The 55920-nt window shown below is 66.7% G+C and carries 47 protein-coding genes, 2 pseudogenes and 1 other annotated feature (2 of these 50 only partly in view); of the genes and pseudogenes, 31 read left to right on the top strand and 18 right to left on the bottom strand.

The annotated features are described in order from the left end of the window. Both phnE and B2J86_RS10655 read left to right on the top strand, forming a co-directional pair. Nucleotides 1-148, top strand: the final stretch of a protein-coding gene (gene phnE, locus B2J86_RS10660; RefSeq protein WP_173025532.1) for a phosphonate ABC transporter, permease protein PhnE. Its footprint begins 659 nt before the window's first position; only the last 148 of its 807 coding nucleotides appear in the window; its start codon lies off the left edge, out of view; its stop codon occupies nt 146-148. 2 nt (nt 149-150) lie between these two features. Continuing rightward, nucleotides 151-720, top strand: a complete 570-nt coding sequence (locus tag B2J86_RS10655; RefSeq protein ID WP_173025531.1) for an HD domain-containing protein — start codon at nt 151-153, stop codon at nt 718-720. Between the two features lie 281 nt (nt 721-1001). On the opposite strand, the gene B2J86_RS10650 is transcribed toward B2J86_RS10655, so the two are convergent. After that, entirely contained in the window at nt 1002-2159 is a 1158-nt protein-coding gene (locus B2J86_RS10650) for a PIN domain-containing protein (protein ID WP_173025530.1), read from the bottom strand. A gap of 398 nt (nt 2160-2557) precedes the next feature. Between B2J86_RS10650 and B2J86_RS10645 the strand changes: the two genes are divergently transcribed. Beyond that, a complete protein-coding gene (locus tag B2J86_RS10645; protein WP_173025529.1) occupies nt 2558-3601 on the top strand; it encodes an IS110 family transposase in 1044 nt (347 codons plus the stop codon). Between the two features lie 523 nt (nt 3602-4124). Here the strand turns inward: B2J86_RS10645 and B2J86_RS10640 are convergent. Then, nucleotides 4125-4880, bottom strand: coding sequence for an SDR family NAD(P)-dependent oxidoreductase (locus B2J86_RS10640; RefSeq protein ID WP_173025528.1), 756 nt, complete (start codon nt 4878-4880; stop codon nt 4125-4127). 158 nt (nt 4881-5038) lie between these two features. Between B2J86_RS10640 and B2J86_RS10635 the strand changes: the two genes are divergently transcribed. From B2J86_RS10635 to B2J86_RS10625, 3 genes are all read left to right on the top strand, one after another. Next, nucleotides 5039-6013, top strand: a complete 975-nt coding sequence (locus B2J86_RS10635) for a tripartite tricarboxylate transporter substrate binding protein (RefSeq protein ID WP_173025527.1) — start codon at nt 5039-5041, stop codon at nt 6011-6013. A gap of 76 nt (nt 6014-6089) precedes the next feature. Continuing rightward, nucleotides 6090-6347 carry a hypothetical protein gene (locus tag B2J86_RS10630; protein ID WP_173025526.1) on the top strand — a complete coding sequence of 86 codons (258 nt, stop codon included), beginning with the start codon at nt 6090-6092 and terminating at the stop codon, nt 6345-6347. Then, entirely contained in the window at nt 6344-7768 is a 1425-nt protein-coding gene (locus tag B2J86_RS10625) for an FAD-dependent oxidoreductase (RefSeq protein ID WP_173025525.1), read from the top strand. The genes B2J86_RS10630 and B2J86_RS10625 overlap by 4 nt, the downstream gene beginning before the upstream one ends. Nucleotides 7769-7815: 47 nt before the next feature. Here the strand turns inward: B2J86_RS10625 and B2J86_RS10620 are convergent, their stop codons facing one another. Then, nucleotides 7816-8715, bottom strand: coding sequence for a FadR/GntR family transcriptional regulator (locus tag B2J86_RS10620; RefSeq protein WP_173025524.1), 900 nt, complete (start codon nt 8713-8715; stop codon nt 7816-7818). A 261-nt stretch (nt 8716-8976) separates the two neighbouring features. Between B2J86_RS10620 and B2J86_RS18425 the strand changes: the two genes are divergently transcribed. From B2J86_RS18425 to B2J86_RS10610, 3 genes are all read left to right on the top strand, one after another. Continuing rightward, entirely contained in the window at nt 8977-9564 is a 588-nt protein-coding gene (locus B2J86_RS18425; RefSeq protein ID WP_371736402.1) for a hypothetical protein, read from the top strand. Continuing rightward, nucleotides 9525-9704, top strand: a complete 180-nt coding sequence (locus tag B2J86_RS18420) for an FAD-binding protein (protein ID WP_371736417.1) — start codon at nt 9525-9527, stop codon at nt 9702-9704. Before B2J86_RS18425 ends, B2J86_RS18420 begins: the two co-directional genes overlap by 40 nt. 157 nt (nt 9705-9861) lie before the next feature. Further along, nucleotides 9862-10068, top strand: a complete 207-nt coding sequence (locus tag B2J86_RS10610; protein WP_173025523.1) for a hypothetical protein — start codon at nt 9862-9864, stop codon at nt 10066-10068. Nucleotides 10069-10206: 138 nt separating this feature from the next. Here B2J86_RS10610 and B2J86_RS10605 read toward each other — a convergent pair whose 3' ends face one another. The 4 genes from B2J86_RS10605 to B2J86_RS10590 are packed head-to-tail and all read right to left on the bottom strand — an operon-like array spanning nt 10207 to nt 14835. Further along, nucleotides 10207-10803, bottom strand: coding sequence for an NAD(P)H-dependent oxidoreductase (locus B2J86_RS10605; RefSeq protein WP_173025522.1), 597 nt, complete (start codon nt 10801-10803; stop codon nt 10207-10209). Then, nucleotides 10800-12206, bottom strand: a complete 1407-nt coding sequence (locus B2J86_RS10600) for an FAD-dependent oxidoreductase (RefSeq protein ID WP_173025521.1) — start codon at nt 12204-12206, stop codon at nt 10800-10802. The genes B2J86_RS10605 and B2J86_RS10600 overlap by 4 nt, the downstream gene beginning before the upstream one ends. Beyond that, entirely contained in the window at nt 12203-13186 is a 984-nt protein-coding gene (locus B2J86_RS10595) for a cupin domain-containing protein (RefSeq protein ID WP_173025520.1), read from the bottom strand. Before B2J86_RS10595 ends, B2J86_RS10600 begins: the two co-directional genes overlap by 4 nt. 29 nt (nt 13187-13215) lie before the next feature. After that, nucleotides 13216-14835 (bottom strand): FAD-dependent monooxygenase, encoded by a 1620-nt coding sequence (locus B2J86_RS10590; RefSeq protein ID WP_173025519.1) that lies wholly within the window; start codon nt 14833-14835, stop codon nt 13216-13218. Nucleotides 14836-15041: 206 nt separating this feature from the next. Between B2J86_RS10590 and B2J86_RS10585 the strand changes: the two genes are divergently transcribed. The 5 genes from B2J86_RS10585 to B2J86_RS10565 all read left to right on the top strand — a co-directional run bounded on the left by B2J86_RS10585 (nt 15042) and on the right by B2J86_RS10565 (nt 20280). Then, the gene (locus tag B2J86_RS10585) at nt 15042-15932 is read left to right on the top strand and encodes a fumarylacetoacetate hydrolase family protein (RefSeq protein ID WP_173025518.1); all 891 of its coding nucleotides are present in this window, start codon (nt 15042-15044) and stop codon (nt 15930-15932) included. 23 nt (nt 15933-15955) lie between these two features. After that, nucleotides 15956-16936 carry a tripartite tricarboxylate transporter substrate binding protein gene (locus B2J86_RS10580; RefSeq protein WP_173025517.1) on the top strand — a complete coding sequence of 327 codons (981 nt, stop codon included), beginning with the start codon at nt 15956-15958 and terminating at the stop codon, nt 16934-16936. 130 nt (nt 16937-17066) lie between these two features. Further along, a complete protein-coding gene (locus tag B2J86_RS10575) occupies nt 17067-18038 on the top strand; it encodes a tripartite tricarboxylate transporter substrate binding protein (RefSeq protein WP_173025516.1) in 972 nt (323 codons plus the stop codon). Between the two features lie 96 nt (nt 18039-18134). Further along, the gene (locus B2J86_RS10570; protein ID WP_173025515.1) at nt 18135-19508 is read left to right on the top strand and encodes an MmgE/PrpD family protein; all 1374 of its coding nucleotides are present in this window, start codon (nt 18135-18137) and stop codon (nt 19506-19508) included. Nucleotides 19509-19524: 16 nt separating this feature from the next. Then, the gene (locus tag B2J86_RS10565; RefSeq protein ID WP_173025514.1) at nt 19525-20280 is read left to right on the top strand and encodes an SDR family NAD(P)-dependent oxidoreductase; all 756 of its coding nucleotides are present in this window, start codon (nt 19525-19527) and stop codon (nt 20278-20280) included. 55 nt (nt 20281-20335) lie between these two features. Here B2J86_RS10565 and B2J86_RS10560 read toward each other — a convergent pair whose 3' ends face one another. Beyond that, the gene (locus B2J86_RS10560; protein ID WP_173025513.1) at nt 20336-21100 is read right to left on the bottom strand and encodes a FadR/GntR family transcriptional regulator; all 765 of its coding nucleotides are present in this window, start codon (nt 21098-21100) and stop codon (nt 20336-20338) included. 118 nt (nt 21101-21218) lie between these two features. Here B2J86_RS10560 and B2J86_RS10555 point away from each other — a divergent pair. Then, nucleotides 21219-21626: pseudogene (locus B2J86_RS10555) on the top strand (transposase); the annotation flags it as partial. A 313-nt stretch (nt 21627-21939) separates the two neighbouring features. On the opposite strand, the gene B2J86_RS18000 reads toward B2J86_RS10555, so the two are convergent. Then, a complete protein-coding gene (locus B2J86_RS18000) occupies nt 21940-22164 on the bottom strand; it encodes a hypothetical protein (RefSeq protein ID WP_216842360.1) in 225 nt (74 codons plus the stop codon). Between the two features lie 125 nt (nt 22165-22289). Here B2J86_RS18000 and B2J86_RS10545 point away from each other — a divergent pair, with 125 nt between their 5' ends. Continuing rightward, nucleotides 22290-22535 (top strand): hypothetical protein, encoded by a 246-nt coding sequence (locus B2J86_RS10545; RefSeq protein WP_142083107.1) that lies wholly within the window; start codon nt 22290-22292, stop codon nt 22533-22535. Next, entirely contained in the window at nt 22528-24027 is a 1500-nt protein-coding gene (locus tag B2J86_RS10540) for an Arm DNA-binding domain-containing protein (protein WP_173025512.1), read from the top strand. The genes B2J86_RS10545 and B2J86_RS10540 overlap by 8 nt, the downstream gene beginning before the upstream one ends. 200 nt (nt 24028-24227) lie before the next feature. Here the strand turns inward: B2J86_RS10540 and B2J86_RS10535 are convergent, their stop codons facing one another. The 3 genes from B2J86_RS10535 to B2J86_RS10525 all read right to left on the bottom strand — a co-directional run bounded on the left by B2J86_RS10535 (nt 24228) and on the right by B2J86_RS10525 (nt 26599). Further along, nucleotides 24228-24497, bottom strand: a complete 270-nt coding sequence (locus B2J86_RS10535; protein ID WP_173025511.1) for a hypothetical protein — start codon at nt 24495-24497, stop codon at nt 24228-24230. 283 nt (nt 24498-24780) lie between these two features. Beyond that, nucleotides 24781-25206, bottom strand: coding sequence for an HU family DNA-binding protein (locus B2J86_RS10530; protein WP_173025510.1), 426 nt, complete (start codon nt 25204-25206; stop codon nt 24781-24783). 161 nt (nt 25207-25367) lie between these two features. Continuing rightward, nucleotides 25368-26599, bottom strand: a protein-coding gene (locus tag B2J86_RS10525) for an IS3 family transposase (RefSeq protein ID WP_371736399.1) whose coding sequence is annotated in 2 segments (ribosomal slippage) — nt 25368-26308 and nt 26308-26599 — 1233 coding nt in all. Because the reading frame shifts where the segments join, the coding sequence is not laid out codon by codon here. Beyond that, nucleotides 26205-26321: a sequence feature (AL1L pseudoknot), on the bottom strand. Its footprint overlaps the gene before it by 117 nt. Before the next feature lie 184 nt (nt 26600-26783). On the opposite strand from B2J86_RS10525, the pseudogene B2J86_RS10520 reads away from it, so the two are divergent. After that, nucleotides 26784-27101 (top strand): annotated as a pseudogene (locus tag B2J86_RS10520) (integrase core domain-containing protein); the annotation flags it as partial. A gap of 37 nt (nt 27102-27138) precedes the next feature. On the opposite strand, the gene B2J86_RS10515 reads toward B2J86_RS10520, so the two are convergent. From B2J86_RS10515 to B2J86_RS10505, 3 genes are all read right to left on the bottom strand, one after another. Beyond that, complete coding sequence (locus B2J86_RS10515) at nt 27139-27915, bottom strand: fumarylacetoacetate hydrolase family protein (RefSeq protein WP_173025508.1); 777 nt, start codon at nt 27913-27915, stop codon at nt 27139-27141. Nucleotides 27916-28037: 122 nt separating this feature from the next. Continuing rightward, the gene (locus B2J86_RS10510) at nt 28038-29015 is read right to left on the bottom strand and encodes a tripartite tricarboxylate transporter substrate binding protein (protein ID WP_173025559.1); all 978 of its coding nucleotides are present in this window, start codon (nt 29013-29015) and stop codon (nt 28038-28040) included. A gap of 242 nt (nt 29016-29257) precedes the next feature. Next, complete coding sequence (locus tag B2J86_RS10505; protein ID WP_173025507.1) at nt 29258-30499, bottom strand: alanine--glyoxylate aminotransferase family protein; 1242 nt, start codon at nt 30497-30499, stop codon at nt 29258-29260. Between the two features lie 122 nt (nt 30500-30621). Between B2J86_RS10505 and B2J86_RS10500 the strand changes: the two genes are divergently transcribed. Both B2J86_RS10500 and B2J86_RS10495 read left to right on the top strand, forming a co-directional pair. Next, nucleotides 30622-31320 (top strand): GntR family transcriptional regulator, encoded by a 699-nt coding sequence (locus B2J86_RS10500; RefSeq protein WP_173025506.1) that lies wholly within the window; start codon nt 30622-30624, stop codon nt 31318-31320. 7 nt (nt 31321-31327) lie between these two features. Beyond that, complete coding sequence (locus B2J86_RS10495) at nt 31328-34375, top strand: FAD-binding and (Fe-S)-binding domain-containing protein (RefSeq protein ID WP_173025505.1); 3048 nt, start codon at nt 31328-31330, stop codon at nt 34373-34375. A 181-nt stretch (nt 34376-34556) separates the two neighbouring features. Here the strand turns inward: B2J86_RS10495 and B2J86_RS10490 are convergent. Continuing rightward, nucleotides 34557-35368 (bottom strand): IS5 family transposase gene (locus B2J86_RS10490; protein WP_173025504.1). Its coding sequence is split into 2 segments (ribosomal slippage): nt 34557-35038 and nt 35038-35368, totalling 813 coding nucleotides; the frame shifts between segments, so codons are not numbered across the junction. A gap of 533 nt (nt 35369-35901) precedes the next feature. Here B2J86_RS10490 and recC point away from each other — a divergent pair. The 9 genes from recC (at nt 35902) to B2J86_RS10445 (ending at nt 51438) form a co-directional block, all read left to right on the top strand. After that, nucleotides 35902-39426 (top strand): exodeoxyribonuclease V subunit gamma, encoded by a 3525-nt coding sequence (gene recC / locus B2J86_RS10485; RefSeq protein ID WP_173025503.1) that lies wholly within the window; start codon nt 35902-35904, stop codon nt 39424-39426. Next, a complete protein-coding gene (gene recB / locus B2J86_RS10480; RefSeq protein WP_173025502.1) occupies nt 39423-43154 on the top strand; it encodes an exodeoxyribonuclease V subunit beta in 3732 nt (1243 codons plus the stop codon). The genes recC and recB overlap by 4 nt, the downstream gene beginning before the upstream one ends. Then, a complete protein-coding gene (recD, locus tag B2J86_RS10475) occupies nt 43151-45262 on the top strand; it encodes an exodeoxyribonuclease V subunit alpha (RefSeq protein ID WP_173025501.1) in 2112 nt (703 codons plus the stop codon). Before recB ends, recD begins: the two co-directional genes overlap by 4 nt. 80 nt (nt 45263-45342) lie before the next feature. Continuing rightward, nucleotides 45343-45702 (top strand): DUF2946 family protein, encoded by a 360-nt coding sequence (locus tag B2J86_RS10470; protein ID WP_169169087.1) that lies wholly within the window; start codon nt 45343-45345, stop codon nt 45700-45702. An 80-nt stretch (nt 45703-45782) separates the two neighbouring features. Beyond that, nucleotides 45783-48116, top strand: a complete 2334-nt coding sequence (locus B2J86_RS10465) for a TonB-dependent receptor (protein ID WP_173025500.1) — start codon at nt 45783-45785, stop codon at nt 48114-48116. An 8-nt stretch (nt 48117-48124) separates the two neighbouring features. After that, nucleotides 48125-48673 carry a YcnI family protein gene (locus tag B2J86_RS10460; RefSeq protein WP_173025499.1) on the top strand — a complete coding sequence of 183 codons (549 nt, stop codon included), beginning with the start codon at nt 48125-48127 and terminating at the stop codon, nt 48671-48673. Between the two features lie 26 nt (nt 48674-48699). After that, entirely contained in the window at nt 48700-49203 is a 504-nt protein-coding gene (locus tag B2J86_RS10455) for a copper chaperone PCu(A)C (protein ID WP_169635426.1), read from the top strand. Between the two features lie 94 nt (nt 49204-49297). Further along, nucleotides 49298-50098: a PhaM family polyhydroxyalkanoate granule multifunctional regulatory protein gene (locus B2J86_RS10450; RefSeq protein ID WP_169169091.1), complete on the top strand. Its 801-nt coding sequence runs from the start codon at nt 49298-49300 to the stop codon at nt 50096-50098. A gap of 41 nt (nt 50099-50139) precedes the next feature. Further along, on the top strand, nt 50140-51438 hold the full coding sequence (locus B2J86_RS10445; protein WP_169635425.1) for an FIST N-terminal domain-containing protein: 1299 nt from the start codon (nt 50140-50142) through the stop codon (nt 51436-51438). 37 nt (nt 51439-51475) lie between these two features. Here B2J86_RS10445 and B2J86_RS10440 read toward each other — a convergent pair whose 3' ends face one another. Together B2J86_RS10440 and B2J86_RS10435 are read right to left on the bottom strand one after the other, a co-directional pair. Beyond that, nucleotides 51476-52639 carry a rhodanese-like domain-containing protein gene (locus B2J86_RS10440; protein WP_169169122.1) on the bottom strand — a complete coding sequence of 388 codons (1164 nt, stop codon included), beginning with the start codon at nt 52637-52639 and terminating at the stop codon, nt 51476-51478. Nucleotides 52640-53077: 438 nt separating this feature from the next. Continuing rightward, entirely contained in the window at nt 53078-53485 is a 408-nt protein-coding gene (locus B2J86_RS10435; protein WP_169169093.1) for a YXWGXW repeat-containing protein, read from the bottom strand. 203 nt (nt 53486-53688) lie between these two features. Between B2J86_RS10435 and B2J86_RS10430 the strand changes: the two genes are divergently transcribed. After that, entirely contained in the window at nt 53689-55635 is a 1947-nt protein-coding gene (locus B2J86_RS10430) for an MFS transporter (protein WP_173025498.1), read from the top strand. Between the two features lie 76 nt (nt 55636-55711). Then, on the top strand, nt 55712-55920 hold the beginning of the coding sequence (locus B2J86_RS10425) for a zinc ribbon domain-containing protein (protein WP_173025497.1). 847 nt of this gene lie beyond the right edge of the window; the window shows 209 of its 1056 coding nt (coding positions 1-209); its start codon is at nt 55712-55714; its stop codon lies beyond the right edge, outside the window.

Here is a 55920-nt window from a genome sequence, read left to right as displayed (position 1 = left end):
GGTGGGCGCGGGCGGCATTGGCGTGGTGCTGTGGGAAATCATCCGGGGCTTCCAGTACGCGGAGACCTGCGCCGTCATGCTCATCATCGTGGTCACGGTGACGGTGATTGACCTGGTGTCGGCACGCATCCGCAAGGCGCTGGTGTAGACATGGCCTTGAGTCTTGACGATGTTGGCCATCTGCTTGCAACACGCGGGGGCAACCAGTATGGCGGCGAGGCCGTAACCCAGCTGGAGCACGCGCTGCAGTGCGCGCAATGGGCCGAGAAGTCGGGTGAAACGCCCGCCACGGTCGTGGCCGCGCTTCTGCACGACCTAGGGCATCTTTTGGCGCCGGGAGGCGACTCTACGCAGCACGACGATCTTCACCAGTACGTGGCCATACCGTTCCTGCGAGGGCTGCTACCCGACGCAGTGCTGGAGCCCATCCGCCTGCACGTGGACGCGAAGCGCTACCTGTGCGCTACAGAGTCTGGATATTGGGAAAGGCTGTCATCTGCATCGCAGCTTAGCCTGCATTTGCAGGGTGGCCCCTTCTTGCCGAAGGAGGCGATGCGATTTGCCGCTCAGCCATTTGCACAGGAGGCCATTCGCCTGCGCCGCTACGATGATCTTAGCAAGGTCAGCGGTGCAATCACGCTTCCCTTGGCGCACTACTTGGCCGTGGCGGACGTTGTTGCACAGGGGCCGCTCGCGCAAGCCACAGTGGTTCATTCCTAGGCTACCGCAACTCCATGGCGTTCTTAAACCATGCCTTTGCGACGCCCGGCCCGCGAGTCGTTGACATTCTATTTTTGGGCCAGAGGATCGAGCAGTAGTTCGTATGCGGAATTTCATTGGGCAGCGGCTGCTCCATCATCGGAGTACGGCACCTTATGAAAATGCAAGGCGCAGCGACCGCTTCAGGCTGACTGCCGACTGTCGCGCTAGGTCGGCGCGTGTCAGGTAAGGGACGGGAAGCAGCCGCCGGCTGAGGGATCTAGTCCAAATGCGCTCGTAGACTAATAGTCGTCCGGCGGCCCGTAGTCCAGCTCGACCTGAAATCCTTCGAGGGAGTAGTTGCCGTCAGCAATCTCGAAGTCGGTGTCCCAATCGCTCGGTTCGGTTTCCAGGTGCACGTCGGCGCAGGTGAGGAAGACGTCGACATCGACCTCTTCCTCGGTAGTGAATTCTTGCGCCCCAAGGCTCAGCTCCTCCCTGTCGATGGAGTCCCAAGCGAAGAATTCGACGGACACGTCAACGTTCGCCTTGACGCGCACGGTCAGTTCGACGATCCACGTCGTGGGTTCACCCTTCACAGACCAGACGCTGATATCTCCGTCAATGCTGTAACTTGCGACATGGGCATCGGAAGGCTCCGCTTCGAGACGGTGCGATGAGCCTGAGTAGACCTCTGAGGCGTCCCATTGCGCGTTTGCAATGTGTTGATTCAGCGCATCCGTGAGAGCGGTACCCAATGGAGAACCCGCGTCCTTGACGGCAGCAGCGATCTTCTCCTTAATGGAATTGGCGTGCTCGTTTGTCGCAGCGAAGAGAGCCGCCAACTCGTCGATCGAACTCGCGCAGTACAGCGTTTCCGACTCGGCCGCGTATTGTTTCCACCCATTGTCGTCCGACGCGATGATGCCGATGGTGTTATTGTCTTTGGCGTAACGCTCGAGCTGCCACAGGCACATGGCGTCGGGGAATTCCGCCTTCTTCTTCTCACTCAGTCCAAATGGGGGCCGCTGTGCAAAGTAGTCGGCGAACAGTTTGGCCACGGCGCTCGCACCTGTCGTGGGCAAGACGGCGCCGCGGCACTGGGCTGCATAGTCGTGAACCTGTTGGGTGAAGTGCTGAGTGGCCGCCTCGATCGCATTCAGCTCTTCGATGGAGCCTTGGACTTTTGAGACGTCCACAGTAGTCAGCCGTTGCAGATCATCGGCTGCACCCTTGAGCTGCTTGTGCGCCTTGTGCACTGAATCCATTCGGTGCTTCACGATTTCGCTCACCACAATCTCCGGCAATTGCAGTCCGATCGACTCGGGCAATTGATTCGGCAGCTGATGCAGTGCCCCTTGCGCGAAGTTGTAGCCGGCGGCCTGGATGAGGTTGGTGTCGATTGAAAAAAAGGTGACGTCTTCCCAAGCTTGGGTGGCGGTCGGTAGATCCTTAGGCATGCAGGATTATCAATCGCCGCCGGCTCCTGTGACCGCTTGGCCCCGAAGCTGACGTTAAACCAGGGGTCGACCAGCGTCGCCTAACGCTGCAAAGCCGACGTCGTCGATTGGGGTCGGCTTCAGGCTGGCTGCCTCATCCAGTTTTGGCGGACCGATGGCTGCCGCCATTACCGGTCATTGGGCTTTTCATGGGCCGAGTGACCGCTGCACTGCCAGGACCCACCATTTAGCAGAGCTATCGCATAGGGCGACCATGATCCGCGGCTCCACGCAGGTCAAGGCAGCTTTCACGGCCTGTGAACTAGCGGTACCGGCCAGAAGCATCGGTGATCGGGCGGGTTGATTGACCCGCAGAGTTCTCTTCCTAGACTCGTAAACCCACTACGAAGGAGAGTTCCATGACCTACTTCACCGGAATCGATGTGTCCCTGCGCTCCGTGTCGATCTGCATCGTGGACGACAAGGGCGAAGTCTGCCGCGAGGCCAAGCTCGATGCGCAGGTCGACGTTATCGCGGACTGGCTGCGCGCCTTCAGCCCGGACGTGACCTCTGTCGGATTCGAGGCCGGCGCCCTGAGCCAGTACCTCACTTACGGCCTGCAAGCAGCCGGCTTCGAAGTCATCTGCCTGGAAGCCCGGCAGGTCAAGAACACCCTCTCAGCGATGCGCAACAAGACCGATCGCAATGACGCGCGCGGTATCGCCAAGATCCTGCGCACCGGCTGGTACAGCCGCGTGCATATCAAGAGCCTGCACAGCCACCGCGTGCGTGCGCTGCTCGCCAGCCGCAAGGCCATCCTGAAGAAATGCGTCGACTTGGAGAACGAACTGCGGGGCCTGCTGCGCGTCTTCGGCACCCGCCTGGCGAGCCGGGTCGGCCATGGCGCCTTCGACGCCGAGGTGCGCGAGACCTTTGCGCATGACGAGATGCTCTCCTGCGCGCTCACGCCCTTGCTGGATGCACGCACTATGCTCTACAAGACCTACCTCAAGCTCGACAACGCCATCAAGGCGCTGGTCAAGGCCGACCCGCTGTGCACACGCCTGATGACGATTCCCGGCGTTGGGCCGGTCACCGCGCTGACCTTCAAGGCGGGCGTCGACGACCCGGCGCGCTTCAAGTCCTCGCGCAACGTCGCAGCCCACTTCGGCCTGACGCCCAAACGCTATCAGTCAGGCGAGGTCGACAACCCAGGCCACATCTCCCGAGCGGGTGATGCCGACGTGCGCAGCGCGCTCTACATTGCCGCGCACTCGCTGCTCACGCGCAATGCACAGTGGTCATCGCTCAAAGCCTGGGGCATGCGCCTGGCCAAGACGCGAGGCCATCGACGCGCGGTGATTGCCGTGGCCCGCAAGCTGGCGGTGATCCTGCATCGCATGTGGGTCGACGAGTCTGACTTCCGCTGGGGTCGGCAACCGCCAGAGGTGACGGCGGCCTGAAGCCTAAAGAAGGCCTGTCATGATCGAAAAACTGAAGGGAACCAGAGTTTGAGCGTCGAGGTGTAGACGATGGTCCGGATGAAGCCGTATATGACTGCTGCGCATCACAGCGCGTCCAAAAGCATGGCTCTTCCGTTCCTTCTGACCAATGTGTGCAGCGTCGGCCTCACGGCCGATCCCGACTGCGTAGACAAGCGTGAGCTGCACCGAGACGTTCTGTTCGACGTACCCAATGAATACCGAGACGCTGCGCACTTGACAAACGTGCCCGATCAGAGAAGCAGACATCCTGAAGCTTCAAGACGCCTTCGGCTATTCTTATCGACTTGAGTCCATTGGTCTTTAAGTTAGAAGGTGGATACGGTGCGCCTATCACAGAGGACTTGGCAAAAGTGCCGACGAGGTCGCCGAAGCGTCGAGCGCACTCCGTTGACTAACGCGCTATCGGCCAGGCCGATAGCGCACTCTGCACCCGAAGCTGCTAGGTTTTCCCGGCCACACCTGAGCGCTCTTGTTGCGGCACTCACAACATGGTTTCGCCACCGTTGACGTCTAGCACAGTGCCGGTCACGAAGGCCGCGAGGTCGCTGGTGAAGTAGGCCGCGGCGGCGGCCACTTCTTCCACTGTGCCGATCCGCCCTACCGGAATGCGGCGCACCGCCGCCTCCAGCACTTCCGGGGTGGACCGTCGGGCCAGGGGTGTCATGATCTGGCCAGGGGCGATGCAGTTGGCGGTGATGCCGTATGCGGCGTAGTCGCCGGCGAACTTGCGGGTCATGGCGATTACCGCGGCCTTGGAGGCCGAGTAGTGCGTGCCGGCGCGGTCCGAGTACGCGCGCGCCGCACGCGACGCGATATTGACGACGCGGCCCCACTTCTTCTCCTTCATCCCTCCAAGGAACCGCTGGCACAGCAAGAAGGGCGCGGTGGTGTTGATGCGAAACACCATTTCCCAGTCTTGCGCCGTAATGTCCTCGAAACCGGGAATGCGCCCATTGATCTTGGGATGGACGCCAGCGTTGTTGACCAGGATGTCGATGCCGCCGGTGAAAGTCAGGATGCGGTTGGCCACGTCGTCGATCTGCGCCAAGTCCGTTAAGTCGGCGACGAAGGCTTCGGCCTGCAGGTCCTCAGCGCGCATGGCCGCAGCAACCTCCTGCACCTGGTCGCTGCGATCTAGCAGGATCACGCGGTCGCCGCGGCGTGCAAGGGTTTCGGCGGTTTCGAGGCCGATGCCGCCGGCGGCGCCGGTAACGAGGGAAGTTCTGAAAGTGCTCATGGGTGTAGTACTAAAAAATGTGACAGGCTCATGCCAGCCTTGAAAATGTGGTCCGACCATAATATCATTGCGGAATGCGGTGATAAGCTTACCGCAGTGGATCCTTGTGAGAACGTTGGGTCCCTAGATAGGTCTGACCAAATTTAAAGGTAATTTCCATGACGATTTTCTCAAGGCGCCAACTGCTGGTCGGCGGCGCGCTCACGATGGCCGGACTGCCCCTCCAGGCGCAGAGCTATCCGCAACGCCCCGTGCGTATCCTGGTCGGTTATTCGCCCGGCGGTCCCACCGACATCGTGGCGCGCATGTTTGCCGAGAGGCTGGCCCGCACCCTGGGCCAGCCGGTCATTGTGGAGAATGTGCCCGGCGCCAACGGCGACATTGCGGCGCGCCAGATGCTGGCGCAACCGGCCGATGGCCACACACTGATGTGGGCCCCGACCGCGCAACTCGTGTTCAATCCGGCGACGCAGGAGAACCCTCGCTTCGATCCCGCGCGCGACTTCACGATGATCGGCGTGGCTTGCGGCTACGCTTACGTGGCGGTGGCGCCAAACTCGCTGCCCGTGCAGGACCTGCGCCAGTTCGCTGCCTATGCCAAGGCCAACCCCGGCAAGCTGGCCTACGCCTCGGCCGGGGGCGGAACGGGCAACCATCTTGCCGGCGAGTGGATCAACCGTACAGCCAAGCTGGACATGACACACGTGCCGTATAAGGGCGATGCCGCCTCCGTGGCCGACGTGGTCTCCGGCAACATTGCGCTGACCTTCAGCGCACCCAATGTCGCGTTGCCGCTGGTGAAGGCTGGAAGGCTCAAAGCGCTGGCCGTATCCACCCCGAAGCGGCAGGATGGACTGCCGGATGTCCCGACCATGCGCGAGTGCGGCTTCGACTTTACGATGGAACTGTTCAGTGGCCTGGTGGGCCGCGCCGGTCTGCCGGAGGACCTCGTGCGACGCCTCAACGCCGTGATCAACGAGACGGCTAGGGATCCCGAGATCATCGAGCGCCTTGCCAAGATGGCGCACTACCCGATGACCGGAACCCCCGGGAATTTCCACAACATGGTGAGCGCCCAAGGGCAGCGCTGGCGCGAGTTCGTCAAGACCGCGCAGATGCCTCTCGTAGAGTAACCGGACGCCAGGGCCATTGCGCCGCAGGCCGGCCGATGGCCCCTTTAACCACACATCTCAAGAGACAGGACAGAACATGACGCAGACCACTTCCTTGCCACCCGTGCAGGCGGCAGAAGACTATCAATCCCTCCGCTTCGCGCTGCGCCATGACAAGGTGATGCGGGTGGGTGCAGGTGTGGCGGTGGCCGCCATCATCGGCTGGATCGGCACCCGGACTGGGCTACCGGAGCTGTGGGCAGTCGGCGTTTCGGCCGGCGTGGCGCTCAACTTCGTGCTGAAGGTGGCTCTGGACGTCCTGGCGCTCGTGGCCGACACTCTCCTGCCCCAATGACACAAGTACTGGATGTAGACATCTGCGTGGTCGGGGGCGGTCTGGCCGGCTTGACGGCGGCGGCGCGCGCGGCGCAGCTGGGCTTGCGTGCTGTCCTGCTTGAACAGTCGGCTGAGGCGCGTTACCTGTGCAACTCCCGGATGACCAACGGCATCTTCCACATGGCGATGAAGTCCCCTGCCATCGGGGCCGATGCGTTGGAAAAGGCCATCGCCGTAGCCAGCCGCGGCACTGCCCATCCGGGCTTGCAGCGTGCGCTGGCTGAAGATTCACTGCGCGCCGTGCGCTGGCTGCAGTCCTGCGGCGTGCGTTTCATGAAGGCCAGCGCCGAGCCGCACCATGCGTTCTCGCTGGCACCGCCGTCGCTGCATCGCAACGGCCCATTCGACATCCTCGGCCGCGCGGGCGACGTCATGCTGCGCCGGCTGGAGGCCGCGCTAGTCGCGGGCGGCGGCAGCGTGCTGCGCGGACGGCGCGCGCGTGAGCTCGTCCTACGCGACGGCGCTTGCCACGGTGTGCGTGGCGACGACTTCGAAGTGCGTTGCCAGGCGGTTGTGATTGCCGACGGCGGCTTCCAGGCAAATCCAGAACTGGTAAAACAGTTCGGACTGTCGCCGCAACCGGACCAGGTGCTTCAGCGCAATGCGCGCACTGCACGCGGCGACGGGCTGCAGATGGCTGTGGCGGCAGGCGCGCAGCTATCGCAGATGCGCGGCTTCTATGGCCACCTGCAATGCCGCGACGCGCTTCAAAACGACGCTTTGTGGCCCTATCCCTGGCTGGACTTGGTGGCCGTTGCTGCCATCGTGGTCGGGCCTGATGGTCGCCGCTTCGCCGACGAAGGCCGCGGCGGCATCTTCCTGGCCAACCGCCTCGCGGAGTTGGCACAGCCGGCCGGTGCCTTTGTCGTGTTCGACGACATAGTCTGGAACGGTCCCGGTCGCACCTACATCAAGCCACCAAATCCGCGGCTGGTGCAGCGTGGCGGCACGTTACATGTGGCGCCCACTCTCGGGGCGCTGGCAGCCGAGGCGGGGCTGCCACCCGAGACGCTTGTCCGTGAGGTAGCTGCCTATAACGCGGCGCATACGGCGAGCCAGCTGGGTGCGCTCGAGCCGGCACGCAGCGTCGGCACCAAGCCCGCGTTCCCCATCGTGCAGGCGCCCTTCTACGCCGTTCCGCTGGTGGCCGGGATGACGCACACCATGGGCGGCATCGCCGTCGACGGCTGGAGTCGCGCGAGCCGTGCTGACGGCAGCGTGTTCCCAGGCTTATATGCCGCCGGCAGCTGCATCGGCGGGGTCGAAGGCGGCGAACACGCAGGCTATGTCGGCGGCCTCACGCGTGCGGCAGTCACCGGCCTACGCGCCGCGGAGCACGCAGCGTCGCTGCGTCTATCTCTAGCATCCCTCGCGGATTGAGCGGACTCCTGGTCCTTCGGTTGGAAGACCAGCCCTTCGGGAAAGGATCAGGCCACCCGCTTGCGCGGTGCGGCCAGCTTCTTCGCGGGTGTCTTCGCTGCAGGCGCGGTGGTGCTTCGAGCCTCGCCTTCGTTCACTTCCAGGATCGACTTGGCGACCAGCGACGGCGCAGCCGGCACCGCCAACTGGTAGATGCCCTGGGCCCGCGCGAACTGCATGTACACCTTCTGGATGGAACGCAGGTGCTCGTGCATTTCCTTCACGGCGGCGTCCGCATTGCGTGCGCGCAGCAGCTCGATGAAGCGGGTACGCGAGCGAACGACGCTGCGCGTGGTCTCCGCGCCGAGCCGCCTAGCGAAGCTGCGCATCACGTTGCCCAGCGTCTGCGTCATCATGACCAAGACCGGGTTCTTGCTGGCCGCAGCCAGAACGTTGTGGAACTCGATGTTGATATGGAGCTTTTCCATCATCTGGCCTTCTGAAAACAGTTTCTCGGCCAGTCTGACGTTCTCCTCCAGCGCCGCGAAATCCGCTTCTTCGGCGCGTTCGCACGCGACGCGGACGACGACTTCCTCGATCCAGGCGCGGGCTTCGGTGAGGTGTGCCAGCGAGATGCCGCCCTGCCGCAGCAGGTCGCTCATGTTCTCGGAGATCGCCAGGGGGCGCGCATCGGCGACAAACGCGCCGCCCAGTTTGCCGGGCCGCAGTTCGAGCAGGCCCCCGTTCTCCAGGGTGCGCAGTGCCTCGCGCAAGGCGGCGCGACTCACGCCCAGCTGCTTGGAGAGTTCGCGCTCCGGTGGCAGGCGGTCGCCGACCTGCAGCTCGCCGTTCTCAAGCATTTCTCGTACGCGGTCGGCTACCTCCTCGAATGCACGTTTCTCGCGCACCGGCTTGAAGACCGCAGCCGGACGTCGTTGAAGTTCTACAGGATTGTGAAGAGAGGCCATGGGGGGATGATAACGGTCATCTGGTCAGACCGAGAACGTTGCGCCGCGTCAGGGGAGACGATGCGATGCCCGCGCGTCGTTGGCCGACCCATGGCCTTACCATCGCGTACAGGGCTCTGCCCCGTCGTCACTCGGTCACTGAGAGGGTCACGGGTTTCATGGGCCAGAAGCCGGCCGGCACCAGCTTCCTGATGGACGCCGGGTCTGTCGTGATTGCGAATGGCGTCTTCCAATCCGGAGCTAACCAAGGGGCCGGTGACCATGGATCCCTCGCGCATCCTGCAACGCAATGCGGCGACCGGCATGGGTGACGGCCTCAAGATGGCGCAGGCTGTGGGCGCGGCCATCAGCGACGTGCGCGGGTTCTACGGCCACGTTCAGTCCCAGGCCGCGCTGCAAAACGAGAAGCTGTGGCCCTGCTTCTGGCTGGACTACGTCATCGGGGCCGGTGCACTGGTCGGGGCAGACGGCAAGCGCTTTACGGTTGAAGGCCAGGGCGGCACGACCGTCGCCAACGAAATGGCTCAGCGACCCGATCCAATGGATGCCATCGCGGATGACCGGATCTGGGCGGAACGAAGCACGTTCCAGATGCCGCCGCCGAATTCCCGGCTGGAGCAGAACAGAGGCACCGTCCACCGCGCTTCCTCGTTGGAAGAGCTCGCTGGGATGGCCGGCATTTACCCGGCCGGCCTCGTCGCACAGGTGAATGCATACAACAACGCCGAGCGAGCCGGCACGCTCGCCAGTCTGGTGCCGGCACGCAGCATGGTGAAGTTGGATGCCTACCCGATCGAGAAGGCGCCGTTATACGCGTTCCCGCCATTGCCGGCATCACCTACGCGATGAGCGGTATCTCCATTGATGGGGACGGCCGCATCCTAACCCGCGAAGGGCAGCCGATTCCCGGCTTGTACGCGGCGGGCTGCGCCTCCGGCGGCCTCGAGGGCGGTGAGAAGACGGGCTACGTGGGCGGTCTGGTCAAGTGAGCGTTACTGGCCTGCGCGTGGGCGAAGCCATCCTGGCGCGCGCCTGAGTGGCGCGCCTGCGTGGCGCGTCATTGTGATGTTCCGTCGGGGTGGACGGCGTCACACGCATCGGTGTCGCGTACGCATCATCAGCTGAAGTCAATCAAGGAGAGTTTCTATGGTGAAGACATACCCCGCCGTCTTGCTGATGACTGGCCACGTAGGGCGCATCGCGTTGTCGGCCGCACTGATCGCGCTGGCGCAGTTTCCCGGTTCCGCCGTGGTCACGGGCGTAGGCCTGGTCGCGTCCAGTGTCTGCTGGGTCGCCCAGCGACTGGCGGCCGAGTTGGGGGAAATAGTTGCTGAAGCGCTGCTGCCACGCTGACGATCAGGACGCCGCGGAAGCTTTCGCTCGACAAAAAAGGCGGCGTGCTCCCGCGGTGCCGCCTGCTACGCCGAAACATTTGCAGCCACGTTCCGACGCACGGTCCCGCCCGGCAGGCGCCTGGCGCCGGGACGCAGCTCAGGTCGCGGTCGCTGTGAGCTTGCGCGCGACCACGCCAGCACGCTCTCGCGCCTGTGCCAGCCAGCGTTTGCGCTGCTCGTCGCTGGAGGACCGCAGAGGGCCGAAGGACATGATGCGGACCGGCTTGATGCCGGACGGTCCCAGGATGGCGTGACGCACCTGCTTGTGGCCCGGCGCACCCAGCAGCCAGCGGTAGGCCCACGGCGGCGTATCCATCGTCACCAGCACGTCCGCTGACCGGCCGCCGAGATAAGACTCCGGTAGCAGCGACCCAGGCTTGAACTTGAAGGCGAAGTCGTTGCCGAAGGCGCGCTCGAAGAAACCCTTCAGGCGCGCCGGCATGCCGCCGAACCAAGTGGGATAGACCAGCACGAGATGCCGGGCGCGCAGGATCGCGTCGCGGGCCTGGACCAGATCGTGCTCCAACTCGGGCGGTCGTCCGGCCGGCGTGGCTTCAAACTCCAGCGCGGGAAGGTGCAGCATCTGGACCTCGAAGCCTTGCGCCTGCAACCCGGCCGTGTAGGCGTCGGCAAGCGCACCGCCGAAGCCGCGATTGTCCGGATGCGCCAGGATCAGCAGTACCATTGGCTTCATGCTGTCTCCAGCGCTGTGCGAGCGGCGGCGCGCCCGAAGATCACCGACTTGCTCAGCGACGATCCGCTCATGTAGCCGGAGCCGTGGAATCCGCCGACAATTTCGCCCGCGGCATAGAGGTGCGGAATAGCGGTGCCGCGTACGTCGATGACGCGCATGTCGGCATCCACTTTCAGACCACAGTAAGTCGCGACGACGCCCGTGGAGCACGGATAGATGTAGAAGGGCGCGGTGTCGATTGCAACGAGTTTGCCCCAGCCGCGGCCCAGGCCCGTGCGGCCGAAGGCGGTGTCTGGACCCTCGGCCACATCGTTGTTGTAGCGCGCCACGGTCTGCTGCAGGCGCTCGGGATCCAGCCCCACCAGCTTCGCCAGCGACGCGATGTCGTCCGCCTTGTGCACCAGGCCCTTGCGGTACGCGTCTTCCAGGTCGTTGGAGGTCGGCTGCGGTGCCGACTGGTCCATGATTTTCTGGTCCCAGATCTGAAAGCCGACGCCGTCGGGTTGCGTCAGGCAGATCTCTCCCAGCACCTTGTAGGAGATCGATTCGTCGGCGAAGCGCTCGGCGTACTTGTTGACGGCGATGCCTCCCTTATAGATCGACAAGGTGAGCCGCGCTTCCTGACCGGGGTCGATCTCGGTGCGCGGGTAGTTGTTCAGCGATACACCAAAAGTGCCGGTAATGAAGGGCATGTCCAGAAGGTCAGCGCCCAGCTTCCAGGCCATCTTCAGGCCGTCGCCGGTGTTGCCTTCACCGCCCAGCACCAGCGCGTTGGCCAGACGCGGGCAAAACTTGTCGATCAGCTCGCGGTCGCGCGAAAAGCCGCCGGTGGCAAGCACGACGCCCAGGCGGGCTGCGACCTGATGGCCATCGCCCGCAACCACGCCGGTGATGGAGCCGCTGGCGTCGATCACCAACTCGCTCGCTGACAGGTTGTCCACGTACTGGATGTTCCGGCTCGCCCGCACGCGAGCATGAAGGGCACGCATCAGCTGCCACGGGTCGGTCGGGTGCGTGCGCGGCACCCCCTGGTTGGAACTCAGGGCGATCGGGTGAAACTCGACGCCGTGCTGCCGCAACCATTCATAGGCGTCCCGCTGTTCCTGCACGTAAAGGTCGGCGAGCGCTGGAACGACACGGCCGCCGGACGCCTTCACGATGTCTGCGCGCAGCAGTTCGTCTGTGTCCTGGATCCCCTTCTCGCGCTGGGCGGCCGTGTCGGCAAAGGCGAACGAGCCGCTGCTCAGCACTGTGCTGCCGCCGTACTGGCCGGTCTTTTCGAGCAGCAGCACGGACTTACCGGCCGCGGCCGCCTCCAGCGCGGCGCTGTGGCCCGCGAGGCCGCCACCCAGGACGATCAGGTCGACCACCGCAGGGAGGGTGGCATTGATGTCGTTGTTCATGCGTTTTCCTTTTCAGCGGGCGTCTGTTCGCGCACCCAGTCGAGCATCTTTAGCAGTGGTTCGTCCGAGACTTCGAGCAGCACGGCCTCCTGACCACACACCAGCTGGTGCTCGTACCAGCTCGGCACGGCGATCATGTCGCCGCCCGACCAGTCGAACTGTATGCCAGCGAATTCGCTGCGACCTTGGCCCCGAATCACAGAGTAGATGCGGTTGATGGTGGACCTCGGCCGCGCCCAGCGCGTACCGGGCTGCAGGTGCAGTACCGTGCGATCGAAGGTACGCAACTCAGGCGGCCCCAGCTTCAGGGCGCGGACGCCCGCGCGGACCTCAGCCGCGGCCAGCAGCCGAGGGTAATAGTCAGTGAAGGCGAAGCGCATTGGTGATGCCAGATCGACGCGATCGGCGCGCTCCAGCGTGTCTGGATGCTGCTCGAAGAACATCGGTCCCAGCAACTGCACGAGAGGCGCATCCAGAAAGTCGATCCAGTAAGACTCGGTGCTGCTCTCGTTGCTGTGTCCGTGCCAGCAACCGTTGGGCGTGAGCAGCACGTCGCCCGGCGCCATGGGCACCTTTACCCCATCCACGATGGTGTAGGTGCCTGGCGCGGCCTCGAGCACGACGCGCATTGCGTTGGGTGAATGGCGGTGGCTGCGGGCCGTCTCCCCGGCTTTGACCATCTGGTATGCGCCCACCAGGGTGGACACCGTCGGATAGTCGTTGCCCGGGATCGGGTTGGCCATGATCAGGTTGCGGCGCTCCGCCCACTTGGGGTCGACCAGGTCACCGGCCTTGTGCAGGGCGGCGCGGGCGTGTTCGTAGCGCCAGCGCGCGGGAACGAAGCACTGCTTGGGCTCGGGGTACAGCGAAGGCGTGGGCTTGTTCCAGCCGTTCTTCATCTGCACTTCGTCGAGCATCTGGTACAGCTCAGGGAGCGAGCCGGCTGCGGCGAACGGTGGGGTGTCTTGCGAGGGGGCCATGGGAGTGTCTGTCTCAGGGGTTGTCGGGTTCATTTCTTGCCGCAGACCGTGGCGATCAGCCCTGCCACGTCGGCAGGGGGCGCGTCGCCGCGCCAAGCCACGTGGCCGTCCGGCCGGACCAGGACCAGCGCACGTTCGTACAGCGCGGCGATCTCCGGCTCGGCGATGGAAACGACCTCCAGAGCCATGCCAGCGTCCTTTGCGGCGCGCTGCAGGCCGGAGAAATCGTCGGCACCGCCGAAGTCCAGCAGAACGAAGCTACGACCGAATAAGTCCAGGGTGGAGCGGCCGTCCTTCATCCATGCATGCGGAGCACGTGCACCGGGGCGCGAGCTGGGCCGGTAGTGGATCGCGTCCTCCAGTTCCGCCTTCGCGGCCTCGCGGTCCTCGCTAGCGTCATAGGCGATCACGGGCGATTCAAGATAACGGTTGCCCAGATGCATGTTCATCGAGAGCCACTCGCGCTTGAGCCCGTCGTTCAGCGCTTGGCCGACGCGCTCCCGCGCCGCGCGACCGGCTTCGCTTTCCTCGTGGATCTCGGGGCCGCTGCGCGCGCCCTTCATGATCTGCAGGTTGCCGGTGGAGAAAGTGGTGATGCGATGCGCCACTGGCTTGCGCTCGCTGGTGTACGACTCGACCAGTCGAGGGCCACCCCAATCGCCCAGCAATGCATCGAGCTTCCAGCTCAGGTCCACGGCGTCGCCGATGCCGGTGTTCATCCCCAGGCCGCCGGTGGGCGAGGTCCGGTGGCAGGCGTCGCCACAGATCAGCACGCGGCCGGCGCCGTAGCTGTCGGCGACAAGCTCGGCGCGCGCCCAGGGCAGGATGCTGATCATCTCCAGCAAAAAGGGCTTGCCCATCAGCTGGTAGGCGATCTGCGTGAGCTCCTCTTCCTCGAGCGCACGTTTTTCGAGGCCGCCGATGATGGACATGCGCCACATGTCCCTGCCGTTGATGGCCACGATGGTGGCCCACACGCCGTCCGGCCCGACGAACATGTAGCGGTATCCAGGCTGCTTGTCATGCAGCTGGTTGAAGTCCGGGCAACGGAAAATCGCGTTGGTGGTGTAGGTAAGGACACCCCGGCCACGCATCTCGATGCCGAGCGCTTCGCGTACCGCGCTGTGGGCGCCGTCGCAGCCCACGATATAGCGCGAGCGGACTTGATAAGTGCGGTCGGCCGCGATGTCGCGGATGGTGGTCGTCACGCCGTCGGCGTCCTCGATGAACGACACCATCTCGTGCCGGTAGCGCACGTCCACCGTCGGCTGCGCCTGCGCGAAGCGGCGCAGCACCGGATCGAACATGTTCTGCGGACAGCGCTCACGCTTCTGCGGACTCTCCGGCGGCGGACGATCTGCGCGCATGGAGGGCATCTTCTGCCGACCCAGCTCGTAGGCGTTGAGCCCCGTCAGATACACGTTGTCCTGCGGGTAATCACGGTCGTAGGGCGCTTCTTCCACGTCCGACACGATGTTCCAGCGCCGGCAGTACTCCATTGTGCGGATGCCCACAAGGTCCATCTTCGGCTGGAAGATGGAGCCGTCACCCTGTTCTACCAGCAGGGCCTGGCGGCCCCGCCACCCCAAGTCACCGGCGAGCGCCAGCCCCACTGGACCTCCGCCCACGACCAGCACTTCGGTCTTCACGCTAATTTTGTTCTGCACTTTACCCATTCAGTGATTTATGGTCCGACCAATTATGCCGAAGCGCAAGGTGTGACGTCAATACCAGATGTCCACACCAGTCGACAATGACATGCCACAAGATTAAACTATGGTCGGACCATATTTCCTGGTTTTTTTACGAACGTCCGCCGGGCGCTTGCCTCCACCTTCACCGAAACCTCACTACCATGAAACTTGCATCTTTCAACGACCATCGGATTGGCGTCGTGATGGGCGACCGCGTCCATGACGTCACCGCCTGCGTGCCCGCTGCCCTCGACACCCTTCCTGCCCAGCGGATGCGCTGGCTAATCGAGCACTGGAACGAGACTCGTTTGCAGGTCGAGAGTATTGTTGCCGCCGGCAGGGGGAGCATCACTCTTGATAGCGTCGCTCTCCTGGCACCCGTGCCGGCCCCCGCCCATGTGTTCGCGGCGCCCGTGAACTACCAAAAGCACATCGGCGAGCTCGGTAATCGCGCCGTATCCAAGAAGGGCCGTAGCGCGCGCGAGCAGGGCTTTTTTCTGAAGGCGCCTGCTTCGGTCGTGGGTCCCTCCGAGGGCATCACGCTGCCGCGTGGATCTCAGCGGCGGTTCGACCATGAATCCGAGCTCGCCGTCGTCATTGGCCGCGGCGGGCGCAACATCCCGCGCGCGCAAGCGCTCGACCATGTGTTTGGCTACACCTGCCTCATGGACCTGACCATGCGCATCGAGCCTGGCACGGGAGAGGAGGAGCGCTCAATGCGCAAGTCCTTCGCGTCCTTCACGCCGATGGGACCCTGGCTCGTGACGCAGGATGAGGTGGGCGATGCCGGTGCGCTGCGCAACAGCCTGAGCGTCAACGGCGAGGTGAGGCAGGACGCCAACACGCGCGACCTGATCGTGGGGATTGCCGAGCTGATCGAACTGGTTTCGTCGGTGTTGCCCCTGCAACCGGGCGACGTGATCGCCACGGGAACCCCCGATGGTGTCGGTCCGATCGTCGCCGGCGATGAGGTGACGATCGAGATCGAACGCGTCGGCCGCATGACGTTGACGGTCCGCGAAGCCGAGCAGATGGCTCCGCGGCCGTATTGAACTTTTACATGCCGAGGTCCGACATGAAAAAAGCAATCTCTTTCCAGGCCGTTCTCTGCGCCCTAGCGCTGGCGGCTTCCGGTGTGGCGGACGCGCGGACGGCCCCCTATCGCAACAAGCCGATCCGGATCATCGTTCCCTTTCCGCCGGGTGGTGGCATCGACGTGTTAGTGCGCGCACTGGGCAGCGAGTTGTCGAAAAAGTGGGGGCAGCCCTTTGTCGTCGAGAACAAGGCGGGCGCCGCGACCTTCATAGGCTCGGAGTTTGTCGCCCGCGCGCCGGCTGATGGCTACACGCTTCTGGCGACGACAGATCCCACCTTCACGTCCAACCGGCACCTATTCAAGTCTTTGCCCTACGACCCCGACAAGGGCTTCGAGCCGGTGATCCAGATGGTCAAGGGCGACAACCTGATCTTCGCGCATCCGACTGTTCCGTTCGCGGACCTCAAGGAACTGGTAGACGCGGCCAAGGCAGGCCAGAAGCTCTCCTTCGGTTCGTATGGCAATGGCACGCAGCCGCAGCTGGTGTTCGGGTACCTCAACAAGCGCGAAGGCATCGACCTTCTGCACGTTCCCTATAAGGGCATCGCTCCCGTCATGATGGCCGTGGCCTCGAAGGAGGTGGACCTGAGCGTCGCCAGCGCCGGCGTTTCGGGCGAGATGATCAAGGGGGCCCGCGTGCGTCCTCTGGCGGTGGCGGGCAACAAGCGGCTGCCCCAGTTCCCGGAAGTGGAGACAACGGCGGAGCAGGGCTTCCCCTACCTGAAGTCGTTCATCTGGTACGGCCTGTTCGCGCCCAAGGGGACGCCTCCCGAAATCGTCGGCAAGCTGAACGCCGACATTGCCGCAATCTTGCGCGACGAGACCTTTGCCAGGCAGCAGGTGACGTCCAAGGGCATGACCGTGATGGCCGGCTCGCCCAAGGAGTTTGCCGAGGCGATCAAGCAGGATACGGCGCTCGTCGACGAAATGGTGAAGGCTGCCAACGTCAAGCCTGAGTAAGTGCCGCCGTGAGCGGCTCTGGGCAACACCTCGTAATTCTCGGCAGGGTCCATCTGGATTGGATCAATGGAAGATTGGTAGTACCATTGAAATGTTAGTATTTGGCGCATTTCAAAAAAGGAGACCCACAATGCAATGGAAGAACAAGGTGCTCGCGGCCGCCGTCGGTGCCGTCGCGTTACTCGCGGCGCCGGCCGTGCTTGCCCAGGCATACCCATCCAAGCCTGTCCGGCTGATCATCAACTTCGCCGCCGGCGGAACGACGGACGTGGTGGGACGGGCCATTGCCAAACCTCTTGCCGCAGAACTGGGGCACCCGGTGCTCGTGGACAACAAGACGGGTGCGCTGGGCGCCATCGGTGCGGCAGAGGTGGCACGCGCCGCGCCGGACGGATACACGATCCTGCTGACCACGCAAGGTTCGCTGACGGAAATTCCGATCCTGAACCCGAACACTCCGTACAACCCGACCACGGCGTTCTCCCCCATCACGAAAGTCGGAACTTCCCCATTCGTGCTCTTCGCGCATCCCAGCTTTCCCGCGAACAACCTGAAGGAGCTGGTCGCCTATTCACGTACTCGCCCTGACGGCATCGACATCTCCCTCAGCGGTTCCAGCGTGACGATGGGTGCGTTTGCGCTGGCGGATGCCGGCAACATCAAGTTCGTGCGGGTGCCCTACGCCGGGGCTGCGCCGGCCCTGACCGCGGCCCTCGGCGGCCACACCAAGCTGGGACTGAACGCCGTCACGACGACGATGATGCAGCAGGTGCAGGCCGGCAACCTCAAGCTGCTGGCCGTAGGAAGCGACGGCCCCTACAAGCTGCTGCCCGGCGTTCCCTCCTTTACCGAAACCTTTCCGGGCGTTACGTCGGACTGCTGGTGGGGCTTATTCGCGCCCGCCGGGACGCCGGAACCCGTGGTGCAGCGCCTGAACCAGGCGATCAAAAAGGTGCTGGCAGATCCGGACGTCATCAAGGTGATGAGTGCCAACGCCATGCTCCCGGAGCACACCTCGCCCGAGGAACTGAAGAAGGTGGTGGAAAAGGGCCTCGCGAACACGAAGGCCCTTTCGGCCAAGCACACCATCACGCTCAACTGACCTCGCATCGTCCCGCGAGGTATCCCTAGTCAGCGCAGTTCCCGTCGCGACCGTCGCGGGCGCGGCGAGGGCGCGCGCGTCTGAAAGGAACCCATCATGGAAACAACGCTCGAGGCCGACCGTGGCCTCATCTCCTTCCTCGGAAATTTTGCGGCCAACGTTCGCCTAGAGGACGCCCCCGCTGCGGTGCGGCGCCAAGCCATCCTGAGCATCCTCGACACCGTCGGCTGCATGGTGGCTGGCGCGCAGGCGCCGGAATCGCGCGACTTCCTCATGGTCGAAACACAGCGAACCCAGGCGCCGGAAGCATCCGTCATCGGGCACGGCCCCCGGGTTGACGTGGCAACGGCCATTCGCGTGAACGCCTACCTTGGCGACGTGTTTGAGCTGAACGATTTGACCGGGGGGCATGCGAGCATCGCGGTGGTGCCGACTGCACTGGCCCACGCAGAAGCGCTCCGTTGCGACGGTCGTGCGCTGGTCGAGGCGGTCATCGCGGGCATTGAAGTCACGTCCCGCGTCTACGCCGCCTATTACCCGACGATGAAGTCGTACGAGGAGACGGGCATCGCGCCTCCGGGCATTCCCTCGACGATTGGGGCGACCGCCGCCGCGGCGCGCCTGCATGGCATGTCGGCGGAGGCAACTGGGCGTGCGCTGGCGATCGCGGCCGCGCTCGCGGGGTGGTGCCCGGCTGAAGTGATCTTCGGCCAGGGCGGCACGATCAAGCCCATGCTGTTTGGGTCGTGGCCGGGCAGCGTCGCGACCATGGCCGTTGCTTACGCGCAGGCAGGGTTCAGCGGGCCGGCACGCGTTCTCGAAAGCCCTATCGGGCTATACCCTACGCTCGCAAGGAGCTTCGATGCTTCCCAGGTGCTTTCCCCCTCGGCCTGGCACCTCGAGCATCCGCGTCGCAAGCGGCACGCGTGTTGCGGCTACATCCACTCCGCGCTTGATGGGGTGGTGGCGATGCGGTTGGACGGGGTGGACTTCGCGGCGGCGGAAGCCATCGTCGTTCACATGCCGGCCTACATCATTCCGGGGGTTTCCAAGTCGGGACCGCCGACGGCGCCGAACGAAGCACGCTTCCACGCCGAATACTGCATCGCCCTCGCTGCCGCGGGGGCGGACTCCATCACGCCGGATCACAGCATCGATTACGTCACCCACATGGAGTTGGTGGCGCCGCTAATGCGCCGCGTCCGCGTCGTCGAAGACGTCTCGCTTGCGCACTACCACCAGTCCGTAGTGAGCGTGCGTGATGCCGGCGGCCGAGAAGTCGCATCCCGCGTAACCTGCGCCCCCAAGGGGGCTCCGTTGGATCCGATGACCAACAACGAAGTGCGGGCCAAGTTCGTAGCGCTCTGCGGGTCCCGGCTTGCGCCCGGGGCCATGTCTTCCTACTTGGCCAGGATGGACGGGTTGGAAGCCACTGCAAGCTGCGAATGGATCGTGCGCTCCTTTGCTTAAACGACGAGGTATTGCGATGAAATTGAATCTGGAAAACAAGGTGGCCGTGGTCACCGGGGCAGGACGCGGCATCGGCCGCGCGATCGCCGAGGCTCTGGCCGCCGAGGGCTGCGCGGTGGCCGTGTGCGACCGCGACCGCGATGTCGCTCAAGAAGTGGTCGAATCCATCGCCCGTGCCGGCGGAAAGGCCGACGCGTTTCAGGGCGACGTCGGGCAGCGCGCGTCGGTGCAGGCGCTGGCCGTGGCCGTCAAGGCGTCCCTGGGCGACGCGGACATCCTGGTGAACAACGCGGGCTTCTCGATGGATGCGTCCCTGCTGGAAATGTCAGAGGAACAATGGGACCAAGTCATCGACGTCTGCCTCAAGGGTTCCTGGCTCTGCGCGCAGGCATTCGTGGGTGGCATGCGCGCCAAGGGCGGCGGCCGCATCATCAACATCTCCTCGCGCGCGCACCTGGGCGAGAACAACAAGTCCAACTACTGCGCGGCCAAGGCCGGCGTCCTGGGGCTGACTGCGGCCCTGTCGATCGAGCTCGGGCGCGACAACATTACGGTCAACACTGTGGCGCCCGGCCTCATCCGCACCGATCGCGTCAAGTCGATCCGCTACTTCGAGGACATCGACCGTCGCGCGAAGCAGAGCACCCCCATCCCGCGCCCGGGCATGCCCGAGGACATCGCAATGGCAGTCTTGTACTTGGCGTCGGAGATGGGCGCCTTCGTCAGCGGCGAAACCCTGCACGTCACCGGCGGCCGCTACTCCTCCACCTGAGCAGGCGGGCGCGAGCCCGCTGACGGGTGTTGCACGGCGCACGTCAGGAACTCGACTACATGGCGCCGGCCTTGGCGGCGGCGTAAGCCGCAGGCGCCCGCTTGGAGGAGCGCGCATTCCGCTGGTACGCCAGGTACCGGTCCTTAACGCGTTCCAGGTGCTCGGCCATCGCCCGGCCGGCCTTTACCTTATCGCGCCGATAAAGCTGCGCGTTCACCTCCCGCAGGGCGATGATCGACAGGTCGTTCTTGTCGTGTCCGATGCTGATAGCGTAGTCATGCATCATCTCCATCAAGGCGTCCATCACGAACACGAGCACCGGATTGCGGGTGGCGCGTGCGATGACGCGGTGGTATTCAATCAGCGCGTCGAGCTTGGCATCGAAATCGCGTCGTCCCAAGGCTTGGCTCGCCAACTGAAGTTGTGCGTCGAGGGCAGCAAGGTCTTCTTCGGTTGCGGCATCGCAGGCGGCATCGACCACGGCCTGTTCGATCAGAACGCGCGCCTGGGTGAGTTGCTCGATGCTCACCCCGCGCAGGGACAGCAGGTCACGTAAGCCCGTTGATAGAAAGGTCGTGTTGCCCGCGCAAACAAAGGCGCCGCCTTTAGTCCCTTTGCGCAGTTCTACGATCCCGCCCATCTCGAGCAGGCGCAACGCCTCGCGAACGGCATTGCGGCCCACACCGAGGTGGACAGCGAGTTCGCGCTCAGCCGGGAGCTTGTCACCAGGTTCCAGTTCACCGCTCGCCAAGTGACGCCGGATCTGTTCGGCGATCTCGTCGCTCACGCGCTTCGTTTTCACGGACTCAAATTTGAGCATAGGGGAATGGTACTGCCAATGGCTCATCGGAACATTTGTTTCGGCTGGCGTCCACTATGGTGCCGGTGTTGACCTTGATGCCGCGAACCTGCAATTCCTTGCCGACGCGCGCGAACAGTACCAATGCCCGGCCGGGCAACGAGCGCTTCACCGCTTCAGCCGCGAAGAGGCGGGCCTACAGATCCACATCTATTGGCCAAGCGCCTGCCTCGCCTGTGCGATGAAGGCGCAGTGCACGACGAGCGTCTACCGACGCATCAGACGCTGGGAGCACGAGGCAATCATGGACAAGGTGCAGCAACGGCTGGACCGAATGCCTGATGCGATGACCGTGCGCAAGAGCACCATCGAGCACGTCTTCGGTACCCTCAAACACCGGATGGGTTGGACGCACTTTCTGACGAGAGGAATCGAGAACGTGGCAACGGAAATGGGCCTGAACGTGCTGGCGTACAACTTCAAACGCGTCCTGAGCATCCTCGGCTTTGAGCGGACCAAGAAGGCAATGCTTCTGCTGAGGGCGTAAGGTGCCGTTTTGACGGTCGATATTCTGACGAGCAGAGCCTGCGAGTGACCTTCAGGGCCCCCGCAGCGGCTCGTCGTCCCAAAAACTTCAAATTACCGGCTGAACCATTGGAAACTGAAAGCCACGCGTTCATCCCAAGGCTTTCTGACGCGTTATCACACAGCCTCGCTGCTGAGCGGACATCGGCATTGGCGCAAGGAACGGCCGAAACGGGTCGCAGGCATCAATTCGTTCGACTGGCCATCGGCAAAACCACCGTGAATGGTCTTGCCGATATGACCAGAGATTTCACTGGTAGTCGCGGCGGTGCCCTTCAGTCAGCAGACTTTTTTCTTCCCGAGATGGCCTTGCCTACTGTTGTTCGGCGGTCAGCATCAGTTTGTTTCACTGATACCCCAAGGTAGCTCTCAAGGGCAAAGCGGACCACGTCAGACCGTGTAGGGATAACTTTCAGCGTCGAGGCAAGCTCGATACGCTTTTTGTCAATGAGCTCTTCCAGCTCATCGCTCACCCGTATGTTTAGTTGATTTCGGCTCATGTGGTTCTTGGCTGAGTCTCCATTCTAAAGGGTCATCCATCTTTATTGCTAGACGAGTTGACAATAGACCTATGTGACATACAATAAACATGTCTAGCAATAAAGCAAAATGACGAAAGGAAAACATGGAAACTGAACTGCTCACCACAGAGGAGCTTTCTGCCCGGATCAAGTACGACGTGCGGACCATTCGGGAGCGATTGAAAGACAGCGTCCTGCTGGAGGGAATTCATTACTTTCGTCCCTTTGGGGGGCGAAAGATCCTCTACCGTTGGGAGGCCATTCAACGAGACATGATGCGGGTCTCAGTTGCGAGACCGACAGGGATGAGCGCCATTCCTATGGCCAACGGAGGCGTACTTCATGGGTAGCATCCGCAACTCAGACACCATGGACACCTTGTTCATGGACTTCAGATTTCAGGGGCAACGGTGCCGGGAGTACACGGCACTGACCGACACTCCAGTTCATCGCAAGAAATTGGAAAAAGTCCTCGCTAAGATCGAGTCCGAGATCACCGCAGGCACCTTCGTCTACGCCAACTACTTCCCCAACAGCAAAGCCCTCAAACGCTTGGCGCGGGCAGATGCTGAGACGGCGGCCGCAAACGCAGTGGCTCTAGAGGGCGATGAGGTGGTGGCGCCACTGACGGCGGCGCTAGTTGCGGAACCGAAGGCAACAGGCCCATTGTTCTGCGACTTCGCAACCCAGTGGTTCGAAGAGCACCAGATCGAATGGCGCCGCAGCCACATCCGATCCTTGCTCTCCACGCTCAACGGCAGGCTGATCCCGCAGTTCGGGGCGAAGGTGGTCAGCAGCATCACCAAATCCGACATCCTGGCATTCCGCGCCACACTCGCCAAAGTAAAAGGTCGCGGAGACAGGGAAGGGCTCTCACCCAAACGCATCAACGAGATCATTGGCACGCTGTGTCAGATCATGGACGAAGCCGCCGACCGCTTCGAGTTTACGGCGCCGACCACCAACATTAAGCGACTGCGCGTGCGCAAGGTCGATGTGGATCCGTTCAGTCTCAAGGACGTCCAGAGTCTCCTGGCCACCGTGCGGTCCGACTACCGCCACTATTTCACCGTGCGCTTCTTCACGGGCATGCGCACCGGCGAAATCCACGGCCTCAAGTGGCGGTACATCGATTTCGAGCGCCGGCTGATCCTGGTGCGCGAGACCTTTGTCCTGGGCGAGGACGAGTACACCAAGACCGACGGCAGCCAGCGCGACATCCAGATGAGCCAGCCCGTGTTCGAGGCGCTGGCCAAACAGTATGAAGTCACGGGCAAGCTGTCCGACTACGTGTTCTGCAACCTCATGGGCGCGCCACTGGACAACAAGAACTTCACCGACCGCATCTGGTATCCCTTGCTGCGCCATCTGGGGCTCGAGGAGCGGCGCCCCTACCAAATGCGGCACACCGCAGCGACGCTGTGGCTTGCGGCCGGTGAAGCACCGGAGTGGATCGCGCGCCAGCTCGGCCACACCAGCACCGAGATGCTGTTCAAGGTCTACAGCCGCTACGTGCCCAACCTCACGCGCCAGGACGGCTCGGCCATGGAGCGGCTGCTCGCCAGCCGCCTGGCCACGGGCCAGGTGATCCGCATGGAAGAGGGCGGTGAAGGAGCAGGGCTGCGCCCGGTTCGCGCCGACCTCTATGCCCCGGCGCTGCCGCCACCGCAGGCCGTAACCCAGCCACGCGGCGGACACAAGCGAGCGCCAGGAAGCGGTGCCATGTCAGGCCGACCTACGGACATCGTGCTGCCGGCCGTCCATACCAAGGGCGAGCCGCAGGCCCCGCCGGGCCCCTGGATGCGCAGCGGACTCTGGCCCGCAGCCCGCGCCAGCGCCTAAACCCCCACTCTTTCTCCCGCTCAACTGCTGCACAACGCCAGCGGTCTGGGCGGAGCTATGCCCAAACAGCCGCCAGCCTGTCAGCTGCTCAGCCGGCAGTCGGCACCCCGAACGCGAGGACGCACCATGACCCCGAACACTCCTTCCCACACCACCTCCGCCGTATTCACGTCTGCGGTCCGCGTCAACCAGTCTGCGCGTTACACCGCGGGCCAGCTGCATCCGTCGGCCGGCGAGATTGCCCGGTGCCGGGACGCCAGGGTGCTGTCTCGCCTCGCACCCACCGCAGCCGCATCCGTGTCGCCCAGCGGGATCTGCTCGAGGAGCCTCTGCGCCAATTGCGCCGCAGTCACCAGGAGCTGGGCAGTACTCTCGCCCGGGTATTGGGCTTTGGCGACGACAGCGAAGTCGATCCCCAGCAGGTCGCGCGCATTCAGGCGGCGCTCGGCGCCGCGCAGATGCAGATGCATTGAGGAGGCGTGAACATGCACAACAGAAAACTCGATGCCACGGCTCGCCGCGCCAATCGATCCCGGTCGTATAAAGGATGGATTGACCGGCGCCTGAGGATTGCGCTGCCGCCAGACATGCCGTGGCGGGTCGGTACGCGTGTCTACTTCTGCTTGACGAAGGATGGTGGGATCCAGATCAGCACAGTGCCGGCTGGGCTCTACCAGGGGCGGCTGCTCTCTGCGCGGGTTCAGCGGATATTCCCGTCCGCAGTGCTCCGCAATGCCCGCACTGGGCGAGGAATCAGAGCGTCGCGTCCTTGAGCTTCTTGAACGCGCGCGTCTTGATCTTGACCGACGCGGGCTTGACGGGGAACCAGCGCTCCTCACCCGTGAATGGATCCTTGCCAAAGCGCTTCTTCTTGGCGGGCACGTGCTTCAACCCGATCTTCATGAGCCCCGGCAGCGTGAACTCGCCTGCCCCCTTCTTGTGCACGGAGCCCAGAATCGCAGCCTCCAGCGCGGCGAGCACGGCCTTGGCGGCCTTGGGTTCATCACCGGACTGCTCGACCAGATGGGCGACCAGCGTGGTCTTGTTGAAAACCGTCTTGACGGGCTTGATGGGGGCGGCTGCCGGCTTAGGGGCAGCAGGAGCAGCTTTTTCCTGAATGGCGGGCGCCGGATTCGTGGTCTTCTTGACGGCAGCGGGAGCTTTCCTTGCAGTGGCCATGATCGCTCTTGTGAGTCCAGTGAATTGAGGTTCTCTGGCTGGAGAATCCAGACAGACGAATCGATTCTGGGAGCAGGGCAGCGCTGGCGCCTGCGCAGCAAGGGTGACGGTCTCGCACACACTGAATCACCCCGGTTTCCGTGGAGGCTGTTTGGTTTAAGTCAGGCCGCCACCGTTGCGGTCTGACCGGCGAGTTGCCGGTAGTAGTTTGCCTCAGCCTCGGCAGGCGGGATGTAGCCGATTGGTTCGAGCAGGCGATGGTGGTTGAACCAGGATACCCATTCGAGCGTCGCAAACTCCACGGCTTCCTTGGTTTTCCATGGCGCCCGGCGATGGATTAACTCGGCCTTGTACAGGCCATTGATGGTCTCGGCCAGGGCGTTGTCGTAGCTGTCACCCTTGCTGCCCACCGAGGGCTCGATACCGGCTTCTGCCAGCCGTTCGGAGTACCGGATGCTGACGTATTGCGACCCGCGGTCGCTGTGGCATATCAGGCTGTTGTCGCGCTCAGGCTGACGGGCGTACAGGGCCTGCTCCAGTGCATCGAGCACGAAGTCCGTTCGCATAGAGCTGCTCACCCGCCAGCCCACAATGCGACGGGCGAACACGTCGACGACGAAGGCCACGTACAGCCAACCCTGCCAGGTCGAGACGTACGTGAAGTCCGAGACCCACAGCTGGTTCGGCCGCTCGGCCCGGAACTGCCGGTTGACCCGGTCCAGCGGACACGGCGCCTTGGCATCTGAGATGGTGGTGCGCACGACCTTGCCTCGCATCACCCCGCGCAGCCCCAAGCGCCGCATCAATCGCTCGACCGTGCAACGGGCCACCATCACGCCTTCGCGAGCTAGTTGCCGCCAGACTTTCTCGACACCATAGACCTGCATGTTGGCCCGCCAAACACGTTGAATCTCCGGGACCAGCATGTCATCCCGGCGAGCCCGTGCGCAGCGCTTGTGAGGTTCACGCAGCAGTGCCGCATGCCGCCGATACGCTGAAGGGGCGACCTGCAGTACCTTGCAGACCGGCTCGACCCCGTACGTATCGCGATGCTTGTCGATGAAGTCCTTCAGGACTTGAGCCGGCGGTCGAGCTCCGCCTGGGCGAAAAACGCGCTGGCCAGCTTCAATATCTCATTGGCTCGGCGCAATTCCTTGACCTCGCGCTCCAGTTCCTTGACCCGCTGCGCTTCAGCTGTGGTGATGCCTTCGCGCGTGCCTGCATCAACTTCGGCCCGCTTGACCCACTCGTTCAACGTCTGCGGCACGCAACCAATCTTGGGGGCGATGGACTCGATGGCTGCCCACAGTGATGGGTACTCGCCTCGGTGTTCTTGCACCAAGCGCACAGCACGCTCGCGTACCTCGGGTGAAAACTTGTTTGACTTCGTCATGGCTCAATCCTCTCAGAGTGTTGAGCCTCCTCAAAAACCGGGGTGATTCACACTTGAATCTTTCACGGAATATGCAATACGCAGCATGCTGCTCGATGGGCAGTGATGCCGCATCTGGAGTCCCTATGTCCATTGCACCGACGACCTTACGTTCTCTACAACAGGCAGGTGAAAGCCTCTATGCACGGCGGAAGTGACGGATCGCAAGGGGGCGCTGCAGGCATTGCAGTGTAGCAAGTCCAGGCTCAAGCGGGTGCAAAGCCTGCTGTGCGCCAGCGGCTACCGGCCACAGACCAATGGAAAGGCTGAGCGATTCATCCAGTCGGCTCTGCGTGAGTGGGCCTATGGCCGGATCTACGAGAACTCAGAGCAACGCCGGCAGGCTCTGCCCGCCTGGACTCACTTCTACAACTGGCATCGGCCGCACCACGGCATCGACCTCGTGCCATCCGTGTCGCGCCTCTCAGTTCCTCGAAAGAACCTCTTGACACTTCACAGCTAGCGCGGGGGCAGCGAGACTGCGAGCAGGCTCGCACTTCTCACAGCGTGAGCGAAGCGCTCCCCACCCCCTCGAACTCCGCCACCACCACCTCCCCACGCTGGGCGGGCAGCAGGCCCACCCAGGAACCCGTGGTCACCACCGTGCCGGCCGGCACTGTCTGGCCTGACCGTGTCAGGTGGCGTAGCCAGGTGGGCAGCAGCCAGGCAGGGTCACCCAGCGGATGCGTGCCAGTGCGCAGCACGGGCTCGCGCGTGCCGATGCGGGCGACACAGCGCTGAGCGGCCCAGTCGCGCATGGCATAAGGCACCCACTCGCCGAGAACCAGGGCGCCGTGCGACTGCAGGTCGGCCAGGCGCAGCAAGGCCGGCGCATCGCCCCCTTCGGTCCAGCGAGAATCCACAATTTCGATGGACACGGCCATTGCGTCCACCAGGCTCCCGGCTGCGTCAGGCATGAGCGCCACTGCCTGCGCGGGTGACACAGCCTGCCCCAGGCGCAGGGCGATCTCGGCCTCGATACCGATGGTATGAAACTGCATGTCGGAATACACAGCCGGACTGGTGCGCACCCCAGCGGGCGGCAGCGGCGCGTGCGTGAGCACGGCCTGGCGGTTGGGTCCCCCGGATTTCCAGTGCCGTACCGGCCCGGCGGCAAACCAGCCCATGGCCTGGGCCAGCGCATCTTGCACCCCATAGGCGGCTGCCGCATCGGCCAGCGCCCCGCCCCAGGGCCTAGCACTGGTGGTGTGCCCTGTTTGCCACGCACCTGCGAGTGCCTGGGTCAGTTCCGTCGTCGCGTCTTTTTCTGCCTGCATCTGATGCCTCAATGTTTGCTGCCCTGGAAAGCCGGCAAGGCGCACAGCACCAGCCCGTGCCGCCATGCCAAGGCCGCCGCGCACATGGGTGGCCCCATGCGCCAAGTCGCCCAGGCAAACGCCTAACTCTCCACCTTCACTTTACCGTCCCTCACCACCTTGCCCCACTTGGCGATCTCGGTGGCGATAAACTCCTTCATCTTGTCGCGGGAGCCACCGCCGTCTTCTGCACCGTAATTGTCCATGCGCTCCTGCACATCGGGCATGGCCAGCACGGTGTTGACGTCGTGGTTGATTTTGTCCGCGATACCGGGCGCCAGTTTCCCAGGGCCCACCAGCCCATACCAGGTCGTGGCCTCGAAGCCGTCAAACCCCTGCTCCTGCATGGTGAGCACGCCGGGGTGCCCCTTCGCCCGCTTGGTGCGCGTCTGCGCCACCGCCGCCACCTTTCCGCTCTTCACGTGCGGCGTGGCGGAAGTCATGGTCTCGAAGCAGTACTGGATTTGGTTGCCCATCAGATCCGCCAGTGCAGGGCCGCTGCCCTTGTACGGCACATGCAGCGCATCCACACCGGCCTGCAGCTTGAACATCTCCAGCGCCAGGTGCTGGGCCGAACCCTGGCCGGCCGAGCCGAAAGTCACCGTGCCCGGGTTGGCCCTGCATAGGGCCACGAGGTCCTTCACCGTGAGGGCCTTCTGCGCTGGCCCCGCGATCAGCAGGTTGGGCGTGACACCCACCATCACGATGGGCACGAAGTCACGCTGCGGGTCGTAGCGCAGCTTGGGCTGCAGGCTCGGCGCGAGCGCATGGCTATTGATGTGGGCCATGAGGAGCGTGCTGCCATCGCTGGGTTGCTGGGCCACATACTCGGCGGCGAGCACGCCGGCCACGCCCGCCTTGTTCTCCACGATGACGGACTGCTTCCACATCGCCGAGAGCTTCACCGCCACTACGCGTGCCAGTGCGTCAGTGCCACCTCCGGGCGGAAAACCGACCACGATGCGCACGGGCCCAGTGGGCCACTCCTGTGCAAAAAGGCGCGGGGCGCCTAGCGCGGCCACCGCCGCGCCTGCGGACTGGATCAGGGAACGTCTTTTCATCATCGCTTGTCTCCTTCGTGGGCCCTTGTCGGTGCGGCCCGGGTTGAATGAACTCAGCACATCCAGCCTTGGCCGCGCGCATGCACCAGCGCGCAGCCATCGGTTTCGGAAAACACGGGGTCGGTCGATCCTTGCACCACCAGCGGGCCGCAAGCAGGAGAGAGGGAAACGTAAGCAGCCAGCCAGCGCCTCGCGCAGGCGCCGGACGGTCAGTCACAACAAAAAGCCACGGGGTTACAGACTCACGCGGCCTTTTTCAAAGCAGCGGGCGCCGCATGGCTGGCGAAGTAATTCATGCTGGCCTGTACCCCGCTACCGGCCAGGGCGATGCCCGAGAGCTTGAGCCCCATCTCCACGCCAGCCACCATGGCAATGAGCGTGAGGTCGTTGCTGTCGCCCAAGTGGCCCATGCGGAACATGCGCCCTTTGAGCTTGCCCAAGCCTGCGCCCAGTGAAAGGTCGAAGCGTTGGTGGATGAGCCTGCGCACGGCATCTGCATCCACGCCCTCGGGCGTGATCACGCCGGTGAGCACGGGTGAATACACAGCAGGGTCTGCGCATTGGATGGGCAGGCCCCAGGCGTTGACGGCAGCGCGCACGCCTGCACCCCAGCGCTGGTGGCGCGCGAAGACGTTGGGCAGCCCCTCGGCCAGCAGCATGTCGAGGGCTTCGGTCAACCCGTAGAGCAGGTTGGTGTTGGGCGTATAGGGCCAGTAGCCATCCTTGTTCATCTCCACGATCTCGTCCCAGGCCCAGAACGACCGGGGCAGCGTGGCTTTCTTCGACGCGTCCAGCGCGCGCGGCGACAGCGCGTTGAAACTGATGCCCGGCGGCATCATCAAGCCCTTTTGCGATCCGCTGATGGTCACGTCCACGCCCCATTCGTCGTGACGGAAGTCGGCACACGCCAGGCCCGAGATGCTGTCCACCATCAACAGCGCCGGGTGGCCCGCTGCGTCGATGGCCTTGCGCACGGCCGCGATGTCCGAGGTGACGCCCGTGGACGTCTCGTTGTGCACCACGCACACGGCCTTGATTTTGCGCTCCGTGTCCTTGCGCAGGCGCGCCTCGATCAGGTCCGCCTGTACACCCCGGCGCCAGCCGCCGGCCAGAGGCAGGTGCGCGTCGCGCCCCTCCCAGGCCAGAAACTCGGTGGAGATGCCCAGGCGCGTGGCCATCTTCTGCCACAGCGAGGCAAAGTGACCGGTCTCGAACATCAGCACATGGTCGCCTGAGCTCAGGGTGTTGGACAGGGCTGCTTCCCACGCGCCGGTGCCCGATGCGGGGTAGATCGCAACGGGATGGCGGGTCTGGAAGATCTTCTGGATGCCCGAGAGTACCTTGAGCCCCAGAGCGCCGAATTCGGGGCCCCGGTGGTCGATGGTGGGCAGGCTCATCGCCCGCAAAATGCGGTCTGGCACCGGGCTTGGGCCCGGGATCTGCAGGAAGTGGCGGCCGGTGGGGTGAAAGTCGAGTTGAAGCATGGAGCGTCCTTTCTTTGCTCAGTTTTGCATGCAAAAAACAGCTTTGCATGCGGGGATACCCTTGAATATAGCGATTGATCCGTCAATTTTTTGCATGCAAAATACAGAATAGAAAGTACTTCATGGCTGAAATCATCGAAATCTCCCGCCTTGCGCTGCACGACCAAGTGGCCGCACGCCTGCGCACCATGCTGGTGGAAGGCCAGATCGCGCCGGGAGCCAAGCTGAACGAACGGGAGCTGAGCGAGCAACTGCGCGTGTCGCGCACGCCGCTGCGCGAGGCCATTAAGCTGTTGGGCGCCGAAGGGCTGGTGGATTTGCTGCCCAACCGCGGCGCCGTGGCCGTGAAGCTGACCGAGGCCGACGTGGTGAACACCTTCGAGGTGCTGGCCACGCTCGAAGGCATGTCGGGCGAGCTTGCCGCCCAGCGCCTCACCGATGCCGAGCTGGCAGAGTTGCGCGCCCTGCACTACGAAATGATGGCCTGCTTCGCGCGGCGCGACCTGTCGGGGTACTACCGTATCAACGCCAGCATCCACACCGCCATCAACGAGGCGGCGCGCAACCCGGTGCTCACGGCCACCTACCGCTCCATCAACGCCCGCGTGCAGTCGCTGCGCTTTCGCACCAACCAGAACGAAGCCAAGTGGAAGCAGGCCGTGGCCGAGCACGAACAGATGATCGATGCCCTGGCCGCGCACGACTCCGAGGCCATGCGCCGCGTGCTGGTGGCCCACGTGCAGCGCAAACGCGACACCGTACTGGAGCTGCTGCGCGCGGGCGAGATCTACCCCACAAGACAGGCTTCAAAAGCCACCTAGGAGACCCATGCGCATCGAACCCGCCAGCACCCTGCAGCCAGCCGGTACCACCCCGCCCCCCAACGAGACGTGCGAGGCCCTGGCGCGGCGCCTGGCGGCGGAGACCGAGGGTGAGGTTCTGTTCGATGCCGGATCGCGCGGGCGCTACGCGACCGATGCCTCCATCTACCAGATCGTGCCTGCCGGGGTGCTGGTGCCGCGCACCGAGCGCGACATCGCCACCGCCATCGACATCGCGCGCGACCTCAAGGTGCCCGTGCTGCCGCGCGGCGGCGGCACCAGCCAGTGCGGCCAGACGACGGGAGCGGCCCTGGTGATCGACAACAGCAAGCACTTTCGCAAGGTGCTGGCGCTGGATGCCGAGGCCCGCACGGTGACGGTGGAGCCGGGCATCGTGCTCGATCACCTCAATGCCCAGCTCAAGTCCCACGGCCTGTGGTACCCGGTGGACGTCTCCACCAGCGCCCAGGCCACGCTGGGCGGCATGGCGGGCAACAACTCCTGCGGCTCGCGCTCCATCGCCTACGGCAACATGGTGCACAACGTGCTGGGCGCGAGTGCCTGGTTGAGCGACGGCGAGCTGGTGGACTTCGGCCCGCTGGCCACCCTGGGCCCACGCGCCAGCGCCATCGCGCAGCATGTGCACGCCCTGGCCCAGCAGCACCGCAGCGAGATCGCCGAGCGCTGGCCCAAGGTGATGCGCCGCGTGGCCGGCTACAACCTGGACATCTTCGACAACCAGAGCGAAAAGCCCTACACCGCCGACGGCAGCGTGAACCTGGCGCACCTGCTGATCGGCGCCGAGGGCACGCTGGCCTATACCCGCAGCCTCACGCTCAAGCTCAGCGAGCTGCCGCGCGCCAAGGTGCTGGGCATCGTCAACTTCCCCAGCTTCCACAAGGCCATGGACTCGGCCCAGCACATCGTCAAGCTCGGCCCCACGGCAGTGGAGCTGGTGGACCGCACCATGATCGAGCTGGCCCTGGCCAACCCGGCCTTTCGCCCCACCGTGGAAACCGCCCTCATCGGCAGGCCCGAGGCCATCCTGCTCGTGGAGTTCTCAGGCGCCGACAAGGCCGCGCTGCTGCCGCAGCTGCGCCAGCTGGTCGAATTGATGGGCGACCTGGGCATGCCGGGCAGCGTGGTGGAGATGCCCGACGAAGCGCCGCAGAAGAACCTGTGGGAGGTGCGCAAGGCGGGCCTGAACATCATGATGAGCCTCAAGGGCGACGGCAAGCCCGTGAGCTTCATCGAGGACTGCGCCGTGCCGCTGGAGCACCTGGCCGAATACACCGATGGCCTGACCGAGGTCTTCGCCAAGTACGGCAGCCGCGGCACCTGGTATGCGCACGCCTCGGTGGGCACGCTGCACGTGCGCCCCATCCTGGACATGCGCACCGATGGCGCGGCCAAGATGCGCGCCATCGCCGAGGAGGCCAGCGCACTGGTGCGCAAGTACAAGGGCGCGTTCAGCGGCGAGCATGGCGACGGCCTGTGCCGCGGCGAGTGGATCGAATGGCAGTTCGGCCCGGCGATCAACGAGGCCTTCCGCTCCATCAAGCACCACCTGGACCCCATCGGCCTGTATAACCCCGGCAAGATCATCGACCCGCCCAAGATGGACGATGGCGCACTGTTCCGCTTCGCGCCCGCCACGGCGCCCAGGCCCTACAAGCGCATCCCCCTCACGCCCGTGCTCGACTGGTCGGCCTGGAACGTGCAGGCCGACCCCGTGACCGAGGTGACCACCGCCCCCGGCACCGGCGGCGACGTGACGGGCGGCTTCGCCAAGGCCGTGGAGATGTGCAACAACAACGGCCACTGCCGCAAGTTCGACGCCGGCACCATGTGCCCCAGCTACCGCGTGACGCGCGACGAACAGCACCTGACCCGTGGGCGCGCCAACACCCTGCGCCTGGCCGTGTCGGGCCAACTCGGGCCCGACGCCTTCACCAGCGAGGCCCTGCACGACACCATGGACCTGTGCGTGGGCTGCAAGGGCTGCAAACGCGACTGCCCCACGGGTGTGGACATGGCGAAGATGAAGGTGGAGTTCCTGGCCCACTACAAGCGCAAGCACGGCCACACGCTCAAGGACAGGATCGTCGCCTACCTGCCCGACTACGCGCGCACCGCCAGCCGCTTTGCCTGGCTGCTCAACCTGCGCAACACCTTGCCCGGCGGCGCTTGGCTGGGCGAGAAGCTGCTGGGCTTATCGGCCCGGCGCTCATTGCCGCAATGGCGCAGCGACACCTTCTGGCGCAGCCGCGATGCATCGCTGTTCGCCAGCAAGGCGGACACCATCTCCGCCGCCCAGGCCGGCCACAAGGCCGCCGTGCTGTTCGTCGACACCTTCAACGGCACCTTCGAGGCCGAGAACGCCCTGGCCGCTGCCCGCGTGCTGCATGCGGCCGGCTATGTGCTGCACACGATAGAAAAGGGCGACGGCGGCCACCACTGCTGCGGCCGCACCTACCTGGCCACCGGCATGGTCGACGAAGCTAAGGCTAAGGCGGGCGCGCTCATCGACGCTTTGCTTCCCCTGGCCCAGGCCGGCGTGGCCATCGTGGGGCTGGAGCCCTCATGCCTGCTCACCCTGCGCGACGAGGCCCTGGTGATGGGCCTGGGCGACAAGGCCGTGGTGGTGTCAAAGCAGGCCCTGCTGTTCGAGGAATTCCTGGCCCGCGAAGCCAAGGCCGGGCGTTTTGCACCATCACTCAAGCCCGCAGGCAAGCCCATCCTGCTGCACGGCCACTGCCACCAGAAGGCCTTTGGCGCCGTGCCTCCGATCCTGGAGGTGCTGCGGCTGATCCCCGAGGCCAGGCCCGAACTCATCGAAAGCTCCTGCTGCGGCATGGCCGGCAGCTTTGGCTACGAGGCATCGCACTACGAGGTGTCCATGCAGATGGCCGAAACGGCCCTGCTGCCAGCGATACGCACGAACCCCGATGCCATCGTGGTGGCAGATGGAACAAGTTGCCGGCACCAGATTGCGGACGGAGCGCAGCGGGAGGCGGTGCATGTCGCGCGCTTGCTGGACAGCTTGCGGGCCTGACTCCGCACCATGGGCGTTTAAAACTGCAGCCTGAATCCTGAAGCATTGCGCTGATTTTTAGAGCGACGTCGTCTTGCTCAAGAGGGCGCTCCTGTCAGTGGCGCGGTATATGGTCGCCTCGCGTGCGGCGGTGGGTCGAGTCGAACATTAGGCCGGCTCCCAGTCTTTGGACTTAGAGCGGCTAACAAAACGTGGCGAGAGTTCGAATGCAGATGACGCAGCAGGCCAGGGAAAGCAGCGCGACATGAACGTCGATGCGACGCTCGAAGCGGGTACGCAGCTTGCCAAAGGCAGCCAGCCAAGAGTGAGTGCGCTCGACCACCCAGCGGTGGCGCCCGAGCCGATCGTTGCGCTCGATGCCTCTGCGGGCAATGCGATCCTGGATGCCTCGGAGCTTGAGGTGAGCGCGGCATCGCGCGAAGTCGTATCCCTTATCCGCATGCAATTTTCCGGGCCACCTGCGTGGTCTGCCCCGCTTGCCGCTTACAGCTGGCAGGGCATCGACCAGTTCCTCGAACACCACCGAATCGTGGCGATTGGCCCCGGTGACGCAAAAAATCAGCGGGATGCCATGGCGGTCCGTGATCAGGTGGCGCTTGCTGCCGAGTTTGCCTCGGTCCGTGGGGTTGGGCCCCGTGTGCGGACCCCCCGGGGGCTGGGCACGCTGGCCCCATCCATGCTGGCGCGACTGAGGTCGAGCTTGTCAGCGCTGCGCAGTTCGCTCAGAAGTGCCAGGTGCAGGCGGTGCCACACCCCTGCAGTTTGCCAGTCGCGAAGTCGTCGCCAGCAGGTCATGCCGCTGCCAAAGCCCAATTCCTGGGGTAGCTCTTCCCAAGGGATGCCCGTGCGAAGCTCGAAAAGGATGCCGTTGAGCGCTTGCTTATCGCTCAGTCGCGGCCGCCCACCCTTGGCAGAAGGCGTCACCACGGGCAGCAATGGCGCAATCTTCTTGTATAGCGCCGCGCTGATTTCTTTGTTTTTGATTCGTCCCATCGCTCGTCAAACGCCTCTCCCGCGCTTGGCGATGACATGGTTTTGTTAGTCGCTCTTAATGTGATGTGTGTCTGTCAACCCTTCTGTGGACCCAATGGTCCTTTTGGGCTTCCATCTGCGAACTGGCATCGCAGTGTCTTGTGGGGCAGCTGTGACAGGGTGAGGGATCGTCCGGGGTTGTTCGGCTTCGATTGTCACAGCGCAGGTTTCGTCTATCATAGGAAGACGTGGTGTAAAGCCGTTTAGGCTCACGTTGCGCCGAGAGAAATCGCTGCATATACACAGCAATTTCTGTAGCCTCATAACCCAGCTCCTCGCGCAACCAAATAAGGCGGCAACGCTTCAAAAAAAGCCCACTTTCAGTGGGCTTTTTTTTTGCCCGAAATTGGCGCGCTCTACCGGATGCCAGATGGGCTTTCGGCGAAACCATTGCCGAGAAAATGGGTCATGATGGCAGTTCCTGGGGATGCGCCGGTCTGGCTGATCTTTGTGCTGCGGTGGTCCGGGGTGCCCCGTTTTTCACCTGCCCGAACATGGAAGCTGCCCGTGTGAATGTCCCCCTCCAGTCCGGTTTGCTTGCCCTGCACAGCAACCGCACCGAAACGCTTTCCGACACCGTATTCGCTTGGCTCCGCCAACGCCCTCTGGCGCCGCTGGAAGAAGAGGTCGTGCTGGTGCAAAGCAATGGCATGGCCGAGTGGTTCAAGATGGCATTGGCCCGCAGTGGGGGGGTTTGCGCAGCCACCCGGGTGGAGCTGCCCTCGCGATTTCTGTGGCGCACTTACCGACAGGTGCTGGGGCGCGAGCAGGTTCCTGCCCAGTCGCCCGTGGACAAGACGGCGCTCACCTGGCGCCTGATGCGCCATTTGCCCGGCTTGCTGGCGCAGCCCGGATTCGAGCCCGTGGCGGGGTTCCTGCGTTCGGGCGAGCCCGAGCGCCTGCTGCAGCTGGCCGCCCGCCTGGCCGACCTGTTTGACCAGTATCAGGTGTACCGTCCCGACTGGCTGGAAGCTTGGGGGGGGGGGCGCGACGTGCTGGCCGCGCCGGGGCGTGCTGACCTGGCCCTGCCGCCCGACCAGCGTTGGCAACCCATGCTCTGGCGCGCGGTGCTGGACACGCTGCAGGAGCGCGAGCGCAGTGCCATCCGACCCCACATCCACCAGCGTGCGCTGGGTGTTTTGGAAGGGGGCGGCCCGCTGGCGATGCCCGTGGCGCGGCGCATCGTGCTGTTTGGCATGGCGCATGTGCCCTTGCCGGTGCTCCAGACCCTCGCCGCCCTGGCCGCTCACAGCCAGGTCTTGCTGGCCATCCCCAACCCCTGCCGTTTCCATTGGGCCGACACCCTGGACGGGCGCGACTTGCTGCGCATGGAGCGCCGGCGCCAGCCCTTGCGCGGCGGGCGTGATCTGGCGGCCGTGCCGCTTGAACAGATGCATGTCCATGCCCACCCGCTGCTGGCCGCCTGGGGCCACCAGGGCCGTGATTTCGTGCGCCAGCTTGACACGTTCGACGACGCCCAGCAGGCGCAGGAGCGCTTTGCCCTGCCGCGCATCGACCTGTTTGACGAGAGCGAAGAGGCACCGGATGCACCTTTGCTCGCCCAGGTCCAGAACCGCATCCGCGATCTGGTGCCTTTGGCCGAGCACCCGGTCCGCGACGTCGACCCGGCCGACGTCTCCATCGTCTTTCATGTGGCCCACAGTGCGCTGCGCGAAGTCGAGGTATTGCACGACCAGCTGCTGCAATGGCTGGCAGTGCCGCCGGGCGGGGCGCCCTTGCAGCCGCGCGATGTGGTCGTGATGGTGCCCGATATCGAGACCATTGCGCCTGCCATCCGCGCGGTTTTTGGCCAGTATGGGCGCCACGATGCGCGCTACATTCCGTTTGACATCACCGACCTCGGCGCGCGTGCCAGCAGCCCTCTGGTGGGCGCGCTGGACTGGCTGCTGCGCCTGCCCGGTCAACGCTGCAGGCTCAGCGAACTGCGCGACCTGCTGGAGGTGCCCGCCGTCGCAGCGCGCCTGGGCGTGTCGGCCGAAGCGCAGGTGCGCCTGGCCCAATGGATGGTCGGCGCGGGCATTCGCTGGGGCCTGAACGAAGACCAACGCACCGATCTGGACCTGGCCGCGTGTGGTGCGCAGAACACGGGCGAATTTGGCCTGCAGCGCATGCTGCTCGGCTACACCAGTGGCAGCGTGGGCTTTGCCGGCATCGAGCCGTATGGCGAAGTGGGGGGTCTGGAGGCCGAGCTGGCCGGAGCGCTGGCGAGCTTGCTCTGGCGCCTCGAGCAGTGGCGCGCCCAGGCGCGCACACCGGCCCCACCCGCGCAATGGGCGCAGCGCTGCCGCGCCCTGGTGGCCGGTCTGGCGCAAGCAACCGACGAGCTGGACCGCCAGACCCTCGATGCGCTCGACGCCGCCATGACCCGCTGGCAAGACGCCTGTGCGCAGGCCGGCTTCACCGACGCGGTACCGCTGCCGGTGGTGCGACAGGCCTGGATGGACACGCTCGAAGAGCCGCTGCTCCAGCAGCGGTTTCGCGCCGGCGGCGTGACTTTCTGCACCCTGATGCCGATGCGCGCCATTCCCTTCGAGGTGATCTGCCTGCTGGGCATGAACGATGGCGACTACCCGCGCCGTGCGCCGCGCAGCGACTTTGACCTGATGGGACTGCCCGGCCAGGCGCGCGCGGGCGACCGCTCGCGCCAGAGCGACGACCGGCAGCTGATGCTCGAAGCGCTGCTGTCCGCACGGCGCGTGCTGTACCTCAGCTGGACCGGGCGCAGCGTGCGTGACAACAGCGTGCAGCCACCGTCGGTGCTGGTGTCGCAGCTGCGCGATTACCTGGCCGCCGGCTGGAGTGGCGATGTGCTGGCGCAGCGCACCACCGAGCACCCGCTGCAGCCCTTCAGCCGACGCTACTTCGAAGGCCGCGACGGCCTGTGGACCCATGCCCGCGAGTGGCGCTCCGCGCATGCCGTGCCCGCGCTGGCCGAGAGCGCGCACAGCGGTCCAGAGGAGGGCGGCGCGGCAAGTGCACTGGCGCTGGTGTCTGCGGCCCCGCACGGCATCCCCGTGCCGCTTTCGGTGAAACAGCTGGCGCGTTTTCTGCGCCACCCGGTCAAGACCTTTTTTGCGGAACGCCTGGGCGTGGTGTTCGATGCCGCCGAAGAGGACCGTGCGGACGACGAGTCCTTCGGCATCGGCGGTCTCGAGGAGTACGGTGTGGTGCGCGCGCTGGTCGACGGCGTGCTGGCCGACATGGCACAGGGACCGCCGGGTCGTGAGGGCGTCGATGTGGCCGCCCTGGTCGAAGTGCGCTTGGAGCGCCTGCGCCGCGCCGGGCGCTTGCCCCTGGGAGGGTTTGCCGAGCGCGCACAGCGCCAGATGGCCGACGTGCTGCTGCCGCTGCTGCGGGCATGGCAGGCCGCACAGGCACTGCACTCCGAGCCCGTGGCACGCCAGCCGCTGCGCTGGGCGCCGCAGGATGGCACCGGTGCCGCGATCGAGGACTGGCTGGATCCGCTGCGTTCAGGCGCGGACGGCCTGCCCGTGTGGCTGGAACTCACCCCCTCGCGCCTGCTGCAGGACGCCCGCCAAGGCACGGCGCGCGCCGATGCGCTGCTCGTGCCTTGGGTGCGCAGCCTGGCTGCTGCCGCCAGCGGCGTCGCCGTGCATGGCCTGCTGGTGGGGCGCGATGCCACGCTGCACCTGGCGCCGTTGGACGGCGGGGAGGCCCGTGCCACGCTCGGCGCTTTGCTGGACGTCTGGCGCGACGGCATGCAGGAACCGCTGCCGCTGTCCCTGCGCACCGGCTTGGCGCTCGCGACAGGCGGCGATCCCGCCCTGGTGTATGGCGGCAGTTTCCAGCGCGAGGGCGAGGGGATCGAACCCTGCCTGGCGCGCGTCTACCCCGACTTCGAGGCGCTCACCGGCGATGGCCGTTTCGAGGGGCTCGCGCACGCCGTGTACGGGCCGCTGGCGCACTGGGCCGCCACCGGCGTGCGGGCCGTGCCCCACGCCCCTGCCACCGGCCCCACCGAAGGGGCCACCGCATGAGCGCTGCAGCGACCGCGCCGCAGGGGGGCGACAGCACCGCCCTGCAGGCCCTCGATTTTCCGTTGTGGGGCAGCCGTTTGATCGAGGCCAGCGCCGGCACCGGCAAGACCTGGACCATTGCCTCGCTCTACCTGCGCCTGGTGCTGGGCCATGGCGAGGGCAGCGCCTTTGCCCGGCCGCTGCGTCCGGCGGAGATCCTGGTCATGACGTTCACGCGAGCGGCCACGCGCGAGCTGTCCGACCGCATCCGTGCGCGCCTGCTCGAAGCCGCACAGTGCTTTCGCGGCGAAGCCGAGCTGCCGGCCAGCGACGATTTTCTGGCCGCGCTGCGGGCGTCCTACCCCGACGGGCCGCTGCGCGCCAGCGCCGCCTGGCGCCTGGCCATGGCCGCCGAAGGCATGGACGACGCGGCCATCCACACCATCGATGCCTGGTGCCAGCGCATGCTGCGCGAACACGCGTTCGACAGCGGCAGCCTGTTCGACGAAGAGCTGGCGGCCGACGAGCGCGCCGTGCAGACCGAGGCCGCGCAGGACTACTGGCGCCAGCAGTGCTACCCGCTGCGCGGCGACACGCTCGATGCCGTGCTCATGGTCTGGGGCGGCGTGGAGGCGTTGGTCGCCGACATGCGCAGCCTGGCCGCGCAGGCGCTGCCTGCCGGCGCGGGCGAGGGCACGTTGGGCGATGCCGTGCAGCGCGTCCAGCGCGAGCGCCGCAGCGCCCTCGCGGCCCTCCAGCAGGGCTGGGCCGAACGGGCGCAGGCCATGCAGCAGTGGCTGGATGGACAGACGGCGCCCAAGGTCTGTGACTGGAACCGCACCAAACTCAAACCCGCCAACTACACCAAATGGCTGGAGCAACTGGCTGCCTGGGCGCGCAGTCCGGAGCCCGGTCTGCTGGAACTCACCGCAGCGGCGCAAAGTCGCCTAAGCCACGAAGGCCTGCTGGATTCGCGCAAAGACGGCGCGCCCCCCATCGCCTTGCCCGACCATTTCCAGGCCTTTGCCGACCTGCTCGCTGCGCTGCAGGCCCTGCCCGATCCGGCGGTGGCGCTGCGCCTGCACGCCGCTGCCTGCGTGCAGGCGCGCATGGCCCTGCTCAAGAAGCAAAGCGGCACCTTCGGTTTCGCCGACATGCTGCAGCGCCTCGACCAGGCCCTGGCCGGGCCGAACGGCGAGCGCCTGCGCGCGCGCATGACCGCGCAGTACCCGGTGGCGCTGATCGACGAGTTCCAGGACACTTCGCCGCTGCAGTACCGCATCTTCGACCGGCTCTACCGCACGTCCGCCAACGACCCCGGGACCGCGCTGCTCTTGATTGGCGACCCCAAGCAGTCGATCTACGGCTTTCGCGGCGCCGACATCTATAGCTACCTGGCCGCGCGCCGCGCCACCGCCGGGCGGCACTATGTGCTGGGCACCAACCACCGCTCCACCGAGGCCCTGGTGCGCGCCGTCAACCACGCTTTTGCGTGCGCCGAGGCGCGTGCGGGCGAGGGCGCGTTCCTGTTCCGCGGCAGCGCGCAGGCCGACAACCCCTTGCCCTTCTTGCCGGTGCAGGCGCGCGGCCGTGCCGAGCAATTCCAGAGCGCCGACGGACCCGTGCCTGCGCTGTGCGTGCAGCACGACCTTGAGCTGCGCAGCGGCGCGCAGCACCTGCGCCTGTTCGCCGCGCTGTGCGCCGAGCGCATCGCCACCTGGCTCAACGACGCGCAGGCCGGTTTTGCGCAGGCGGGACAGCCCTTGCAGCGCCTGCGCCCGGCCGATATCGCCGTGCTGGTGCGCACCGGCAGCGAGGCCGAGGCCGTGCGGCGCGAGCTGCGCCGGCGCGGCGTGGCCTCGGTCTACCTGTCCGACAAGGACTCGGTGTTCGCGAGCGACGAGGCGCGCGACCTGCTGCACTGGCTGCAGGCGGTCGCCGCGCCGCTCGATGTGCGCCGCGTGCGCGCCGGCCTCGCGACGCGCACCGTGGGCCTGTCGCTGCCCGAGTTGGCGCAGCTGGCCGATGACGACGAGGCCTTCGACGCGCGCAGCGAGCAACTGCGCGCGCTGCACGCCGTGTGGCAGACGCAGGGCGTGCTGACCATGCTGCGCCAGAGCCTGCACCAGCTCGGCCTGCCCGCGCGCTGGCTGGCCGAGCCCGGCGGCGAACGGCGCCTGACCAACTTCCTGCACCTGGCCGAGCTGCTGGCCGAGGCCAGCGCCCAGCTCGAGGGCGAGCAGGCACTGATCCGCTGGCTGGGCCAGCAGATGCAGGAGGGCGCCGGCAGCGGCGACGAGCAGATCGTGCGCCTGGAGAGCGATGCCGACCTGGTCAAGGTGGTCACCGTGCACAAGAGCAAGGGGCTCGAATACCCCGTGGTCTGCCTGCCATTTGCCTGCCGCTACCGCGCGGTCACGCGCCAACGCACGGCGTTTGTCAATCTGGCCGATGCGCAGGGCGAGCGGGCGTTGTACCTGCAGCTGAGCGAACAGCTGCTGGCGCAGGCCGACCACGAACGCCAGCGCGAAGACCTGCGCCTGCTCTACGTGGCGCTGACGCGCGCGCGCCATGCGCTGTGGCTGGGCTTTGCGGCGCTCAAGGTGGGCCAGGGCGCGCAGTGCAGCACCCACCGCAGCGCCACCGGCTACCTCGTTGGCGGCCCTGGGGCGCGGGATGCGGCCGACTGGCTGGCACCGCTGCAGGCACTGGCGCAGGGCCCCGGCATCGCCTTGCAGGCCGCCGCGCACACCAGCTTCCACGAGGTGCCGCGCACGCGGCTGGCGCCACGCGGCGCGCCCGCGGCGCTGCACGAGCAGCCGCCCTATGCGGCCGAGTTCGACCGGCGCTGGGGCATTGGCAGCTTCTCGCAGCTGGTGCGCGGCGTGGGCCTGGCGGCCACCCCGGCGTTTACCTTGCACACGCCGCGCGCGGCCGACGACGAACGCGCCTTCGGGGGCGCAGATGCCGCACTGGACATGCCTCGGCCCGTCGTCGCGGCGGGTGCGCCGCCCGGCGCGGCACCGGTCTGGCACCGTTTCGCCCGCGGCGCCGTGGCCGGCAACTTTCTGCACGCCCAGCTCGAATGGCTGGCCGGCGAAGGCTTTGCGCTGGACACTGAGCCAGCGCTGGCCGATCGCCTGCGCTGGCGCTGCGAGCGTGCCGGCCGCGGCGGCGAGGCCGATGCCGTGGTGCAGTGGCTGACGGCCGTGCTGCGCACGCCGCTGGCGGGCGTGGGCGTGCCGCTGCAGACGCTCGCGCAGACGCTGCCCGAGATGGAGTTCTGGCTGCCCGTGGACCGCCTGCACGCCGCCGAGGTCGATGCCCTGTGCCAACAGCACCTGCTGGCCGGGGTGGCGCGCGCACCGCTGCCCGAGCGCGCGCTGCACGGCATGCTCATGGGGTTTGCCGACCTGGTGTTCGAGCACGGCGGGCGCTACTGGGTGCTGGACTACAAGTCCAATTACCTGGGCGAGGGCGCCAGTGCTTACCACGACGGCGCCCTCGCCAGCGCCATGGCCGCGCACCGCTACGACGTTCAGGCCGCCCTCTACCTGCTCGCGCTGCACCGCCTGCTGCGCGAGCGGCTGGGCGCGGGTTACGAGCCCGCGCGCCAGCTCGGCGGCGCGCTCTTTTTGTTCCTGCGCGGCATCGACGGTCCCGCGCAGGGCGTGTACACGGTGGCGCCGTCGCTGGCGCTGCTGGATGGGCTGGATGCGCTGCTGCAGCGCGAGGAGCACCGCGCATGAACGCCCGCAAGGACCCTTTTTCCCTGCCTTTGTTTGCCGAGTGGGAAACCGCCGCCGCGCCCGCGCCGGCCCCGGCCGCCACGGCGCCCGACACCCTCGACACCCTGCGCCAATGGAGCGACGCGGGCTGGCTGCGCCAGCTCGACAGCGCCCTGGCCGCGTTCATCGCCGACCTCGATCCGCAGGCCCCGCCCGCGCTGCTCGTGGCCACGGCGCTGCTCGCGCACATGGAGGGCCGGGGCCACAGCTGCCTGCCGCTGGCACCGCTGGTGGCGCACCCGGGGGCGGTGCTGGGCTGGCCCGCCGAGGCGCAGGACGCCCTGGCGGCCCTGTGGGCCGGCCTGCCAGAGCGCCTGGCGGACTGGCGTGCCGCCCTGCGCGGCAGCCCCGTGGTGTGGGCCGGCGGCCCGGACACCGACACCGGCCAGCCACTGGTGCTCAGCGGCACTGCCAGCGCCCCGCGGTTGTACCTGCGCCGCTACTGGGGCTACGAGCGTGCCGTGGCGCAGCAGATCCTCGAGCGCACCGCCACGCCCCTGGCGGTCGATGCGGCGGCGGTGCGGGGCTGGCTCGACCGGCTTCTTGCCCCGGCCGCCGCCGCGGGCAGCGTGCCCCGGGGGGCCGGCGCCGTGGACTGGCAAAAACTCGCCTGCGCCATGGCGCTGCGCGGGCGCCTGTCGGTCATCACCGGCGGCCCGGGCACCGGCAAGACCTACACCGCCGCGCGCCTGCTGGCGCTGCTGTTTGCCGTCGATGCCGAGCCCGAGCGCCTGCGCGTGGCGCTGGCTGCGCCCACCGGCAAGGCCGCAGCGCGCCTCAAGCAGGCGATCGACGCCGCGCTGGCCGAACTGCACGCGCGCGTGGGCGCCGAGCTCGATCTGCCTGCGCTCACGCAGCGCATGGGCGCCGCGCGCACGCTGCATGCGCTGCTGGGCGCGCGCCCGGACACGCGCGAGTTCCGCCACCACGCGGCCCAGCCGCTGGACGTGGACGTGCTCATCGTCGACGAAGCGTCGATGGTGCATCTCGAAATGATGGCCGCGCTGCTGGCCGCGCTGCCGCCGTCGGCGCGCGTGGTGTTCCTCGGCGACAAGGACCAGCTCGCCTCGGTCGAGGCCGGCGCGGTGCTCGGCGACCTGTGCCGCGATGCGCAGGCCGGCCGCTACAGCGAAGAAAGCGCCCGCTACGCCCTGGCCGCTGCGGGCGAGGCGCTGCCTGCGACGTACCTGGACGACACCGGCACCCCGCCGCCACTGGCCCAGCACACCGTGATGCTGCGCGAGAGCCGGCGCTTCGGCGGCCCGATCGGGCAGCTGGCACTGGCCGTGAACGCGGGCGACGTCGAGGCGGCGCGCCACTGCCTGGCGCACGACGCGAGCGGCACCCTGCGGCACCTCGAAGGCGTTGCGCCTGCCGCCGTCTGGCAGCTGGCCGTGCAGGGCCGCAGCGGCGCCGCCAGCTACCGCGCCTACTTGGAGCAACTGGCCCAGCGCCCTGCGTGCGCCGATGCCGCGGCGCACGCGGACTGGGTCCAAGCCGTGCTGGCCGCGTTCGAGCGCTTTCGCCTGCTGTGCGCCGTGCGCGAGGGCGAGTGGGGCGCCGCCGGGCTCAACCGCGCGGTCGAAGCGGCGCTGCAGGCCACCGGCCTGCTGGCCCCGCGCGGCGAGTGGTACGCCGGCCGCCCGGTCATGGTGACGCGCAACGACCCGGCGCTGGGCGTGTTCAACGGCGACATCGGCATCGCGCTGCCCGCCGCCGCGCGCCCGGCCCACGAGGCCGGGGCCGCGCCGGGCCTGCGCGTGTACTTTGCCGACGGGCCGCAGCTGCGTTCGGTCGGCGTCGGGCGGCTCGCGCATGTGGAGACGGCGTTTGCCATGACGGTGCACAAGAGCCAGGGCTCCGAGTTCGAGCACACCGTGCTGGTGTTGCCGCCGCACGCCGGCGCCGTGCTCAGCCGCGAGTTGGTCTACACCGGCATCACGCGCGCGCGCCAGGCATTCACGCTGGTGTCGGCGCAGCCGGGCCTGCTGGCCGCGGCGGTGCAGCAACGCACGCAGCGCGCCAGCGGCCTGCAGGACTGGCTCGCGCACGGCCTGGGCGCGTCCTGAACAGAAGGGGCAGCGGCATGGCCGGGGCCCGCCAAGGACATTGGACCGGCGGCGTCCGCAGGCTCCTACAATCGGCCCCCATGCAAACCCTGCGCCGCATCCGCGCTCTCGCCTGCTGCCTGCTGGCGTGGTTTGCCTTGTCCCTCGGGGTGGCCACGGCGTCGCCCTTCGTCAACCCGCAGGCCATGGAGCTGGTCTGCTCGGGCGCCGGCGAGGTCAAGCTCATCGTGCACACCGACGGCGGCGCGCAAGAGCAGCGCGGCCCCATGCTCGACTGCCCGCTGTGCGCCCACCTCGGCGGCGGGGCCCCGCCGCCCGCGCAGGTGCGCCTGCCGGCGCCGCAGCCGCTGGCGCATGCGCTGCGGCCGATTCCCTCTGCGCACATCGCTGCGCGCACCGCCGCGCCGCTGCCGCCGCGCGGGCCTCCGCTTGTCTCCTGAATTGATATCAAAACCATAGCTGCTTGCCCAATGTGGGTAAGCGCTAGCGGTATTTTTGACTGGATTTCAGGAGTTTCCGAATGCGCAGAACCTGCGTTGCCTTGGGCGTGGCCGTCGCCGTGCCCGTCGGCCTGTCCGCCCAGGCGCAGACCCCCGGCGCCCCGGCCAAAGAACTGGGCGTCGTCACCGTCACGGGCGGCCAGCCCACCTCGCTGCCGACGCAGATCCCCACCACCATGGAGGGCATCACGCGCGAGCAGATCGCGCAGAGCATCAACGCCACCGACAGCGAAGACGCGCTCAAATACTTTCCCAGCCTGCTGGTGCGCAAGCGCTACATCGGCGACTACAACCACGCCATCCTGTCGAGCCGCGCCTCGGGCACCGGCAACAGCGCGCGCTCGGCCGTGTACGCCGATGGCATCCTGCTGTCCAACTACCTGGGCAATGGCGTCGGCGGGCTGTCCTTTCCCCCGCGCTGGGGCCTGGTCACGCCCGAGGAGATCGAGCGCGTCGACGTGATGTACGGCCCGTTCTCGGCCGCCTACCCCGGCAATTCGGTGGGCGCGGTGGTGGACTACGTGACGCGCATGCCGACCCGCTTCGAGGCCCATGGCAAGGTGGGCCATGTGTCGCAGCCGTTCGCGCTCTATGGCACCGACACCACGCTGCGCACCTGGCAGGCCAGCACCTCGGTGGGCAACCGGCACGGCGACTGGGCCTGGTTCCTGAACTTCCACCACACCGACAGCGAAGGCCAGCCGCTCACCTTTGCCACCCGCCTGGTGGCCAGCGGCACGCCCGGCGCGGCGGGCCAGCCGGTCACGGGCGCAGTGCCCGGCAGCAACAACGCCGGGGCGCCCTGGCTCGTCCTCGGCAGCGGCACCGCCTACCGCACGCGGCAGGACCACATCAAGGCCAAAGTGGCCTACGACGTCTCGCCCACGCTGCGCGCGGCCTACACCTTCGGCCTGTGGCAGAACCGGTCCGAAGGGCGCCCGATGTCGTACCTGCGCAATGCCGCAGGCCAGCCGGTCACCAGCGGCGCGATCAACATCGACGGCCGCAGCTACGCCGCGCTCACCGCCGCCGACTTCGCGCTGACGAACGAAACCCTCATGCACACCATCCACGGCCTGTCGGTCAAGAGCCACACCCAGGGCGTCTTCGACTGGGAGGTGGCCGCCAGCCTCTACGACTACGGCAAGGATTTGAAGCGCCAGAACGGCGCGGCCAATACGCTGCCCGCGGCGGCGCTGGGCGGCCCCGGCACCGTGGCCGACGGCAGCGGTACGGGCTGGACCACCCTGGCGCTCAAGGGCACCTGGCGGCCGGATGGAGTCAAGGGCGCGCACACCGTGGACTTCGGCTTCCAGCAGGACAGCTACCGTCTCGCCTACCTCACCTCCGACATTGCTGGCAACTGGAGCCAGGACGCCGCGGGCGCGCTGGCCAGCGCGGTGGGCGGCAGGACCCGCCTGCACAGCCTGTACGCGCAAGACGCCTGGGCCTTTGCGCCACGCTGGAAGGCGGTGCTGGGCGCGCGGGCCGAGCACTGGAGTGCGTTCAGCGGCAGCACGCGCATCCCGGGCGCGCTGCCAGCGGTCGACACCCAGTGGCCGCAGCGCGCCGAGACGTATGTCTCGCCCAAGGCCGCGCTGTCCTGGCAGTGGCGGGCGGACACGGTGCTCAAGGGGTCCGCCGGGCGCGCGGTGCGCTTCCCGACGGTGGGCGAGCTCTACGGCGCGACCTCCACCGCGAACGCGCAGTACCTCAACGACCCGAACCTGCGGCCCGAAAAATCCTGGACCCACGAGCTCAGCGCCGAGAAAGACCTGGGCAGCGGCCTGCTGCGCCTCACGTTCTTTGCCGAGGACACGCGCGACGCGCTCTATGCGCAGACCACGCTCGACCCGGTGGCCCAACGCAATGTCAGCCGCGTGCAGAACGTGGGCCGCATTCAGACGCAGGGGCTGGAGCTGGCCTACAACGGCGCCGACGTGCTAAAGCGCGGGCTGGACCTGAGCGGCAGCGTGACCTATGCCGATTCGGTCATCCGCGAGAACGCCGGCTTTGCCGTGCGCCCCGGCGACACCGTCGGCAAGCGTCAGCCCAACGTCGCCCGGTGGCGCGCCACGGCGCTGGCCAGCTACCGCTGGAACGCCGAGTGGAGCACCTCGGTCGGCGCGCGCTACAGCGGCCCGCAGTTCCGCACGCTGGACAACAGCGACGTCAACGGCTTCACCTACATGGGCGTGAGCCGGTTCTTCACGGTGGACCTGCGCGCCCGCTACCAGGTCAGCCATAGCGTGTCGGCCGCCTTGGGCGTCGACAACGCCAACAACTACCAGTTCTGGAACTTCCACCCCTATCCGCAGCGCAGCTACGTCGCGGAACTCAAAATCGACCTCTGAAAGAACCCATGAAAAATATCAAAACCATAGCTGTAAGCGCTTTCCTGGTAAGCGTTTCAGGACTTTTTCATGCTGCAAACGCGCACATCACACTGGCGTACCAGGTGGCCAACGCGGGCAGCACCTACAAGGCCACGTTCCGCGTCGGGCACGGCTGCGGCGCGTCGCCGACGCGCGAAATCACCGTCACCGTGCCGCCCGGTGTGGAGGGCGCCAAGCCCATGCCAAAGCCCGGCTGGACGATCGCCATCGAGCGCGAAAAGCTCGCCCAGCCGCGCACCGACCACGGCAAGAGCGTCCCCGACGAGGTGCGCCGCATCCGCTGGAGCGCCAACACGGCGGCCGATGCGCTGCCGGGCCATTTCTACGACGAATTCACGCTGCAGGCGCGCCTGCCCGGGCAGGCCGGCATGCTGTACTGGCCCGTGGTCCAGGTGTGCGAAAAGGGCCGCATGGACTGGACCGAAGTGCCCGCCGCGGGCCAGAACCCGCACGACCTCCAAGCCCCCGCCGCCGCGCTGGAATTGCTGCCCGCCAGCGGCGGCCACGCGCATTGATTTTGTTTTTACTTGAGGAGTTCACCATGGCATTTCCACGTTTCACCGCCCCCTGGCTGCTGGCCGCCACCCTGCTGGCCGGTGCCGCCCAGGCCCAAAGCGCCGCGCCCGTCGCTGTCGAAGGCGCCTGGGCCCGCGCCAGCGTGCAGGGCCAGAAGGCCACGGGCGCTTTCATGCGCCTGACGGCGCCCCAGGCCACGCGCCTGGTGCGCATTGAGACGCCCGTGGCCGGCGTGGCCGAAGTGCACGAGATGAAGATGGAAGGCGACGTGATGAAAATGCGCGCCCTGCCGGGACTGGACCTGCCCGCGGGCCAGGCCGTCGAGCTCAAGCCCGGCGGCTACCACGTCATGCTGATGGACTTGAAGGCCCCGCTGGCCAAGGGCGCCAGCGTGCCGCTGACCCTGGTGTTCCAGGACGCCCAGGGCGCGCAGAGCCAGCAGCAGGTGCAGCTGCCCGTGGACACCCGGGCGCCCGGTGCGCCGCAGGGGGCGCATGGCGGGCACGCCGCGCCAGCGCACAAGCACTGAGCCGGCCGCACCGCGCGGGCCCGTGCAAACAGCCCACGGCAGCGCCGCATTCGGGTAAGCTGTCAGAACCTCGACACCACCCAGCGGAGCGGCCATGAGCGATACAACCCCCTTCGGTTTCGGCAAATTCGTGCCGGGCTTCGACTTCCTGCAAAACCTCGCCAAGGGCGCGTCGGGCCACATCCCGAAGCTGCCCAGCCTGTCGAACTGGGTGGCCCCGACGATCAGCGTCGACGAGCTGGAAAAGCGCGTCGACGAGCTCAAGGCCGTGCAGTTCTGGCTCGAGCAGAACTCGCGCGCGCTGACGGCCACCATCCAGGCGCTGGAAGTGCAGAAGATGACCCTGGCCACGCTGCAGGGCATGAATTTCAGCATGGGCGACCTGGCCAATGCCTTCACGCCCAAGGCGGCCGACACCGCCGCAGGCAGCGCGGCCAAGGCCAGCGGGGCCCCGGCGGCCGCGCGCCCGTCCGAGGCGCCGGCAGCCTCTGGCAAGGACGACAAGGCCGACGGCGGCGCGAGCAAGGCGGGCAGCCCCGGCGTGATCGACCCGCTGCAATGGTGGGGCGCGCTCACCCAGCAGTTCCAGCAGATCGCCGCCAGCGCCCTCAAAGACACCGCGGCGCAGAAGACGGCCATCGGCGCCACCCAGAACCTGGCCAAGGACGCCTTCAAGACCGCGACCGACATGGCCAGCCAGATGGCCGCGCAAGGCGTGCAAAGCCTGCAGGACGCCGCGCGCCTGGCGACCACCGCCAAGCCGGTCGCGGCCAAGAAGGCCGCCGCCCCCAAGACGGTGCCTGCCCAAACCGCGGCGCGCGCAGCGCCGGCCAAATCCCCCGCCGCCGCCAAGAAGGCCCCGGCGCGGCGCGCCGCATCGAAATCGGCGCGCTGAGACACGCCAGCGAGGCTTGCCGCTGCCGCGGCAAGGCACCCATGAAACTGTTCCCCACCGGCCACGCCACGCACCCGCAGTGGCGCACGGCCGCCGATCTCGTGCTGGCGCAGCTGCGCGCGCAGATGGCGCGGCCGGATTACGCGCGGGCGCCCACGCTGGGCATCCTCTATATCAACGACCACTGCGCCGACGACGCCCAGGCGCTGCTGGACCACCTGAGCGCCGAGCTGCCCGGCGTGACCGACTGGAGCGGCACCGTCGGCGTGGGCGTGTGCGCCAACAACGCCGAATACTTCGACGCGCCAGCGCTGGCCGTGATGCTGCTCGACATTCCCTGCGACCAGTACCGCGTCTTCTCGGGCGTGGCGCCGCTGCCGCGCGCACCGACCAGCGGCTTCGTGGCGCACACCGCGCTGGTGCATGCCGACGGCCGCACCCCCGACGTGGCCGAGCTGATCGCCGAGATGGCCGAGCGCACCACCAGCGGCAGCGTGTTTGGCGGCCTGGCCGCCAGCCGCCGCGCCAGCGTGCAGTTTGCCGTGGGCGGCAGCGGCAACCTGGCCGGCCATGGCGCCGCTGGCGGTGTGTTCGATGGCGGTCTTTCGGGCGTGGCCTTCGATGCGCGCGTGCCGCTGCTCACGCGCATCACGCAGGGCTGCCAGCCCCTGGGGCCGGCGCGGCGCATCACCGCCGCGCAGGACAACGTGGTGCTGGCACTCGACGGCGAGCCGGCGCTCGACGTGCTGCTGCGCACGCTCGACGTGACCTTGGGGGGCGACCTGCAGCCCGCCGTGCAGCGCGTGCGCGCCACACTCGCCGGCCTGATGGACGAGCATGCCGGCCCCGGCGCACCCGTGGCCGAACACACCGGCCACTTTGGCACCGAAACACGCGTGCGCCACATCGTCGGCCTCGACGGTGCGCGCCATGGCGTGGCGCTGGCCACGCAGGTCCAGCCCGGCATGCGACTGGCGTTCTGCCAGCGCCACCCCGAGGCGGCGCGGGCCGACCTGGTGCGCATCTGCACCGAACTGCGCGAAGAGCTGGCGCCCGAGGAGTCCGAGCCCGCAGCCTTTGTCGCCCTGGCCGCCCAAGGCGCTCCGTCTCCGAGCGGTGCCGCCACGCCGCGCGCGGGCCGGCGCATCGCGGGGGCCCTCTATGTGAGCTGCTCGGGGCGGGGCGGGGCGTATTTCGGGGCGCCGGGGGCCGAGCTGCAGACCGTGCGCCATGCGCTGGGCGACGTGCCGCTGGTCGGCTTCTTTGCCGGCGGCGAGATCGCCCACCACCATCTGTATGGCTACACCGGCGTGCTGACGGTGTTCACCGAGGCCGCCTAGGGCGGGCCGCGCCCCACGCCACTGCGGCGCCGGGCGTTCAGCCGCCGTCGGTGGGCAGGCCCTCGGCGTCCCACTCGGGCAGGCCGCCGCGCAGCCAGTAGACGGCCTTAAAGCCCTTGCCGGCCGCCACCTTGGCCGCCTTGTACGACTTCCAGCATTCCGCCCCATTGCAGGCAAAGACCACGGGCGTCTCGGGCGTCAGCCGGGCCACGCGCGCAAGCGCCGCGAAGTCGTCCTGCGCGGCGTCGAAGGCCACGTCCTTGAGGCTTTTCTCGACGTACGCCGCGTGCACCGCGCCGCGGATGCGGCGGTCCTTGAATTCCTTGTCGGTGCGCGTGTCCACCACCAGCGCACCGCGGGACTGCAGTTGCAGCGCTTCCTTGGCGGTGATGCGCTGCACGCCCGGCAGCTCGGCGGGTGTGAACAGGCCCAGCTCCGCCAGGCGCTGGTATTCCGAGGCCGAGGGCTGCACGGCCACCGGCGCCAGGCCGGACTTGGGCGGCGGCGCGCCAAACCACTGCGCGAGCCGGGCCCGCACCTCGAGCGGCAGGTTTTTGCGCACGGCGATGGAGAGCCCGCCCGGCACCGGCTGCGAGCGGCCCAGGACGCGCGCCACACCGGGGTGCGCCTGGGACCAGGGCGCCCAGTCGTCGGCATGCACCACGGTGGCATCGGCCATGCCCAGCACCAGGGCCGTGAGGCCGGCCTGGGGGTATTTTTCGTGCTGCACCGCCTTGAGGTCCTTGAACGACAGACCGGCCTCGTTGAGCATGCCGCGCGCCAGGTAGGTGTAGACCGAGTCCTGCTGCGGCAGGTACAGCCGGCGGCCCTTGAGGGCGGCGGTCGTCGCCACCTGCGCCGCGCCGACCAGCAGGTACTGGTCCGACTTCTGCGTGGCACCGACCAGCTCATAGCCGCGCTGCAGCGCCGAGGCCGCCACCTGCGGCGGGGCGATGAAGATGTCGTAGCCCGCGCTGCGCGTGGCGCGCATGACGTTGGCCAGGTCGTCGCTGGTGCTGACCACCACCGGCTGCGCCGCGGCCTGCGACAGACCCGACTCCAGCGCACTGCGCAAGATGGTGTGCGCGCTCTTCTGGGCGGTGGGCTCGACCGCCACGATGGCGCCCAGTTCGGCATGGGCGAGCGCGCTGGCCAGGCACAAGGCCAGGCCGGTCAAGAGCCACTGTGGGACATGGTGCATGGGGTTCCCTCCTGGTGTGGAGCGCATCTTAGTGGAGCGCACACCGCACACGGGGGTCTTGCCGATCAGCGGCACGTTGCGCGGCGTGGCCGGGCGCAGGCCGCTCCAGGACTGCGCTTGCGGGGCACCGCCCGCGCCCGGAAACTGCTGGTTTGGCGCTCGCAGCCCAGGGCGCCCAGGGGCGCGGTCGGGCCGCTCCACCGAAAACGAGCGTGCGCAGGTTTCATGCGTCTTTTGGGCTCTGGCACTTGCGGGGTAAGTGTTGCAAGCTATGAAATTCAGAGCGCATTCTTGAGCGTGCTGCGGCGCCTTGCCGCGCTGCCGCTCCCCCGCGCTCTGCGGCGCCGATCCGACGGTTGCGGGCCGCAATCCCCCAAGCAAATGCCGCGGCACCTGGCCGCGGCATGGGAGGGGTGCGGTGGCGCGTGCGCCGCGGTCTCAGTGGCGGCGTGGGTTGTCGGGGCGGCTGTCGTAGCGGTTGGGCACGCCGTCGCCGTCACGGTCCCAGCCGCCACCGCGCATCTGCCATTTGCCGTTGTGCTGCGCCCACTGCGGCTGGCGGTAGTGGTAGCCAGGGCGCGCCTTGACCCAGTGGCCCGGGGCCCAGACATGGCGGTTGCCGCGCCACTCCCAGTGGCCGGCCACCCACACCTGGCCGCGGCGCGGGCGCGGCATCGCTTCACGGCGCGGCGGCGGCGGCGCCGGCAGGTAGACCGGTTGGCCCTGCGCATAGACCGGTTGGCCCGACTGGATCACGACGGTGGCGTGCGGGGCGGCCTGCGCGGGTGCCAGGGCAAACAGCGACAGCAGCGTGAGGGAAGTGGCAGCGAAGGTGGTGCGGACCATGTTGTTCTCCTGAAAAGCGTTCCTTGCGGAAGCGGGAACTTGATGGTGGCGGCGCTGCGTCAAGTGCCGGTTCCTGCCATGCAAAGTCATGTGAAGCTGTGTTTCAGCGCCGCAGCACCCAGGGCGCGGGTTCCGCCGCCGCGCAGGCCGTGCAGGGCACAATCCGGCGGCGCCTGCGGGCGCACGACACACAGGAGCATTCCATGGGCCACGAACCCGCCGGCGCCGGGCACGCGCACCCCAACCAGTTCGCGCTGTTGCGCCAGCGCCGCTTTGCGCCGTTTTTCTGGACCCAGTTCTCGGGCGCGGCCAACGACAACCTGTTCAAGTTCGCGTTCACGGTGATGGTGACCTACCAGCTCAGCGTGTCGTGGCTGCCGCCCGCCCTGGCGGGGCTGGTGATCGGTGCGCTGTTCATCCTGCCGTTCCTGCTGTTTTCGGCAACGGCCGGGCAGCTGGCCGACAAATACGACAAGGCGCGCACGGTCCGCTTCGTCAAGAACCTAGAGGTCGCGATCATGCTCGTGGCGGCCGCCGGCTTCATCGCCGGCCAAGTGCCGGTGCTGCTGTTGTGCACCTTCCTGATGGGCGTGCATTCCACGCTGTTCGGCCCGGTCAAGTTCGCTTACCTGCCGCAGGTGCTCGGCGAGCGCGAACTCACCGGCGGCAACGGCATGGTCGAGATGGGCACCTTCGTCGCCATCCTGCTGGGCAACGTGGCGGGCGGCCTGCTGGTCGCACTGCCGGAGGATGTACTGATAGGGGGCCACGCCATGGTGGCCGTGGCCTGCGTGCTGGCGGCGCTGGCCGGGCGGGCCGTGGCGCAGTGCATTCCTGCGGCGCCCGCCACCGACCCGGGACTCACAGTCAACTGGAACCCTTTCACGGAAACCTGGCGCAACCTGCAGCTGGCACGCGGCAACCCGGTGGTGTTCCGCTCGCTGCTGGGCATCAGCTGGATGTGGTTCTTCGGCGCCGTGTTCCTGAGCCAATTCCCGAGCTTCGCCAAGGAGGTGCTGCACGGCAACGAGCAGGTCGCCTCGCTCCTGCTGGTGGTGTTCTCGGTCGGCATCGGCACCGGCTCGCTGCTGTGCGAGGTGCTGGGCCGCCGCCATGTCGAGATCGGCTTGGTGCCGCTGGGCGCGATCGGCATGAGCGTGTTCGCCACCGACCTGTACTTTGCCGCGCGCGGCCTGCCGGCGGCCGACCTCATGGGCCTGGCCGCGTTCGTGTCGCAGCCCGTGCACTGGCGCGTGATGGCGGACCTGGCGCTGCTGAGCCTGTTCGCCGGCCTCTACAGTGTGCCGATGTATGCGCTGATCCAGCTGCGCAGCGCGCCCACGCACCGTGCGCGCACCATTGCCGCCAACAACATCCTCAACGCGCTGTTCATGATCGCCAGCGCGCTCATCGCTGGCGCGCTGCTGGGCGCGGGCTTCACGGTGCCGCAGGTGTTCTTGTTCACGGCCATCGCCAACGCGGTGGTGGCGGGCTACATCTTCTGGCTGGTGCCCGAATACCTGCTGCGCTTCATCGCCTGGGGGGCCTCGCGCTTCGTCTACCGCTTCAAGGTGCACGGCGACGAGCACATTCCGACGGCCGGGGCGGCCGTGCTGGTCTGCAACCACGTGAGCTTTGTCGACGCCGTGCTGCTCATGGCGGCGAGCCCGCGCCCCATCTGCTTTCTGATGGACCACCGCATCTTCCGCGTGCCCGTGCTGGGCAGATTGTTCCGCCTGGCGCGGGCGATTCCGATCGCGCCGCAAAAGGAGGACGCCGCCGCCTACGAGGCCGCTTTCGAGCGCGCCGCCCAGGTGCTGCGGGACGGCGACCTGCTGGCCATCTTTCCCGAAGGCGGCATCACGCACGACGGCAGCCTGCAGTCGTTCCAGGGCGGCATCGTGAAGATCCTCGCGCGGGCGCAGGCCGAGGGCATCGAGGTGCCCGTGGTCCTGATGGCGCTGACAAACCTGTGGGGCTCGTGCTTCAGCCGCATCGAACGCGGCGGCGCCATGGTGCGGCCGTTTCGGCGCGGGCTGTTCAAGCCCGTGGGGCTGAACGTGGGCAGCGCGCTGCCCGCCGCCCAGGTCACGCCCGAGGCGCTGCGCGAGAAGGTCGCTGCGCTGCTCGCCCAGCACATTGCAAAATAGCGGCAAAACAGCCGCTGACGCTTGGTACACAAGCGCAAGCAGCTATCAATTCAAGAGTTCAACCGAAGGAAACGCCATGAGCAAATCGCTGCGCCTGTCCGAAAAATGGTTCCGCCGCGGCCTGTGGCTGGTGGCGCTGGTGTTCGCCAGCTTCCTGATCGGCCTGGGCGGCACGGTGGTGGGCGACCTGCCCCGCGTCGAGACCCCGCTGCAGCTCGACGACTTCCTCGACCGCCCGGCCGCCGAGGCGCTGCGCGCCCAGGTCCGCGCGGCGCGCCAGGCCGA

Source organism: Acidovorax sp. SRB_14 (genome assembly GCF_012932145.1).
Taxonomy (GTDB): domain Bacteria; phylum Pseudomonadota; class Gammaproteobacteria; order Burkholderiales; family Burkholderiaceae_C; genus Simplicispira.
The sequence above is the reverse complement of the archived record's forward strand: the minus strand, read 5'-3'. Positions and strand labels throughout refer to the sequence as shown.

What these genes read in the sequence shown, in the direction of transcription:
- B2J86_RS10510 (WP_173025559.1), bottom strand. Translation starts at nt 29,015, where the DNA reads ATGAAAAGACGTTCCCTGATCCAGTCCGCAGGCGCGGCGGTGGCCGCG.
- B2J86_RS10460 (WP_173025499.1), top strand. Translation starts at nt 48,125, where the DNA reads ATGAAAAATATCAAAACCATAGCTGTAAGCGCTTTCCTGGTAAGCGTT.
- B2J86_RS10560 (WP_173025513.1), bottom strand. Translation starts at nt 21,100, where the DNA reads ATGCTCAAATTTGAGTCCGTGAAAACGAAGCGCGTGAGCGACGAGATC.
- B2J86_RS10445 (WP_169635425.1), top strand. Translation starts at nt 50,140, where the DNA reads ATGAAACTGTTCCCCACCGGCCACGCCACGCACCCGCAGTGGCGCACG.
- B2J86_RS10625 (WP_173025525.1), top strand. Translation starts at nt 6,344, where the DNA reads ATGACACAAGTACTGGATGTAGACATCTGCGTGGTCGGGGGCGGTCTG.
- recB (WP_173025502.1), top strand. Translation starts at nt 39,423, where the DNA reads ATGAGCGCTGCAGCGACCGCGCCGCAGGGGGGCGACAGCACCGCCCTG.
- B2J86_RS10600 (WP_173025521.1), bottom strand. Translation starts at nt 12,206, where the DNA reads ATGAACAACGACATCAATGCCACCCTCCCTGCGGTGGTCGACCTGATC.
- B2J86_RS10640 (WP_173025528.1), bottom strand. Translation starts at nt 4,880, where the DNA reads ATGAGCACTTTCAGAACTTCCCTCGTTACCGGCGCCGCCGGCGGCATC.
- B2J86_RS10575 (WP_173025516.1), top strand. Translation starts at nt 17,067, where the DNA reads ATGCAATGGAAGAACAAGGTGCTCGCGGCCGCCGTCGGTGCCGTCGCG.
- recD (WP_173025501.1), top strand. Translation starts at nt 43,151, where the DNA reads ATGAACGCCCGCAAGGACCCTTTTTCCCTGCCTTTGTTTGCCGAGTGG.
- recC (WP_173025503.1), top strand. Translation starts at nt 35,902, where the DNA reads ATGGAAGCTGCCCGTGTGAATGTCCCCCTCCAGTCCGGTTTGCTTGCC.
- B2J86_RS10540 (WP_173025512.1), top strand. Translation starts at nt 22,528, where the DNA reads ATGGGTAGCATCCGCAACTCAGACACCATGGACACCTTGTTCATGGAC.
- B2J86_RS10580 (WP_173025517.1), top strand. Translation starts at nt 15,956, where the DNA reads ATGAAAAAAGCAATCTCTTTCCAGGCCGTTCTCTGCGCCCTAGCGCTG.
- B2J86_RS10605 (WP_173025522.1), bottom strand. Translation starts at nt 10,803, where the DNA reads ATGAAGCCAATGGTACTGCTGATCCTGGCGCATCCGGACAATCGCGGC.
- B2J86_RS10530 (WP_173025510.1), bottom strand. Translation starts at nt 25,206, where the DNA reads ATGGCCACTGCAAGGAAAGCTCCCGCTGCCGTCAAGAAGACCACGAAT.
- B2J86_RS10500 (WP_173025506.1), top strand. Translation starts at nt 30,622, where the DNA reads ATGGCTGAAATCATCGAAATCTCCCGCCTTGCGCTGCACGACCAAGTG.
- B2J86_RS10585 (WP_173025518.1), top strand. Translation starts at nt 15,042, where the DNA reads ATGAAACTTGCATCTTTCAACGACCATCGGATTGGCGTCGTGATGGGC.
- B2J86_RS10440 (WP_169169122.1), bottom strand. Translation starts at nt 52,639, where the DNA reads ATGCACCATGTCCCACAGTGGCTCTTGACCGGCCTGGCCTTGTGCCTG.
- B2J86_RS10470 (WP_169169087.1), top strand. Translation starts at nt 45,343, where the DNA reads ATGCAAACCCTGCGCCGCATCCGCGCTCTCGCCTGCTGCCTGCTGGCG.
- B2J86_RS10650 (WP_173025530.1), bottom strand. Translation starts at nt 2,159, where the DNA reads ATGCCTAAGGATCTACCGACCGCCACCCAAGCTTGGGAAGACGTCACC.
- B2J86_RS10430 (WP_173025498.1), top strand. Translation starts at nt 53,689, where the DNA reads ATGGGCCACGAACCCGCCGGCGCCGGGCACGCGCACCCCAACCAGTTC.
- B2J86_RS10450 (WP_169169091.1), top strand. Translation starts at nt 49,298, where the DNA reads ATGAGCGATACAACCCCCTTCGGTTTCGGCAAATTCGTGCCGGGCTTC.
- B2J86_RS18000 (WP_216842360.1), bottom strand. Translation starts at nt 22,164, where the DNA reads ATGAGCCGAAATCAACTAAACATACGGGTGAGCGATGAGCTGGAAGAG.
- B2J86_RS10630 (WP_173025526.1), top strand. Translation starts at nt 6,090, where the DNA reads ATGACGCAGACCACTTCCTTGCCACCCGTGCAGGCGGCAGAAGACTAT.
- B2J86_RS10535 (WP_173025511.1), bottom strand. Translation starts at nt 24,497, where the DNA reads ATGCATCTGCATCTGCGCGGCGCCGAGCGCCGCCTGAATGCGCGCGAC.
- B2J86_RS10435 (WP_169169093.1), bottom strand. Translation starts at nt 53,485, where the DNA reads ATGGTCCGCACCACCTTCGCTGCCACTTCCCTCACGCTGCTGTCGCTG.
- B2J86_RS10610 (WP_173025523.1), top strand. Translation starts at nt 9,862, where the DNA reads ATGGTGAAGACATACCCCGCCGTCTTGCTGATGACTGGCCACGTAGGG.
- B2J86_RS10455 (WP_169635426.1), top strand. Translation starts at nt 48,700, where the DNA reads ATGGCATTTCCACGTTTCACCGCCCCCTGGCTGCTGGCCGCCACCCTG.
- B2J86_RS10515 (WP_173025508.1), bottom strand. Translation starts at nt 27,915, where the DNA reads ATGCAGGCAGAAAAAGACGCGACGACGGAACTGACCCAGGCACTCGCA.
- B2J86_RS10635 (WP_173025527.1), top strand. Translation starts at nt 5,039, where the DNA reads ATGACGATTTTCTCAAGGCGCCAACTGCTGGTCGGCGGCGCGCTCACG.
- B2J86_RS10505 (WP_173025507.1), bottom strand. Translation starts at nt 30,499, where the DNA reads ATGCTTCAACTCGACTTTCACCCCACCGGCCGCCACTTCCTGCAGATC.
- B2J86_RS10565 (WP_173025514.1), top strand. Translation starts at nt 19,525, where the DNA reads ATGAAATTGAATCTGGAAAACAAGGTGGCCGTGGTCACCGGGGCAGGA.
- B2J86_RS10645 (WP_173025529.1), top strand. Translation starts at nt 2,558, where the DNA reads ATGACCTACTTCACCGGAATCGATGTGTCCCTGCGCTCCGTGTCGATC.
- B2J86_RS10595 (WP_173025520.1), bottom strand. Translation starts at nt 13,186, where the DNA reads ATGGCCCCCTCGCAAGACACCCCACCGTTCGCCGCAGCCGGCTCGCTC.
- B2J86_RS18425 (WP_371736402.1), top strand. Translation starts at nt 8,977, where the DNA reads ATGGATCCCTCGCGCATCCTGCAACGCAATGCGGCGACCGGCATGGGT.
- B2J86_RS10570 (WP_173025515.1), top strand. Translation starts at nt 18,135, where the DNA reads ATGGAAACAACGCTCGAGGCCGACCGTGGCCTCATCTCCTTCCTCGGA.
- B2J86_RS10655 (WP_173025531.1), top strand. Translation starts at nt 151, where the DNA reads ATGGCCTTGAGTCTTGACGATGTTGGCCATCTGCTTGCAACACGCGGG.
- B2J86_RS10620 (WP_173025524.1), bottom strand. Translation starts at nt 8,715, where the DNA reads ATGGCCTCTCTTCACAATCCTGTAGAACTTCAACGACGTCCGGCTGCG.
- B2J86_RS10465 (WP_173025500.1), top strand. Translation starts at nt 45,783, where the DNA reads ATGCGCAGAACCTGCGTTGCCTTGGGCGTGGCCGTCGCCGTGCCCGTC.
- B2J86_RS10545 (WP_142083107.1), top strand. Translation starts at nt 22,290, where the DNA reads ATGGAAACTGAACTGCTCACCACAGAGGAGCTTTCTGCCCGGATCAAG.
- B2J86_RS10495 (WP_173025505.1), top strand. Translation starts at nt 31,328, where the DNA reads ATGCGCATCGAACCCGCCAGCACCCTGCAGCCAGCCGGTACCACCCCG.